The organism is Chitinophaga sp. MM2321, from assembly GCF_964033635.1.
In the GTDB taxonomy this organism is placed as follows: Bacteria; Bacteroidota; Bacteroidia; order Chitinophagales; family Chitinophagaceae; genus Chitinophaga.
The window spans coordinates 2,941,237-2,998,907 of the sequence record NZ_OZ035533.1 but is presented as its reverse complement, the minus strand read 5'-3'; the positions used below and the strand labels follow the sequence as shown (position 1 = coordinate 2,998,907).

Annotated in this window: 49 protein-coding genes (2 of these 49 only partly in view); 19 read left to right on the top strand and 30 right to left on the bottom strand. The window is 45.9% G+C overall.

Going from position 1 to position 57,671, the window contains the following annotated elements; all coding sequences use genetic code 11:
* From ABQ275_RS11745 to ABQ275_RS11735, 3 genes are all read right to left on the bottom strand, one after another.
* Nucleotides 1–331, bottom strand: the 5' end (the start) of a protein-coding gene (locus tag ABQ275_RS11745) for a SusC/RagA family TonB-linked outer membrane protein (RefSeq protein ID WP_349318498.1). Its footprint begins 2,915 nt before the window's first position; 331 of the gene's 3,246 nt are visible here — the first part of the coding sequence; the start codon lies at nt 329–331; its stop codon lies beyond the left edge, outside the window.
* A 141-nt stretch (nt 332–472) separates the two neighbouring features.
* Nucleotides 473–2,110, bottom strand: coding sequence for an alkaline phosphatase PafA (gene pafA / locus ABQ275_RS11740; RefSeq protein ID WP_349318497.1), 1,638 nt, complete (start codon nt 2,108–2,110; stop codon nt 473–475).
* Nucleotides 2,111–2,156: 46 nt separating this feature from the next.
* Complete coding sequence (locus tag ABQ275_RS11735; protein WP_349318496.1) at nt 2,157–3,479, bottom strand: metallophosphoesterase family protein; 1,323 nt, start codon at nt 3,477–3,479, stop codon at nt 2,157–2,159.
* A 704-nt stretch (nt 3,480–4,183) separates the two neighbouring features.
* Here ABQ275_RS11735 and ABQ275_RS11730 point away from each other — a divergent pair.
* The 7 genes from ABQ275_RS11730 (at nt 4,184) to ABQ275_RS11700 (ending at nt 11,910) form a co-directional block, all read left to right on the top strand.
* On the top strand, nt 4,184–5,926 hold the full coding sequence (locus ABQ275_RS11730; RefSeq protein ID WP_349318495.1) for a GMC family oxidoreductase: 1,743 nt from the start codon (nt 4,184–4,186) through the stop codon (nt 5,924–5,926).
* A 4-nt stretch (nt 5,927–5,930) separates the two neighbouring features.
* Complete coding sequence (locus tag ABQ275_RS11725; RefSeq protein WP_349318494.1) at nt 5,931–6,560, top strand: gluconate 2-dehydrogenase subunit 3 family protein; 630 nt, start codon at nt 5,931–5,933, stop codon at nt 6,558–6,560.
* A 42-nt stretch (nt 6,561–6,602) separates the two neighbouring features.
* Nucleotides 6,603–8,069 (top strand): Gfo/Idh/MocA family oxidoreductase, encoded by a 1,467-nt coding sequence (locus ABQ275_RS11720; RefSeq protein ID WP_349318493.1) that lies wholly within the window; start codon nt 6,603–6,605, stop codon nt 8,067–8,069.
* 31 nt (nt 8,070–8,100) lie between these two features.
* Entirely contained in the window at nt 8,101–8,757 is a 657-nt protein-coding gene (locus ABQ275_RS11715) for a DUF1080 domain-containing protein (RefSeq protein WP_349318492.1), read from the top strand.
* A gap of 26 nt (nt 8,758–8,783) precedes the next feature.
* On the top strand, nt 8,784–9,491 hold the full coding sequence (locus ABQ275_RS11710; RefSeq protein WP_349318321.1) for an orotidine 5'-phosphate decarboxylase / HUMPS family protein: 708 nt from the start codon (nt 8,784–8,786) through the stop codon (nt 9,489–9,491).
* 25 nt (nt 9,492–9,516) lie between these two features.
* Nucleotides 9,517–10,542 carry a zinc-binding dehydrogenase gene (locus ABQ275_RS11705; RefSeq protein WP_349318491.1) on the top strand — a complete coding sequence of 342 codons (1,026 nt, stop codon included), beginning with the start codon at nt 9,517–9,519 and terminating at the stop codon, nt 10,540–10,542.
* Between the two features lie 69 nt (nt 10,543–10,611).
* Nucleotides 10,612–11,910 (top strand): MFS transporter, encoded by a 1,299-nt coding sequence (locus ABQ275_RS11700; protein WP_349318490.1) that lies wholly within the window; start codon nt 10,612–10,614, stop codon nt 11,908–11,910.
* Nucleotides 11,911–11,997: 87 nt separating this feature from the next.
* Here ABQ275_RS11700 and fdhA read toward each other — a convergent pair whose 3' ends face one another.
* Nucleotides 11,998–13,188, bottom strand: coding sequence for a formaldehyde dehydrogenase, glutathione-independent (gene fdhA / locus ABQ275_RS11695; protein WP_349318489.1), 1,191 nt, complete (start codon nt 13,186–13,188; stop codon nt 11,998–12,000).
* 19 nt (nt 13,189–13,207) lie between these two features.
* A complete protein-coding gene (locus ABQ275_RS11690; RefSeq protein ID WP_349318488.1) occupies nt 13,208–13,609 on the bottom strand; it encodes a heme-binding protein in 402 nt (133 codons plus the stop codon).
* A 190-nt stretch (nt 13,610–13,799) separates the two neighbouring features.
* On the opposite strand from ABQ275_RS11690, the gene ABQ275_RS11685 reads away from it, so the two are divergent.
* Nucleotides 13,800–14,702: a helix-turn-helix domain-containing protein gene (locus tag ABQ275_RS11685; RefSeq protein WP_349318487.1), complete on the top strand. Its 903-nt coding sequence runs from the start codon at nt 13,800–13,802 to the stop codon at nt 14,700–14,702.
* Nucleotides 14,703–14,840: 138 nt separating this feature from the next.
* Here ABQ275_RS11685 and ABQ275_RS11680 read toward each other — a convergent pair whose 3' ends face one another.
* Complete coding sequence (locus tag ABQ275_RS11680) at nt 14,841–15,662, bottom strand: hypothetical protein (protein WP_349318486.1); 822 nt, start codon at nt 15,660–15,662, stop codon at nt 14,841–14,843.
* Nucleotides 15,663–16,030: 368 nt separating this feature from the next.
* Here ABQ275_RS11680 and ABQ275_RS11675 point away from each other — a divergent pair, with 368 nt between their 5' ends.
* Nucleotides 16,031–16,783 carry a hypothetical protein gene (locus tag ABQ275_RS11675; protein ID WP_349318485.1) on the top strand — a complete coding sequence of 251 codons (753 nt, stop codon included), beginning with the start codon at nt 16,031–16,033 and terminating at the stop codon, nt 16,781–16,783.
* Here ABQ275_RS11675 and ABQ275_RS11670 read toward each other — a convergent pair.
* From ABQ275_RS11670 to ABQ275_RS11660, 3 genes are all read right to left on the bottom strand, one after another.
* On the bottom strand, nt 16,773–17,633 hold the full coding sequence (locus ABQ275_RS11670; protein ID WP_349318484.1) for an NAD(P)-dependent oxidoreductase: 861 nt from the start codon (nt 17,631–17,633) through the stop codon (nt 16,773–16,775). The two genes, ABQ275_RS11675 and ABQ275_RS11670, sit on opposite strands and share 11 nt — an antisense overlap.
* Nucleotides 17,634–17,716: 83 nt before the next feature.
* Nucleotides 17,717–18,826, bottom strand: coding sequence for a hypothetical protein (locus tag ABQ275_RS11665; protein ID WP_349318483.1), 1,110 nt, complete (start codon nt 18,824–18,826; stop codon nt 17,717–17,719).
* Nucleotides 18,827–19,453: an ABC transporter ATP-binding protein gene (locus ABQ275_RS11660; RefSeq protein WP_349318482.1), complete on the bottom strand. Its 627-nt coding sequence runs from the start codon at nt 19,451–19,453 to the stop codon at nt 18,827–18,829. It lies immediately after the preceding gene.
* 217 nt (nt 19,454–19,670) lie between these two features.
* Between ABQ275_RS11660 and ABQ275_RS11655 the strand changes: the two genes are divergently transcribed.
* The gene (locus tag ABQ275_RS11655) at nt 19,671–20,753 is read left to right on the top strand and encodes a Gfo/Idh/MocA family oxidoreductase (protein WP_349318481.1); all 1,083 of its coding nucleotides are present in this window, start codon (nt 19,671–19,673) and stop codon (nt 20,751–20,753) included.
* A gap of 71 nt (nt 20,754–20,824) precedes the next feature.
* Here ABQ275_RS11655 and ABQ275_RS11650 read toward each other — a convergent pair whose 3' ends face one another.
* Both ABQ275_RS11650 and ABQ275_RS11645 read right to left on the bottom strand, forming a co-directional pair.
* Nucleotides 20,825–21,619, bottom strand: coding sequence for a TlpA disulfide reductase family protein (locus ABQ275_RS11650; protein ID WP_349318794.1), 795 nt, complete (start codon nt 21,617–21,619; stop codon nt 20,825–20,827).
* A 10-nt stretch (nt 21,620–21,629) separates the two neighbouring features.
* Nucleotides 21,630–22,967, bottom strand: coding sequence for a PQQ-dependent sugar dehydrogenase (locus ABQ275_RS11645; protein ID WP_349318480.1), 1,338 nt, complete (start codon nt 22,965–22,967; stop codon nt 21,630–21,632).
* Between the two features lie 410 nt (nt 22,968–23,377).
* Between ABQ275_RS11645 and ABQ275_RS11640 the strand changes: the two genes are divergently transcribed.
* The 3 genes from ABQ275_RS11640 to ABQ275_RS11630 all read left to right on the top strand — a co-directional run bounded on the left by ABQ275_RS11640 (nt 23,378) and on the right by ABQ275_RS11630 (nt 27,147).
* Nucleotides 23,378–24,190 (top strand): DUF1080 domain-containing protein, encoded by an 813-nt coding sequence (locus tag ABQ275_RS11640; RefSeq protein WP_349318479.1) that lies wholly within the window; start codon nt 23,378–23,380, stop codon nt 24,188–24,190.
* A 126-nt stretch (nt 24,191–24,316) separates the two neighbouring features.
* On the top strand, nt 24,317–25,105 hold the full coding sequence (locus tag ABQ275_RS11635) for a glycerophosphodiester phosphodiesterase family protein (RefSeq protein ID WP_349318478.1): 789 nt from the start codon (nt 24,317–24,319) through the stop codon (nt 25,103–25,105).
* A 182-nt stretch (nt 25,106–25,287) separates the two neighbouring features.
* Nucleotides 25,288–27,147: a PQQ-binding-like beta-propeller repeat protein gene (locus ABQ275_RS11630; protein ID WP_349318477.1), complete on the top strand. Its 1,860-nt coding sequence runs from the start codon at nt 25,288–25,290 to the stop codon at nt 27,145–27,147.
* A gap of 13 nt (nt 27,148–27,160) precedes the next feature.
* Here ABQ275_RS11630 and ABQ275_RS11625 read toward each other — a convergent pair whose 3' ends face one another.
* Both ABQ275_RS11625 and ABQ275_RS11620 read right to left on the bottom strand, forming a co-directional pair.
* Nucleotides 27,161–27,946 (bottom strand): alpha/beta fold hydrolase, encoded by a 786-nt coding sequence (locus ABQ275_RS11625; protein ID WP_349318476.1) that lies wholly within the window; start codon nt 27,944–27,946, stop codon nt 27,161–27,163.
* Nucleotides 27,947–28,231: 285 nt separating this feature from the next.
* Nucleotides 28,232–29,080, bottom strand: a complete 849-nt coding sequence (locus ABQ275_RS11620) for an SDR family oxidoreductase (protein WP_349318475.1) — start codon at nt 29,078–29,080, stop codon at nt 28,232–28,234.
* A gap of 182 nt (nt 29,081–29,262) precedes the next feature.
* Here ABQ275_RS11620 and ABQ275_RS11615 point away from each other — a divergent pair, with 182 nt between their 5' ends.
* From ABQ275_RS11615 to ABQ275_RS11595, 5 genes are all read left to right on the top strand, one after another.
* Entirely contained in the window at nt 29,263–29,634 is a 372-nt protein-coding gene (locus ABQ275_RS11615) for a VOC family protein (RefSeq protein WP_349318474.1), read from the top strand.
* A 34-nt stretch (nt 29,635–29,668) separates the two neighbouring features.
* On the top strand, nt 29,669–30,892 hold the full coding sequence (locus tag ABQ275_RS11610; RefSeq protein WP_349318473.1) for a DUF1343 domain-containing protein: 1,224 nt from the start codon (nt 29,669–29,671) through the stop codon (nt 30,890–30,892).
* Nucleotides 30,893–30,927: 35 nt separating this feature from the next.
* The gene (locus tag ABQ275_RS11605) at nt 30,928–32,145 is read left to right on the top strand and encodes a hypothetical protein (RefSeq protein WP_349318472.1); all 1,218 of its coding nucleotides are present in this window, start codon (nt 30,928–30,930) and stop codon (nt 32,143–32,145) included.
* A 66-nt stretch (nt 32,146–32,211) separates the two neighbouring features.
* A complete protein-coding gene (locus ABQ275_RS11600) occupies nt 32,212–33,876 on the top strand; it encodes a hypothetical protein (RefSeq protein WP_349318471.1) in 1,665 nt (554 codons plus the stop codon).
* Nucleotides 33,877–33,879: 3 nt separating this feature from the next.
* Nucleotides 33,880–34,407: a DUF4157 domain-containing protein gene (locus tag ABQ275_RS11595; RefSeq protein ID WP_349318470.1), complete on the top strand. Its 528-nt coding sequence runs from the start codon at nt 33,880–33,882 to the stop codon at nt 34,405–34,407.
* 2 nt (nt 34,408–34,409) lie between these two features.
* Here ABQ275_RS11595 and ABQ275_RS11590 read toward each other — a convergent pair whose 3' ends face one another.
* The 16 genes from ABQ275_RS11590 to ABQ275_RS11515 all read right to left on the bottom strand — a co-directional run bounded on the left by ABQ275_RS11590 (nt 34,410) and on the right by ABQ275_RS11515 (nt 54,545).
* Entirely contained in the window at nt 34,410–35,756 is a 1,347-nt protein-coding gene (locus ABQ275_RS11590) for an ATP-binding protein (protein WP_349318469.1), read from the bottom strand.
* A complete protein-coding gene (locus ABQ275_RS11585; RefSeq protein ID WP_349318468.1) occupies nt 35,741–39,217 on the bottom strand; it encodes a contractile injection system tape measure protein in 3,477 nt (1,158 codons plus the stop codon). The genes ABQ275_RS11590 and ABQ275_RS11585 overlap by 16 nt, the downstream gene beginning before the upstream one ends.
* Nucleotides 39,217–42,135, bottom strand: a complete 2,919-nt coding sequence (locus tag ABQ275_RS11580) for a hypothetical protein (RefSeq protein WP_349318467.1) — start codon at nt 42,133–42,135, stop codon at nt 39,217–39,219. Before ABQ275_RS11580 ends, ABQ275_RS11585 begins: the two co-directional genes overlap by 1 nt.
* Nucleotides 42,093–42,878 (bottom strand): hypothetical protein, encoded by a 786-nt coding sequence (locus tag ABQ275_RS11575; protein WP_349318466.1) that lies wholly within the window; start codon nt 42,876–42,878, stop codon nt 42,093–42,095. Before ABQ275_RS11575 ends, ABQ275_RS11580 begins: the two co-directional genes overlap by 43 nt.
* 53 nt (nt 42,879–42,931) lie before the next feature.
* Nucleotides 42,932–46,729, bottom strand: coding sequence for a hypothetical protein (locus tag ABQ275_RS11570; RefSeq protein ID WP_349318465.1), 3,798 nt, complete (start codon nt 46,727–46,729; stop codon nt 42,932–42,934).
* A complete protein-coding gene (locus tag ABQ275_RS11565; RefSeq protein WP_349318464.1) occupies nt 46,722–47,147 on the bottom strand; it encodes a GPW/gp25 family protein in 426 nt (141 codons plus the stop codon). The genes ABQ275_RS11570 and ABQ275_RS11565 overlap by 8 nt, the downstream gene beginning before the upstream one ends.
* A gap of 2 nt (nt 47,148–47,149) precedes the next feature.
* Nucleotides 47,150–47,452, bottom strand: a complete 303-nt coding sequence (locus tag ABQ275_RS11560) for a PAAR domain-containing protein (RefSeq protein WP_349318463.1) — start codon at nt 47,450–47,452, stop codon at nt 47,150–47,152.
* Nucleotides 47,453–47,481: 29 nt separating this feature from the next.
* Nucleotides 47,482–49,290: a type VI secretion system tip protein VgrG gene (vgrG, locus tag ABQ275_RS11555; RefSeq protein WP_349318462.1), complete on the bottom strand. Its 1,809-nt coding sequence runs from the start codon at nt 49,288–49,290 to the stop codon at nt 47,482–47,484.
* Nucleotides 49,290–49,964 (bottom strand): hypothetical protein, encoded by a 675-nt coding sequence (locus tag ABQ275_RS11550; RefSeq protein WP_349318461.1) that lies wholly within the window; start codon nt 49,962–49,964, stop codon nt 49,290–49,292. Before ABQ275_RS11550 ends, vgrG begins: the two co-directional genes overlap by 1 nt.
* Complete coding sequence (locus tag ABQ275_RS11545; RefSeq protein ID WP_349318460.1) at nt 49,961–50,128, bottom strand: DUF5908 family protein; 168 nt, start codon at nt 50,126–50,128, stop codon at nt 49,961–49,963. Before ABQ275_RS11545 ends, ABQ275_RS11550 begins: the two co-directional genes overlap by 4 nt.
* 3 nt (nt 50,129–50,131) lie before the next feature.
* Nucleotides 50,132–50,602: a phage tail protein gene (locus tag ABQ275_RS11540; RefSeq protein ID WP_349318459.1), complete on the bottom strand. Its 471-nt coding sequence runs from the start codon at nt 50,600–50,602 to the stop codon at nt 50,132–50,134.
* 69 nt (nt 50,603–50,671) lie between these two features.
* Entirely contained in the window at nt 50,672–51,127 is a 456-nt protein-coding gene (locus ABQ275_RS11535) for a phage tail protein (protein ID WP_349318458.1), read from the bottom strand.
* A 57-nt stretch (nt 51,128–51,184) separates the two neighbouring features.
* On the bottom strand, nt 51,185–52,687 hold the full coding sequence (locus ABQ275_RS11530) for a phage tail sheath C-terminal domain-containing protein (protein ID WP_349318457.1): 1,503 nt from the start codon (nt 52,685–52,687) through the stop codon (nt 51,185–51,187).
* 18 nt (nt 52,688–52,705) lie between these two features.
* Nucleotides 52,706–53,536, bottom strand: a complete 831-nt coding sequence (locus ABQ275_RS11525) for a hypothetical protein (RefSeq protein WP_349318456.1) — start codon at nt 53,534–53,536, stop codon at nt 52,706–52,708.
* A gap of 31 nt (nt 53,537–53,567) precedes the next feature.
* Nucleotides 53,568–54,143, bottom strand: coding sequence for a DUF4255 domain-containing protein (locus tag ABQ275_RS11520; protein WP_349318455.1), 576 nt, complete (start codon nt 54,141–54,143; stop codon nt 53,568–53,570).
* Nucleotides 54,144–54,401: 258 nt separating this feature from the next.
* Nucleotides 54,402–54,545 carry a hypothetical protein gene (locus tag ABQ275_RS11515; RefSeq protein ID WP_349318454.1) on the bottom strand — a complete coding sequence of 48 codons (144 nt, stop codon included), beginning with the start codon at nt 54,543–54,545 and terminating at the stop codon, nt 54,402–54,404.
* Between the two features lie 97 nt (nt 54,546–54,642).
* On the opposite strand from ABQ275_RS11515, the gene ABQ275_RS11510 reads away from it, so the two are divergent.
* Nucleotides 54,643–56,469 carry a glycosyl hydrolase family 18 protein gene (locus ABQ275_RS11510; protein WP_349318453.1) on the top strand — a complete coding sequence of 609 codons (1,827 nt, stop codon included), beginning with the start codon at nt 54,643–54,645 and terminating at the stop codon, nt 56,467–56,469.
* A gap of 3 nt (nt 56,470–56,472) precedes the next feature.
* Here ABQ275_RS11510 and ABQ275_RS11505 read toward each other — a convergent pair whose 3' ends face one another.
* Nucleotides 56,473–57,671, bottom strand: the 3' portion of a protein-coding gene (locus ABQ275_RS11505; RefSeq protein ID WP_349318452.1) for a hypothetical protein. 232 nt of this gene lie beyond the right edge of the window; only the last 1,199 of its 1,431 coding nucleotides appear in the window; its start codon lies beyond the right edge, outside the window — the gene reads right to left on this strand; the stop codon is at nt 56,473–56,475.

The following is a 57,671-nucleotide window of genomic DNA, read 5'->3' as shown; positions in this document are numbered from 1 at the left end:
ATGCCGTTACTACTACACCTCCCAGGCTTGTTCCCTGAGCGTCCAGCTGTACAGTAAGTGCGGCTGTATTTTGTATGGTTACTTCCTTTAACGGAAATCCTACATACCTGACAACGAGTGTTTGTCCGATGTTTGCTTTGATGGTGAACTTTCCGTTCACATCTGTTACGGCTCCGGTATTGGTTCCTTTCAGGATTACCGAAGCGCCAATTAATGGTATGTTGCCGTCACTTGACACAACCACACCGGTTATTGGCTTCTCTTGCGCATTAGTCATTAACCAGCTGAGAGATGCGATTAAAAATAATAGAATACATCTGCTTCTTTGCATAAAGACGCTTTTAAAAGTGTAGAATGGTGGATAAACGTGTGTGTTCACTGTTGGTTTGAATGATTCGTGCATGAAACGCCCGAGCAGGATAGCCAGGCTACCTGTCATGTCACATCATCAAAACTTTGATTGGTTTTTTGGTTACTTCATATATTGATCGCTTATTTCTGTAATGACTTCTCCTATATTTCCGCTTGGCATTTGTATTTGCAGTAAGGCCGCCAGGGTAGGGGCGATATCAACCATGCCGGTTGTACGGTTTGTTTTTCCGTGTTTGATACCATGTCCTAACCACACCAGCGGTATATGCGCATCATATGGATACCAGTCGCCATGCGCTGTACCTTTTAAAGATCCGGATTTCCAGCCAGCTGATCTTATCAGGAAAACATCTCCGCTTCGCTTCAGATTACATCCGTTGATAAACATTGATTTGATACGCTCCGGTAATGGGGCAGTAGCCAGGTCGTCGCGGGATACGGCACATACATAGCCTTTTTGCCGGCTGAAAAGATCTGCGATATAAGCTGCTACTGCTTTTCTGTCGAGTCCTTTTTTTGCCAGCACATCATAGTTGAGATATATCTGTCCGTTGGTAAATGTTTGTATAACATCTGCGGTGCCGTACTTTCCTTTCACGCTGGCAAGGATCTGCTGCTTCATGGTATCTTCATTGATCGCATCACTTGGAATTTTGTTTTCCTGCAAATAGCCGGGAGAGTGATTGGCGCCATGATCTGCTGTAATGAAGAAGAGGTATCCATCTTTTCCATACCTTTTGTCCAGGTAATTGAAAAAGTTTTCCAGGTCTTTATCCAGTCGCAGATAATTATCTTCTACTTCTATTGAATTTGGACCAAAACGGTGACCAATTTTATCGGGGCTGGAGACACTTACCGCCAGCATATCCGTAAATGCACCTTCTCCGAGTTTGTATCCTTCAATAGCTGATTTTGCAAATTCGAAGGTGATCGTGTTACCAAAAGGTGTGTTGGTGATATCTGCTTTTGTATGCGGGAAAACGGGTTTGTCTTCTCCGCTGAAAGTGCCCTCGTACGTTTTGTCGTCCTTATCGCTGAGTGTATAGGAGTCCAGTGGATACAGGGTATTCCAGCCACCAGGCATCAGGGAATCTTTCCAGTTAATGGCGTTGAACCGGGATGCCCAGTCTGGCAGCTCATTCATATAATAGGTACTGGTAATAAAGCTGTTGGCGTCATTATCGTACCAGAATGCGCCGTTGGCGGTATGTCCTGCGGGCAAAATAGCGCCCCTGTCTTTAATGGAAACGCCTACTACCTTGCTTTGGTAGTTAGTGGCCATACGCAGTTCATCGCCAATGGTGGTGGTGAGCAGATTCCTGGGAGAACGCTGATTACCTGCTTTACCGCCTACACCGGTAACGGTGGTGTCTTCCACATTTTCAATTTGTCTGCCCCATTCCCTGTCATACCATGAGTTACCCACAATACCGGTAATGGCCGGAACAGAGCCGGTATAAACAGAAGAATGGCCGATGGCTGTAACAGTAGGTGCATGACTTATCAGTGTGTTTTCGCAACTGAAACCTTCACGGAGCAACCGTTTAAAACCGCCTTCCCCATATCGCTGGCTGTATTTATACATGTAATCCCAGCGCATTTGATCTACCATCAGGCCCACTACAATTTTGGGCCGGGCATGCATACTACTGGATGCGGGACCTTTGTTTTCACAAGCTGACATTGCAATCACGATGCAAGCAGCGGCATAAATTTTAAAAGAGGTGATTCTTTTCATAACGCTATTTGTTTCACTGTGTTCTGGTTGGCTGCCTGATACGGAATTATTTTGCAGGCATCATTTCTATCAGTTTATTGATTTTCCCTTTTTGTTTAACGAGATCAAAAGCATCGAACAGTTCACCGGTTGAAGTATAGGTTCTGAACTGGAGCTTCCCGTTTTCAACAGTGGCTACATGAAACAGTTGTGTGTAAACAGCGGACCTGTCCATCCAATACTTCTTTTCGACGCCACTGTCGGTCATCTTCGGACCGCTTACAGAAACAACATACATCGTACCGGAGGTACTACCTTTCTGTTGCATGGGAATTTTAGCCATGCCACGTGCATAGGTGTGATCATGTCCCTGTAATACCAGGTCTACTTTATATTTATCGAACAGAGGTTTGAATGTTTCTCTCATGCGTTTATTATCCCTGGAACTTTTGGGAGAATATATAGGATGATGAAAAAGTACAACGGTCCATTTGTTGGGGTTGTTATGCAGTACGCTGTCTACCCAACGTTGCTGTTTTCCCAGGAACTCGTCTGATTCCTCAGCCATATATGCATCGAGGGAGATAAACCGTACGCCTTGCACATCTGTGAAATAGCAGGTTTCTTTCAGTCCTTCAGGGCCGTTTTCGGGCAGTGTAAATTGCGGACGCCAGAAAGGAGATAGCTTGTGGATGTTCTCATCCCGGCCGTAATCGTGGTTACCGGGAGAGGGCATATTGGGAACCATCCCAAAAATAAAAGAGCCGGCTGCAAACCATTCTCCCCATTCTTCATCATGGTTGTCGCGGTTTACAAGATCGCCTGCATGTAATACCAGTCTTGTTTCGGGCATTTGTGTATAGGCCTGGCGGATTACTTTAGACCACATGGAATAAAGATCTGTTTGTGCATCTCCGAGGTAAACAAATGACAGCTTCTGGCCGTTGCTTCCGGTAGTTCTGAACTGAAACCACTCGCTCCAGTAGTCGCCTGCTCCTACGCGGTAGGAGTATAGTGTATTAGGTTTCAGCCCTTCAAAAATCACGGAGTGGTAGTTGGCGGTTACACCTTTCCATACCAGTTCCTTATACTTTCCACTTTCTACAGCAGATGTTTCTGTACGCGCTGTAATCCTTTTCGCATCTTTGATAGATGTAGGATTCGCATTGGCTACCTGTATTTCAGCATATGCTGTTCCTATATCAGTAGTGGTACGCCACGTTACCGCCATGGAAGTGGAAGGATCTGCTGTTACGGTAAGATTAACCCTGTCTGGCTGACTGGTTGGCGGATAGCGGTTATCTTTGTCCTGGGATAAAACCGGCAAAGAAAGAAATAACAACATGGCTATCCGTCCTAACTTATAAACCTCTTTGAATAATAAAATCATGACTTAAATATAATTTTCGATTATGCTTCCCCGTTATTGATAAAATATTTTTATTTATTGCCCGGTCCCGGCAAAAGAAGTTCAGGTAATATGACCTGTTTAATACAGGTTTAAATACATATCCTATATTCCCAATTTTGTAACGACTAAAATATTAGTAATCCCCGGCTCTAAAATATAGTATATAGGGAATTCATTATTGCTATTCATTGTCCTTTTATTGTACTATATTATCAAATGCTTTAAAAACGTCTTGCTATATTATTATACCGCTGAAATATTGCAAACTATTTTCGGTAACGGGTTTGTTTTTAGTACACCTCTATTTTATTAGTTAATGATGAAACCGTGTTTTTTCGCAAGTTTTGAACTTGGTTGTAATATTCACTGTCAGTACAGGTTTTGCGTGGTGTATTTTAGTAAATGTAATGATATATATCGGATATGTAAAGCAGGAGTAGAAAGATTTTTCACAACGTTAATCTTGTGATATCTTTTATTGTAAAGAAGAAATTCCTGCCAGACCAGATTAAAGATAACATAAGCTGTAAACATGCCAATATTGTACAACAATGGCGTATCATAATTTAGATATTTGTTTCATTATTGTAAAAAAATCGAATGGCCTTCGGGGGTGAGCCTGTTTGTGCCCAACAGGAACAAATGCGTATAATAATTCCCGTTTAAACTTACCATGAAAAATTATGGATAGCATACAAATTAAGAAATCAGCAGAGCATTACGATGTAGTGATTGTAGGTTCCGGCGCGGGTGGCGGAATGGCAGGGTATGTACTTGCACATGCAGGGATGAAAGTTTTGATGTTGGAAGCCGGTCCTTTTTTCGATCCGGCGAAAGACTCCCTGCAATTAAAATGGCCCTGGGAATCTGCCCGCAGAGGCGCCAGTACGGTTCGCGCGTTTGGAGATTTTGATGCTGCCTATGGTGGTTGGGAAATAGATGGCGAACCTTATACGCACAAGAATGAAACGGAGTTTACCTGGTTTCGTTCACGCATGCTGGGAGGACGTACCAATCACTGGGGCCGTATTTCACTTCGTTTTGGTCCGCATGACTTTAAAGGTAAATCCTTTGATGGCGCAACGGATGACTGGCCGATTACCTACGATGATGTAAAACCTTATTATGATAGGGTAGACGAGTTAATTGGTGTGTATGGTACAAATGAAGGGCTTGAAAATGATCCGGACGGAATATTTCTTCCTCCCCCCAAACCCCGGTTACATGAGCTTTTTATAAAGGAGAGCGCAAAAAAAGTAGGCGTAAACGTTATAGCAGGCCGCGGATCAGTACTTACACAGGCTTTGCCTGGAAATAAGGATCGTGGTGCATGTTTTAACTGTGGACAGTGTGGTAGAAGCTGTAAGGTATATGGTGACTTTTCTGCTTCTTCCTGCCTGGTGATTCCGGCACTGAAGACCGGTAACCTCAAGGTCATTCCAAATGCCATGGTGCGGGAAGTGATCACCGGTGCAGATGGTTTGGCAAGCGGTGTTTCCTATGTTAATAAAGAAGACATGATGGAATACCAGGTAAATGGCACCATCGTTATTCTGGGTGCAAGTGCCTGTGAGTCTGCCCGTATATTGCTCAACTCCAAGTCCAGCGTTCATTCTGCCGGATTGGCAAATAGCAGTGGTATCATCGGAAAATATCTGCATGATTCCACCGGTGTTTCTATGTCGGGATTCCTGCCTAAACTGCTGGATAGAAAAAGATATAATGAAGATGGGGTAGGGAGCGTCCATATCTATTCTCCCTGGTGGCTCGATAATAAGAAACTGGATTTCCCCCGTGGTTATCATATTGAATATGGAGGAGGAATGAGTATGCCTTCTTACGGATTTGCCGATGGTGTACCTGCTATGAGTGGAATGGTGCCTGACCGTAATGGAAATAAAAAAGATGCCGGTGGATTTGGTCTTTCATTGAAGGATGATTACCGCCGTTTCTTTGGTGCGCGTGTTGGTTTTGCCGGACGTGGTATGGCCATCGCCCGCGAAGATAATTACTGCGAGATTGATCCGAATGTTGTTGACCGCTTTGGTATCCCGGTATTACGTTTCCATTATAAATGGACAGATGCCGAAATAAAACAGGCAAAGCACATGAAAGAAACCTTTCAAGGTATGTTTGACGCAATGGGCGCCATCAATACCACGCCTGACAGAGGTATTGATGAGAATTACGGACTAAAGAAACCAGGAGATATTATTCACGAAGTAGGCACCGTGAGAATGGGTGATGATCCTAAAACATCCGCCCTGAATAAGTGGAGCCAGGCACATGATTGTAAAAACCTTTTTGTGGTAGACGGTGCTTCTTTTGTTCAGCAGGGAGATAAGAATCCAACCTGGACCATCCTTGCACTATCTATGCGGACAGCAGAATATATTCTTGATCAACGTAAGAAAAGAAATATTTAACAAGATGAAAAGAAGAGAACTTATAAAGGCTTTAGGTATAACGGCGATCGGTACCGGTATACTGCTGGAATCTTGTAAACCAGGTGACAAGAAAGCGGTTACTTTGAAAGGCGCCGGCAATTTATCCCTGGTGGATGGCCGGGAACCTTTTGAAATAGAACGGTTAAAAAAGCTGCAGGACGAAACATTTTTTGATGAACATGAAATGCGTACCATCACAGTTTTGGCCGACATCATCATTCCAAAAGATGAAAAATCAGGAAGTGCATCTGATGCGAAAGTACCTGAGTTTATAGCATTTATTGTGAAAGATATTCCTGAACATCAAACACCCATGCGGGGAGGGCTTAAATGGCTGGACCTTCAGTGTTTGAAACGTTACAATCATGCCTTTGTTGATTGTTCACAAAAAGAACAATTGGAAATAGTAACAGAGATCGCCTACCCTTTAAAAGCTAAACCGGAAATGCAGCAAGGTGTTGCTTTCTTTAGCCTGATGCGTAACCTCACAGCTTCCGGATTTTATACTTCGGAGATGGGGATTAAAGACATTGGCTATGTTGGAAATACGCCCAATAAATGGGAAGGTGTTCCGCAGGAGGTACTGGCGCAGTATGGTCTGCAAACAAGCTAATGACAATAAATAATCGTTCTTATTTAACCAAAAATTAAAGACATGGACAAAAATTTGTCGAATCAAGGTAATGCATCCAGTTCAAGACGGAATTTCATAAAAAACTCGGCGCTTGCAGCTGCGGGATTTACCATCATCCCGCGTCATGTATTGGGCGGCAAAGGCTTCCTGGCACCGAGTGACAAGCTTGTTATTGCAGGGATAGGCGTAGGCGGCAAAGGAAGATCTGATCTTTTCAATTTTAATGCCAGCGGGAAAGCCAACATTGGTTTCTTATGTGATGTAGATGACCGTGCAGCCACTACTTCGAGAGAAAGATTTCCTAAAGCTAAATACTATAAAGACTGGCGCGAACTTTTTGAAAAAGAATCAAAAAGCTTTGATGCTGTTTCTGTATCCACACCCGATCATAGTCATGCTATCATTGCCATGGGCGCCATGCAACTGGGCAAGCATGTGTATGTACAAAAACCGATGACCCATGATATCTGGGAAGCCAGGAAATTGACCGAGGCCGCTAAAAAATATAAAGTGGTTACACAAATGGGTAACCAGGGCTCTTCCGGAGATGGGGTAAGACAAATGCGTGAATGGTACAACGCCGGTATTATCGGTGACGTACACACGGTATATATCTTTACAAACCGCCCGGTGTGGCCACAGGGTATTCCCTGGTCCAAGGAAACACCACCAGTGCCAAAGGGCCTCGACTGGGATCTTTGGCTGGGTACTGCGCCTGAAAAAAATTATGTAGATAACCTGATTCCAGGTAGCTGGCGCGGTTGGTGGGATTATGGTACCGGCGCTCTCGGCGATCTGGGCTGTCACCTGATGGAAGCACCTTTCAGCGTACTGAATTTAAAATATGCATCGGATGTACAGGCGAGCGTAAGCAGTGTGTTTGTCGCCTTTGGTGAAAGAGGATTTTTCCCCGATAGCTGTCCTCCGGCCAGTCATGCCACTTTAACTTTCCCCAAAACAAATAAAACACAAGGACCGGTAACCATGCATTGGATGGATGGTGGTATCAAACCGGAACGTCCGGAAGAACTGGGCCCGAATGAAATGTTTGGAGATGGAAACAGCGGTATCTTGTTTGTGGGTACCAAAGGCAAGATGATGGCCAGTGAATATGCTGCCAATCCGCGCCTGTTGCCACTGTCACGCATGGATGAAGTGCATGTTAAACAGACTTTTGCCCGTGTTCCCGGTAGTGCAGAAGGCCATTACGCCCAGTGGGTGGAAGGTGCTATTGCCGGATATGGTAATATGGAACTGAGTTCTCCTTTTGAACTGGCAGGTCCGTTGACAGAGGCTATCTTAATGGCGAATTTAGCCATCCGTGTAGCGGATATCCCGGTACCAAGAAAATCAGGAAAAGGAAATGATTATCCTGGCGCCAATACGAAGTTGCTGTGGGATCATCAGAATATGCGTGTCACCAATTATGATGCAGCCAATCAGTATGTGAAAAGAGAATACAGAAAAGGTTGGGGTAGTATCGGTTGATTTTTTATTACATAATCTGAAGCAATTTAAGATGAGATATAACGTATTGCTATTCCTGTTAGCTATCGGATTGATGATGGGCTGTAACACGGCAAAAAAAGCCGGTGCAGCCGGTTCCGGCGATGGCTGGATCTCCCTGTTTGATGGTAAATCTCTCAACGGATGGAAGGCTGGTGAGAATGCCAGCACCTTTTCCGTAGCAGATGGCGCCATCGTGGTGAATGGTCCGAGAGCGCATTTATTTTATGAAGGCGATGTCGGCAACCACAACTTCAAAAACTTTGAATTCCAGGCACAGGTGATGACGATGCCCGGCTCAAATTCCGGGATCTATTTCCACACGGAATTCCAGCAGGTACGTTTTCCGGACAAAGGTTTTGAAGTACAGGTAAACAACTCACATAGCGACTGGAAAAGAACCGGTAGCCTGTATGATATCAAGGAGATCAAAGAAAAACTGGTAGATGATAATGTTTGGTTTACCGAATATATCCGTGTAGAGGGTAAAAAGATTACCATAAAAGTGAACGGTAAAACAGTACTGGAATATACAGAACCAGCCAATGCCACGGCGCCGGAAGGTCATCCCGGCCGGTTGATTTCCAGCGGCACTTTTGCACTGCAGGGTCATGATCCAAAGAGTAAAGTACTCTTTAAGGATTTAAAAGTAAAAATGCTCCGGGATTAAGAAACGATGCTTATTATAAAAAATATATGAAACCAATAGTACAGATATCACTGGATTTAACAAACATAGATGAAGCCCTGGAAACGGCAGCAATGGCCATACGCGCAGGTGTTGACTGGCTGGAAGCGGGTACCCCGCTGATCCTGGCAGAAGGCTTACATGGCGTACGGAAATTAAGGGAAGCTTTTCCTGGTATTCCTATTGTAGCAGATCTCAAAACCATGGATGGCGGTTATCTCGAAGTAGAGATGATGGGCAAAGCCGGTGCCACCCATGTAGTGGTGATGGTGCGGGCGCATGAAGAAACGATCCGCTGTGTAGTGAATGCAGGCCGTGATTTCGGCGTAAAAGTAATGGGCGATAACCTGGGCAGCCCGGATATGGTGGCCGGTGCAAAGCGGCTGGAAGAACTGGGTTGTGATTATGTGATTCATCATATCGGTTATGATGAACGCAGGGGTATTGCAGCGCAGGGCAAAAGAATGCCTAACCCGCTGGACCAGCTGAAAGAAGTAGTGGCTGCGGTAAATATCCCCGTGCAGGCAGTAGGAGGGCTCTCCCTGGAACAGGCGATCCGTTGCCCGGAATTCGGCGCGCCGCTGGTGGTGCTGGGTGCACCACTGACCATTGACGCCGATGCCTTCAAAACAGCCAGTGGTGACCTGGAAGCATCGCTGCGGTTGATCTGCGAAAAGATCCACGCATACGGAGATGTGGCAGTAGGAAAAAAATAGCATTCATATTTAAACAGATAGAATAATGAAATCAGCTGCTGTGGTAAACTACGCTCCCCAGGAAGGAGCGGTAGAGATCCGTGATATAGCAAGACCGGAAATCGGTGAAGAAGATGTTTTGCTGGAAGTTGCCTATGTAGGCGTATGTGGCAGCGACATCCATCAATGGACCAATGGTCATAGTTGGGTAGTAAATTATCCGGTGGTATTGGGTCATGAATTTTCAGGCCGCATCGTTGCCACCGGCAGCCGGGTGAAGGGCTGGAAAGAAGGTGACCGGGTTGTTAGTGAAACAGCCGCCATCATTGATCCGGATAATCCCATGTCGAGAACAGGTCTTTATAATCTTGATCCCACCCGCAAAGGTTTTGGATATGGTGTAAATGGTGCCATGACACGTTATGTGTCAACGCCTGCCCGTTGTCTGCACCGCATTCCGGACGAGCTTCCTTTTGAACATGCATGTTTAACAGAACCCTGCTGTGTTGCTTACAATGCGGTGGTAAATAATGCACACCTGAAACCAGGTGACCGGGTAATCGTCTTGGGACCAGGTACCATTGGTATCCTTTGCGCAGCTGTGGCGCGTCTTTGTGGCGCAGAAGTAGCTGTGGTAGGTCTTGAAGCTGATCGTGGCCGTTTAAGTATTGCAGAGCAATATGGTTGCGAAGCCATCATCGGCAATGCATCAGAATGGGCGAAATCACGTGATGGACTTGGTGCCGACTGCATCATAGATGCCGCAGGATCCAGTGCTACCCTCAGAATAGCGATGGACCTGGTACGCCCCAATGGTCATATCCTGAAAGTAGGATGGGGTCCGCAACCACTTGGATTTTCCATTGATCCACTGGTACAAAAGAATGTGACCCTTCAGGGAAGTTTCAGTCATAACTGGCCTGTATGGGAACGTGTTATTTCATTACTGGCCACTGGCTGGTTGGATGTAAAACCTATCATAGGTGGCATATGGCCGCTTAGCGATTGGCATACCGCTTTTGAAAAAATGCACAAAGGAGAAGTAGTAAAGAGTATTCTTAAACCTATATAGTTTGCAATAAATACGACACCGCACAAAAGGTGTTTTACTGTAATTATTTAAACCATTAAACATAACTGGATGCAGGCTATTAATCGGAGTCAACTCTTTTGGGCAAGCTGTCTTGCTTTGCTGGTCACCTCTTTGTCTTTCGGTATACGCGCAGGTATCCTCAATGAATTAGGTACAGGTTTTCAACTAAGTACTTCACAGTTAAGTTCTATAACAGCTACCGCCTTTTGGGGATTCCCGCTGGCAGTGATTATAGGCGGAATGATTGTGGATCTTATTGGCATGAAACGCTTATTGGTAATGGCGTTTATCTTTCACCTGTTAGGTATTATATTAACAGTACAGGCACAAGGGTATTGGTCTCTCTTTATATCTACTTTATTAATCGGGATTGCCAATGGTACTGTTGAAGCTGCCTGTAATCCTTTGGTGACTACTTTATATCCTGAAAATAAAGTGGCTAAACTCAATCATTTCCATTTATGGTTCCCTGGTGGAATTGTTTTAGGTACGCTGATCGTATTGTTTTTTAGTAGCATCGGATTGGGATGGAAAGTGCAGGTTGGCTTTATGATTTTGCCTACGCTGGTTTACGGGTATCTATTTTCGCGACTTAAATTCCCGGTTACAGAGCGTGTTTCCTCCGGTATATCTACTGCATCCATGTATAAGTCGGTTACATCTCCTTTGTTTATCTTCATGTTTATCTGCATGTTTGGTACGGCTATTACGGAGTTGTTTACCGGGCAATGGATCGATGTACTGCTCAAAAATGTTACGGATAATGCCATTTTGATCCTTACGCTCACTACCGGTGTAATGGTGATTGGCAGGGGATTGGCAGGACCAATTATGCGCCGTTTTTCCCCGGAGGCTGTGTTGTTGATGTCAGCAGTTGTGTCAACGATAGGACTATACCTGTTAAGCACATTAACCGGAAATGCCATCTTCTTTTCTGCTATTGTATTTGGAATTGGTGTTTGTTATTTCTGGCCTACTATGTTGGGATTTATCTCCGAAAATATTCCTACATCAGGTGCGTTCGGTATGAACCTGATGGGTGGTGCAGGAATGCTTGCAGTGACTGCATATACTTTGCTGATGGGTAAGTTTTATGATAACCTGGTGTTGAATAAACTGCCTGCTGGTGCTGATCTGACAGCTTATCTGAAAGCGGAGCCGGGAACTGAAAATGCCAACCTGTTGTATCAGGCTAAAAGTGCAGCCGGTCCGGAAGTGTTATCGATCACTTTGATCATCCCGGTCATCTTAATTGTAGCTTTTACAGGATTGTTTTTCTACATGCGCGCTAAGAATAAAAAGAATGTCATCATATTTCCGGCTGTTGAAAACGCTACAGTTTCATAAGTAAGAATTTATTTGATGGAGATAAAATTATATTGATAAATAAAAATGGCTGCTTTTTACAAGCAGCCATTTTTATTTATTCGTTTATCAGGCCCGGATCATGCCATGCGGGTCAATGACAAATTTTTTCGCTGCTCCTTTATCGAAATCGTGGTATCCTCTCACGGCATCGTTGAGCGTAATTACTTCTACATTAACAGCTTCCGCTATTTTTATCTTATCATACAGGATCGCATTCATCAGCTGCCGATGATACTTCATAACCGGGCACTGGCCGGTATGAATGGAGTGTGATTTTGCCCATCCTAACCCGATACGGATACTCAGGCTGCCTTTTTTAGCCGCTTCATCTACCGCGCCAGGATCGCCGGTAACATACAACCCCGGAATACCCAGCTGTCCGCCTGCACGGGTGACTTCCATAATAGAATTCAATACAGTGGCAGGTTGTTCCACATTACTGTCGTGTCCATGCCCTTTGGCTTCAAAGCCTACACAGTCAACGGCGCAATCCACTTCCGGAACACCGGTGATGGCAGCAATCTGGTCAGCTAAGGAAGCATCTTTTTTCAGATCTACTACTTCGCATCCAAAGCTTTTAGCTTGTGCCAGCCTTTCATCAATCATATCGCCTACAATAACGAGCGCAGCGCCCAGTAAATGACAGGATGCTGCACAGGCCAGGCCAACAGGACCTGCACCCGCGATATAAACGATGCTACCGGGGCCTACGCCTGCAGTAACAGCGCCATGAAAACCGGTGGGGAATATATCTGAGAGGAGGGTAAGATCTTTTATTTTTTCCATCGCCTGATCACTATCCGGAAATTTCAGCAGGTTGAAGTCGGCATAAGGCACCATCACGTATTCTGCCTGTCCGCCTACCCAGCCGCCCATGTCCACGTAGCCATAAGCGGCGCCGGGACGGGCAGGGTTTACATTCAGACAGATACCTGTTTGTCCGGCTTTACAATTACGGCAGCGGCCACAGGCAATATTGAAAGGAACGGATACCAGGTCGCCTACTTTAATAAACTCAACGTCCCTGCCTGCTTCAATGACCAACCCGGTGATCTCGTGTCCCAATACGAGGCCGGAAGGAGCTGTAGTGCGCCCACGCACCATATGCTGGTCGCTCCCGCAGATATTGGTAGATACTATTTTAAGGATGACACCATGTTCGCATTTACGGTCACCTAAAGCAAGGGTGGGATATTCAATTTCCCTCACTTCAACAATACCTGGTTTTATGTACGCAACTCCATGATTTTTACACATAAAATGATTTTTTATTGTGTTATTTAATAGCATCCGCACCCGCCTGTGCCACAATATGATCGTTCTCTACCAAATCGCCTGATACGCCTATTGCACCGATAATTTCCCCTTGTGCATTTTTAATCAATACACCACCGGGGAAAGTAATGAGTCCGCCATTGGAATGTTCAATATTATAGAGAGGGCCTCCCGGTTGCGATAGTTTGCCGATTTCGCCGGTAGGCATATTGAAGTACCGCGCTGTACGTGCCTTTTTCTGCGAAATATCTATGGAGCCCAACCATGCCTCATCCATGTGTGCAAATGCAATGAGGTTGGTACCTGTGTCCACCACTGCAATGTTCATCAGGGTTTTGATTTCTATGGCTTTCGCTTTGGCGGCGGCTATAACGGCTTCTGCCTGTTTTAAGGTAATATTCATAACTGGATTTTTGGGTGAAGGAATTACCAATATTAACAATACCTGAGATGGGTTTGTTGAACGATCATCTTTATTGATAGCACAATGCTATTTTTTATCTCCTTACAACTGTAATAAGCATTTTAATCAATAAATTTATAAATCAAAGGGAACTGCGATTCACGCTTTTGATCCATTATAATATTTAATAATGAACCAGGTATGCCATCTCGCTCCGATTAACCTGAGTGATACCACCTCGCTGGACACTATGGTGGAACACCGTCGTGTATTTAATCTCAGGCATTGCGAGCTGAATATCTTCGAAACACACCACCGTTGCCGCAATGTAGCACTATCCTACAACGGGCTGGTAGTATCCAGTATGATGCGGGGCAAAAAGATCATGTCCCTTTCGGGTTCGGAAGAATTCTTCTTTTTGCCGGGAGAAAGTGTGATCCTGCCGGAAGGGGTATCGATGAAAGTGGATTTTCCGGAAGCAGATGAGCGGCACCCGGTGCAATGCGCTACCCTGGCGCTTGACTGGGATATGGTAAATAAGAACCTTGCTTTCCTGAATGAACAGTATCCTAACAAGGAAATGCCCTTTGAGTGGAAACTGAATTTCAGCCAGTACCACTTCTTCAATAACAAGGAACTGGCCAGCAGTATTAATAAACTGATCAGTATCAGCATGGAAGATAGCCTGGCAAAAGATGGACTGGCCGATCTCTCCCTGAAATTCTTATTGCTACGGATTATACAAACACAGAACCTGGTGACCATTAATGATACGGCTATACCGGATCATCGGTTTACACCGGCCATCCGGTATATCAGGGAACATTTAACACAAAAGATCAGTATTGATGCATTGGCCAGAGAATCCTGTATGAGTAAATCGGTTTTTTTCCAGGCTTTTAAAGAACAGTTTGGCATTCCACCCCTGGAATATGTGCTACGGGAAAGGATTCAACAGGCGAAGCGGATAATGGCTGATTCGGAGTTGAGTATTACAGATGTATGTTATCAGGCGGGCTTTAATAACCTGAATTATTTTATCCGCTTGTTTAAGCGGCTGGAAGGCATAACCCCAGGGGAGTACAGGAGGTGAGTGTTTTAGTAGCTTTGATAAATTTCAACCTTTAACACAATTCATTTTACAGACGTACTAAAATTAAATTACCAGTTAAAACCGTTCGGCATATGGCACTACCATATGCCGAACGGTTTTAACTGGTAAAGCAGCTGTTTATTGGGCGATCACCACGTTACTGATGTACACTTTAGCATCATTATCAGCTTTCAGGGGTGCACTGATAAAGAAATATTTACGTGCATCTGCCTTGAACATCCGTGTGTCCAGTACTTTGGTTTTGTCCAGGTATACTTTCATCTGATCGTCGGTTACTACCATGGATACATGCAACTTATCGTTGGCATAACGGGTAAGGTCATAGTCGGTGTTGACATATTTATCCACGGGTCCGGCAAAACTGGTGATCTTGTCGCTATTAAAAAATTCCAGTTGTGTATGGGCGATATCACCTTCATCGAAACTGGCAACGCTATTGTTTTCTGCAAAACCAAAACTTACCGGGCTGATATCAGTAATCTTGTCACAGCTGGTAAGCAGGTCAAATTCCACGGTAAAATTTCTGGGCAGTTTATAGTTTTGCGCCAGCTTATAGGTGGCGCCATTCTGCAGTTCCAGCCAGGTACCGGCTACATCCCCTGATTTTACCAACTGGCCGCTGCCGTTGGTTTTCCAGGTATTGGGCATAGCGCCGGTACTAAATTTCTCAAAGTTACTGGCATACAATACAGAATCACCGGCTTTGAAATCGAAACCGGCGCTCATGGAAATCCGCTTCTTAGCTGTGCCCGTGTCCGCGGTTTCAGCCTTTGTATCGTCCTTACCGGAAATACTATTATCAATGGCTTCATCGGCCTTCTGTTCCAGCTTATTCTGCGCTTTCCGGATAATACCGCCCAACTGGGCATGGCTGTAATGAAATACCAGCATCAGTCCTAGCGATGCGGCAAAAGATCTGCATACAAATGAACGTGTCATAATTTAATTGCACTATTGGATTAATACAAACGGGTTAAATGTGCCTGTCCCTTGTTGCGGTTATCTGGTAAGAATATAAGTTATGGTCCTCACAACAAAACAGGTACTTCCTTGTAAAATTTATTTAATAATAGGTGCCAAAAATAAGCATAAAAATTATTATTGCCTATAGAGGAGAAATCGCGACAGCAAATCACAGGCGTAAATCAGGTATAACGGTGTACTGTATACGTTGAATTGCACTACGGGAATACCTGAATAATATTGTCAAGTAGCACCCAAAACTCCCCGGATAATCAAATAAAATGAATTGTTAATATTTATACTACACTTGCTTATGTTTTCATCCTGTCTTAGATTGAGACGAAATGGGTACCTCTAATCTTTTACTAAGGACGGCAATATTAATAATAGCAGGCTTGCTTCCCTTGCTGGTCGCCGGACAGGTGCGGATAAGCGGAACGGTGTACGAGCGTTCCGCGCGTTTCGGAATGGCCGGGGTGAGTGTGATGAGCACTTCCGGTGCCGGTGCTGTAACTGATTCTGCTGGGCGTTATAACATTAAACTGCCTTTAACGGATTCCATTAGTTTTTCTTATCAGGGAAAGGCTACCATGAAATTTCCTGTAAAAGATATTAACCTCACCAGGCCCTTTGATATGAGCCTGCATGTAGATATTAAGTTATTACCAACAGTAGAGGTATCTACATCGCGCCAGCGTAATTATCAGTTAGATTCACTGGAACACCGCAACGAATACCGGAAAGTGTTTGACTATGAAACAAATTTCCTGTCGGGTAGCAACAGTGGCGGCATGGGAGTGGGGGTTAACCTGGACATGCTGTTCAGTATGAAAAAGATCAAAAGGATGGAAGCGTTTAAAAGATTCCTGGAGCAGGATGAACGCGATAAATATGTAGACTACCGGTTTAACAAGGGCCTGGTAAGGAAAATAACAGGGCTACAACCGCCGGCGCTGGATCTCTTTATGACGCAGTACAGGCCCAGCTATGAGATGCTCCTGAGTTTTGAGAACGAATATCAATATTATAAATACATCAAGGACTGTGGCAAATCATTTGAGGATAGATGGAAAATGGAGCATCCGATTAAACTTTAGAGGAAATGCTGTCTTTCCCGATTACGGTCCAGTCATCATTGCCATGACCGTTTTTTATCCAACGGTCCATTTCCGCTGCGATAGCAGGGAGTACTGCCAGTTGAGTACCGCCTTTTGCCGCTGCCTCTATAAACAGTTGCGTGTCTTTTCTTGCCATACTCAGTTCCCATGAGGGGTTATTGTAATTGCCGGAGGTCATCCGTTGTAATCTTGCAGGAAGCGCACCACCGGGATTCCAGTTGTCAAACAGGGCGCTAAGATCGCTGACAGGAATATCCAGTGCTTTGGCGAGGGAAAGGGTATCTGCCAGGCCCGCTGTAAGACCTACCAGGAAGCTGTTGCCAAGGAGTTTCATACTGGCTGCCTTACCAACGGTATCACCGAAATTGATCACTTTGCCCGTCATTTTCGAGAGGGCCTGTTCCTGTCGGCCAATGACGGTCTGGTCGCCTGATACCAGCATATAACCCGTACTTTCCAGAGCGTTCTGCGGGCCCATGAATACAGGGGCGTGCAGGTAGGTAAATCCACGTTCCTGCCATTCCCTGGTCCTTTGTATAGCGCCATCAGTAGAAGTGGTGGTATGATCTATGATCACCGCTCCCGCTTTGAATCCTGATACTGCAGCTGCCAATATCTCATTGACGGAATGATCATCTTTCAGTGTAAGATGAATACGACCGGCGCCTTTTACAGCATCGGCTACTTCCGGAAAAGCTTTGGCGCCGTATGTTTCCAGTGCCGTTGCTTTGGAAGCGGTGCGGTTCCATACCTGTACCTGTTCGCCTTTACTGATAAGTGCTCTCACGAAATTAGCCCCGAGGTGGCCCATGCCTAAGAATGCTATCATCTTTTTTTTATACCGAAGGTAGGAAAGTTATGCCCGTCATGAAAGTCAAAAATACATGGTAATGATAGCCTATACTTCTCCCGTTATTCAAACCGGTAATAACCGATCATAAAAATGGTAACAGCTATAATAAAAAAGAGCAGGGATAAGATGGTAAGCGTAGCAAACAGCAGAAAAAGAAACTGGACGCAAGCCATCAGCAATACCATTTTAAGATATGATTTCATGCTGAACCTGCGGAGGAAAGTGATGCTGTACATCAGCAACACCAGGCTATAACTGCATAGTGCAAAGCTGATGGCATCGCTGTAATGCAGGTGTACAGGAACAAGCATGCCTATTGTAATAAATTCCGGGATCAATAAAGCAAAACAGACCAGTGCATATTGCATTCCTCTCCTTGATAAGGAAACGGATGCTCCCCGGTAAAACGCTAAATACATTTCTTCAAATTCCCTGATCCTGTACACCAGCAGGCCATTGGCAATGATTCCAAAATTGAAGAACCAGAATATGGATGCGGCATCATAGTCGGTAAGGATATTATTCCTCGCGGCCCCATAAAGTATACCACAGGTAAAGATCTTAATGCCCAGCCAGGCGATTTTTTGCTTATTGGCAACAAACTGGATCAGGATAACCGGGTAAGCTGCTGACAGTCTTGAGATCCACGCTGCCTTTTTCAATGGAAGGGTGGCTTCTCTTTGCAGATGATACAGCAGGATGAGATGCTTTACTGTGGCGGCTACACATAGCAGTAGTATATATGCGGTAACCAGCAGGGCAGAAAAATAATAATGCCGCTGCCACCCAACGAGGATAATCAATAACGCATATAAAAGGACGGGCATTAACAGGCATGCCGCTACGAAAAAGAATAACCTGAACCTTTTTGCTTTGCTCAGATGATTGAAGATATGTACAAAGGCATATTCCGGCCGGCATAATATATCAGCAACAAATGCCACGCATTTCCTGGCATATAACAACCAGAGGGTAAAGACGAGCAACAGGAAATAGCTGTTTTCCAGTATCCCTATGATCAGCGCATAATGATATTCGACTACGCCAGCCTGGTGTATGGGGCTGACGATTAAAAATAATATGGTAAAGAAAAAAAGGAAAGCGCCCGCATTCTCTCTGTAAAAGGATTTGATCAGCGCCTGGAATAGTATTTTAGCCGGATAGTTCATTTAGTTAATAACATTCCTGTTGTTGACAATAAGCGCCTTGCCGGACAGCAACAAGCGGGGATCCGGTTCCTGGTGCGAACTCATTAAAAAGGTAGTTTCACTATTTGCATGTTTTTCGAGCAGGTACGTGCATACTACTGTCAGCGTATCAGGATCGAGGGTGATCAGAGGTTCGTCAAGCACCACCAGTGGCGGGTCGCCAAGAAAAGCCAGTACCAGGGACAGCTTTTTGGTCATGCCCGCAGAATAAGTTCCGATAGTATTATTCACATAACCGTGCATGTTAAAAAGCCGGAGCAATGTCTCCGCCTCCCCAGACGGCACCTTGCGGATACTACAGTAAAGGAAGATGAGGTCCATGCCCGTCATATATGCCGGGAACAATGGTTCTGCATCTGCCCAGCTGATATTTTGCCGGTAAGCAAGTGGGTTACGCCGCAAACTGATATCTCTGTATACAATATCTCCCTCAAAAGGAATCAGCCCTGCTATCATCTTTAATAAAGTTGTCTTGCCTGAGCCATTGGCGCCTTTTACCCAAAAGAAGCCGCTTCCCAGTTGAAGAGAAGGGATTTCGAGGACTAAATGCTTATTGTAAAACTTTCTGACGTTCGTCAATTGTAGCATATAATAAATGTATTTTATTTAGCTGGAATATCGCCACAGCTGACAGCGAGGTTCCTTTTTTTAACATATCTGTAAGAAAAGCCACCCTGCGGGAGAAGTGAAACCCGCGCCAGTGGCTATTTATCTTGATAAGATAAATTTGTGCTTGCTAATCAATTGACGGGGATGTATATTGCGCGATTGAATGAAAAGTTAAACAGGAAAATATTTGTATCTCATGTCTGATATAGTAAAACCATTGCGCGTATTAATAGTTGGCTGTGGTAATATGGGTGCTTCCCATGCAACCGCTTACCATGCTATGGAAGGATTTGAAATCTGTGGAATTGTTTCAACCGGAGCAAGTAAACAGGTCTTAAACGACAAATTGGGTGGAGGATATGCCTTGTACGGTAATTATGAGGAAGCATTGGCTGCCACCAAGCCGGATGCAGTATGTATCTCCACTTATCCGGATACACATGAAAACTTTGCGGTTGCAGCACTGGAAAGTGGATGTCATGTATTTATAGAGAAGCCGCTTGCCGCCTCAGTAGCGGGAGCAGAGCGTGTAGCTGCTGCTGCACGGAAGGCCGGAAAGAAACTCGTAGTGGGTTATATTTTGCGGCATCACCCTTCCTGGGCGAAGTTTGTAGAACTGGCGCAGGAACTGGGTAAGCCATTGGTAATGCGTATGAACCTCAATCAACAGAGCCAGGGTGGCATGTGGACGGTACACCGCAACCTCATGCAAAGCCTGAGCCCTATCGTGGATTGTGGGGTGCATTATATAGATGTGATGTGCCAGATGACCAGGTCGAAACCGGTGCAGGTAAGTGCTATCGGCGCCAGGCTGACAGAAGATATCCCTGCGGGTAACTATAACTACGGCCAGTTACAGATCCGTTTTGAAGATGGATCAGTGGGTTGGTATGAAGCTGGCTGGGGTCCCATGATGAGCCAAACCGCCTTTTTTGTGAAAGATGTGATCGGTCCGAAAGGCTCCGTATCCATTGTAGCGAAAGACTCTGGCGGCGAAGGAAAGTCAGACAGTATAGAGGCGCACAGCAAAACGGAGTCGCTGCGCTTTCACCATGCCGAACTGGACAAGAATGAAAAATTCGCTAGGGAAGATGCCTGGATTAATACGGAAGATGAACCTGACCACCAGGGACTATGTGACCGCGAACAACAATATTTCCTGAATGCTATTCAGCAGGACGTTGATCTGACAGACCATGTTCAGGATGCCGTAAACAGCCTGCGGATCGCTTTCGCATGCGATGAATCTGTACGTACCGGTAAGGTGGTACTCCTGTAATTGATTAAAAACTATCGTTAATAAGAATGCGCTTCCATTGACCGGAAGCGCATTCTTATTAACGATAGTTTTTAATCGTTTTTTATAGCCGCTTCCTGCAAGGCTACTGCCAGTTCTGCTGCACTGCTGGTCACTTTTGAGATCAATCCTTGTTTATTGATGATAAAATGAGTTGGATAAGCTTTTATTTTCAGCTCCTCACTCATATACGTTTCCATGTTAGGGACCACGACATAGTTAAACGTTTTTTTTTGTAGGAAACTGGTCAGATCCTCCGCCGAATCATTGGCCAGGCTTACAAAAACAATATCCTTGCGGGCGCTGTACTGTTGCACCAATTCGTTGAGCTGCGGCATTTCCTGTATACAAACCGTACATCTGATAAACCAACACTTCAACACCACAATTTTCCCTTTCGTGGTTGCTTCATTATATACATTGCCATTCAGGTCTACATAATTAAATCCCGGCAATTTTTGTCCTTCTCTCTTATAAAAGTTATAATAGGTTTCTCCGATGTAATATTTAAGCATACTGCGTATATCGGTATCAGCATACTCAGGGACTTTATACAGTTTATAGTTATTGGATGAATCCCTGGTGCTAAGGCGTAAGGGGAGATACTCCCCCGATGTTAGCTGTTTTAAAAATTCTTCTCTGCTGATCTTATGCAATGCGGTATCATATGCATTATAGCTTTCCGATAACCTTAAATAATCCCTGATATAATAGGATAAGCTCGTTGTACCCTGTAGTATTTTTTCCGGAACTACCATTGGATCACCAATAGTAGAACTTTGCGAACAGGAGCAGCAACAGACGAACGAAAATAGTGATATGCCAACAAACAAGGTTTTTATGTGCATCACCTTTTTATTACTTTTTATAAGTGATTCTGTAAATCGTTCCCATTTTATCATCAGAGACGTAAAGAGATCCATCGGGTCCCTGGGCGAGGCCGCAAGGGCGATGTGCCGCATCACCAGGGGCGGCAATATTTTCTCTACCGGCAAAACCTTTCGCAAAAACTTCCCACTTGCCTGAAGGTACACCGTTTTGAAAAGGAACAAAAGCAACCATGAACCCGGCCTGGGGTTCCGGCGCCCGGTTCCAGGAGCCATGGAATGCGATGAATGCCCCGTTCTTATAGTGTTCCGGGAACATATCACCGGTATAGAACAAGAGTCCGTTTGGAGCAAGATGTCCGGGGAAAGTCGCCACCGGATTTTCGTATTTGTCAGTCACTTCCTTCTTTCCGTCTCCGCCATATTCGGGCATTACCATCTTCTTTTCCTGGAACTGATCATAATAAATATATGGCCAGCCGCAGTCTGATCCTTCGGACAGTTTATACATTGTTTCTGCCGGTAGTTCAGCGGCTTGTTTTACATCATACAGCTCTGGGAAGAAGTCGTGGAGATTATCTCTTCCATGTTGCATCACATACAGGGCATTTGTTTGCTGATTCCAGTCGAGGCCCACTACATTCCGCAAGCCGGTCGCATACCGTTTGCCGGTGCCATATCCCTGGTGCATGGCGTCCGCTTTGAACTGCCAGATTCCGCCGGCAGAATCCAGGATAGGACATGGCTGCATACCCGGAGAGCCTTTTGTGCGGTCCTTTTCCTGGCATGCATTGGAATAAGCGCCTATATTAACATAAATATTTCCGTTGTTATCCAGGGTCAGTGATTTGGAGTTGTGCTGCCCGCGGTCAATCAGTCCGCTTACCAATGTATCGGGGTGTAGCGGGTCTGTTACCTGTTGCTTCGCATCCAGTTTATACCTGAAAACCGTTGTATTGGAAGAAGCATACAGGAAATCGTTTTTAATGGCAATCCCGGTGCCGCCGTAGTCAGCAAAGCTGCTGCGGCCATCGGCTCTGCCATCGCCGTCTTTATCTGTCAATACCACGATGCCTTTACCCTGCCTGGGTTCTTCCAGTTTTATAAAAATATCTCCATTTTTATTGACAGCAATATGCCGCGCATTACCGGTACTGTCTGCAACTTTCAGGGCAGCAAAACCGGTGGGTAGTACAAGCCCTACATTGTCGGCATCAGCGGCAAGGGTAGGTGTGTGGGTAGCTGGATTATTGGTGCAGCTGTTCAACTGCAGCAGGGCCAGGGTGGCGGGAATAAAAAGATAGCAGCGTATCTTTTTATAGGTCTTTCTGTTATCCCCTGACTGAATTTGCGATGAGCCTGTTTTCATATTAAATTGTTTTAAAAACAATACTGAAGTGAAGCCGGATAGCGTATGAGCGTACTACAAAAAATACGAATAAAAACAGGAAAAACCATAATTATTTGGCCTAACGGATGTTGTTATTCTGTGAATGATGGCTGTTTGTACCGGGTGGTTTGCATGATTAATAATTTGTGTTCCGGGGTATAAAGCCCCACCGTGAGGATACATCTCCGGCCATTGTGCATCCCTGAAATACAGGCCCGGGGCTAAAGTCACCGGGCACAATATGCCCGGCATTCATGCCACAAAAGATTTAATATACGCCCCCGGCACACCAATATTTTCACCACATCAATTATAAGTCATTAATGTCCCTTTTTTCTTTATATTAAGCAGCTATTTTAAACTGATTTAATTCCACAACTGCCTTTTTTATGATAAAAAGTTATTTTTCCCGGAAGCTGATGATCGGACTGATCCTGATATCTGCCAGCTATACATCCTGTTCCAATGCATCCCAACATGATAAGCAACCAACATGGGTTTCTCTTTTTAATGGTACAGATATTAATGATTGGATCGTTAAAATACATCATCATGAAGTAGGGGAGAATTTTGGCAATACTTTCCGGGTGGAGGACAGTATCATTAAAGTGCGTTATGATCAGTATGGAGATTTTAACAACCAGTACGGACACTTATATTATAAGCAGCCATTTTCGCATTATCATCTGAAGTTCGAATACCGGTTTGTAGGCAAGTGGTGTCCTACCGCGCCGGAATATACCTTTCTCAACAGCGGCGTGATGTTTCACTCCCAGGACCCGCGCACCATGCCGAAGGAGCAGGATTGGCCTATTTCCGTGGAAATGCAGCTGTTAGCCGGCTTAGGCGATGGCAAGCCGCGGCCTACCGGTAACATGTGCTCACCGGGTACAAATGTGGTGTACAAAGGAAGACTGGAACCGGATCATTGTCTTGAATCATCTTCTAAAACTTATGATGGAGAGCAATGGGTACGGGGAGAATTGATTGTGCTGGGTGATTCGCTGGTTACGCATATTATTAACGGAGATACCGTATTGCAATATTCCAAACCACAGATTGGTGGTGGGGTGGTAAATAACTATGATCCGGCCATTAAGGTAGATGGTAAATTGCTTTCAGCAGGTTTTATTGCCTTGCAGAGTGAAGGCCAGGAAGTTGATTTCAGGAAAATAGAAATAATGGACCTGGATAGGCATTAAAAAAAATAGCGCAATGGTAGTCACTTTCCATCCATCCCTGTATATATCCGTACAAGGTAGTTTGGTGTATGTAAAGTGGAAAAACGTTACTATTATTACAGCTATTATTTATTAAACTGATAAAATATGAAGTTGCAGTTGAAAAGTCTGGCGCTCTTTGCCATGCTGTTTATTTGTTCGAATGTTATAATGGCGCAAAAGAATTTTACAACAAAAGTTATTGCCCATAGGGGTGCGTGGAAAGCGCAGCATTTACCGGAAAATTCCCTGGCATCACTCAGGCATGCCGGAGAAATAGGCTGTTATGGTTCCGAGTTCGATATTCATATTACCAAAGATGATATAATAGTCGTGAATCATGATAATGAGTATTATGGTCTTACAATTGCCACTTCTACTTACCAGGAGCTGCTCGCTAAAAAACATTCAAATGGTGAATCTATTCCTACACTGGAAGAATACCTGAAGGAAGGGATGAAGCATAAGAAAACCCGTTTGGTTTGTGAAATTAAAACTTCCACAGGCGGCAAAGAAAGAACAAAGAAACTGGTAGAAATGACCGTGGCCATTGTAAAAAAGGCTAAGGCAAGGAAGCAGGTAGATTATATCACCTTTGATCTCGAAGGAGGAAAGCTCCTGGCTAAACTGGCCCCCAAAAATGAGGTGGCTTATCTGACCGGTGACCTGACCCCCGCTGAAGCCAAAGCTGCCGGGTTTAATGGTATTGACTATCACTATAACGTATACGTTAAAAACCCAGGCTGGATTGAAGAAGCAAAGAAACTGGGTCTTTCTGTGAATGTATGGACCGTCAACACGGAGGATATCATGCAAAAATTTATCCAGCAAAAGGTTGATTTCATTACAACCAATGAACCTGAACTTTTATTCAGCGAACTGAAAGCAACACTGTAAAGTTGACTGCTATCTCCTGCTGCATTTTCTGATACCAGGAAATGATGTCAGGGAGATAAAATAAATTTCAAACAAAAGGGTACCTGAACGGGTACCCTTTTATATTTCAGGGCTATGTGCAGATTCTTATGTTATCTTGTTCAATATTTATATTTTAGCCAGAAATAATTAAAAATCAAAGGATGAAATTTTGTTTCAGGTTGTTTGTTTGGATAATCATGCTGGCAGGCATATTACCGGCAGCAAAGGCACAAACAGCGTTTAAATTTGCGTTGGTAACTGATATTCACGTGGGTAGCAATAATGCGCTGGAAGACCTGCAACGCACAGTTGCGGATATTAACAGTAATCCTGACCTGGCTTTTGTGGTTATTTCAGGAGATATTACAGAGTTTGGCACAGATGCAGAGCTGCAACTGGCGAAAACAGTACTCGACAGCCTGCATAAGCCCTGGCATATTATCCCGGGAAATCATGATACCAAATGGTCTGAAAGCGGCGGCAATACTTTCCGCAAAGTATTCGGCAGCGAAACTTTTTCTTTTAAGTACGGTGGTTTCCGGTTTATCGGAACCAACTGTGGGCCTAATATGCGCATGGGTCCGGGACAGGTGCCGCGTGAGAATATTGTATGGCTGGACGGCATACTGAAAGAAAAAGATACCATTACACCGGTCATTTATATCAATCATTATCCGCAGAACGCGGATCTGAACAACTGGTATGAAGCCATCGACCGCCTGAAACAGCATAACATCCAGTTGATCCTCTGTGGCCACGGACATGCCAATCATACTTTTAATTTTGAAAATATTCCGGGCATTATGGGGCGCTCGAACCTTCGTGCAAAGGACAGCATAGGCGGTTATAACATTATTACCATAGCAGGCAGGAAAGCCGTTTTTGAAGAAAGAACACCTGTGGTGGGGAAGAACAGGCAATGGGCGGAAATACCCTTGCAAAGCCATGCGGCAAAGTATGACAGCATCCCATTCCCCCGGCCTTCCTATGCCATGAATGATTCTTTTCCGGGCGTAAAAATAAAATGGCAATACCAGGATAACAATGATATCGGCTCCGGTATGGCCATCTATAAAGATCTGATCATCTCTACCAATACCGCCGGTGAAGTATATGCATTGCAAAAAGGGAGCGGGAAAAAGAAATGGACTTTCCGCAGCGGTGGTAAAATATACGCCACGCCAGCGGTCTATGAACAGAAAGTGATCGTGGCATCTTCAGATCATTTTATTTACTGTCTCAATGCCGCTAACGGAAAACAGCTTTGGCGTTTTGCCACGGAGAAGCCGGTGGTGGCAAGTGCGCGGGTCACTAACGGTATCGCCTATATAGGCGCTTCTGACGGGCATTTCAGGGCAATATCGATCAATACCGGTAAACTGTTATGGGACTTCGCTGGTGTAAATGGATTTGTGGAAGACAAACCACTCTATTACCAGGGGAATATTTATTTCGGTAGCTGGGGCAATGATTTTTATGCGCTGGATGCTGCTACAGGTACTTTGAAATGGAAATGGAATAACGGCACCACCAACAGGATGTTTTCACCGGCTGCGTGTTTGCCGGTAGCGGCGCATAACAGGGTGTTTATTGTGGCGCCAGACAGGTATATGACGGCTTTTAACAGCGCCACCGGCGCCGTGATCTGGCGTAAATCAATACCGGATGTGCGGATGCGGGAATCACTGGGACAGTCGGCCGATAGCAGCCAGCTCTTTATAAAAACCATGGATGGCCAGCTATACGGCGTATCCGCTACTGCTGACAGCCTTCAGCTGATGTGGCGTTCCGCCATTGAAATGGGTTATGAACTGAATCCTGCATCACCGGTAGAACAGGGAAATGTGATATTCGTACCTACGCATGCAGGTGTGGTATATGCGGTTAACCGGAATGACTATACGCTGTTATGGAAATTTAAGTTGTCCAATTGCCTGGTGAACGCCGTATTACCGGCAGACAATAACCAGGTATTCATCAGTACCATGGACGGAAAACTGGCTTGTATCCAGTATAAATAACAACCGTGTCCGGTCAGTTTTGATCAATCCAATCAGCAATATAGGCTGCATCTTCCGGCCATGTTCGTTGTCCGGTTACAAAATGATTGCGGCCGGCAAATACTTTATAGGTAGTTACAGACCCATTTTGCTGTGAATACTTTTTGAAATTTGCATAATTGACAGCTGCCGGCATGATATGATCGGTATCGCCAGCCAGCAGGAGTAAAGGAGCATGTGGTTTTTTGAAGTCAACTTTTGCGGCACTCGTCAGGCCATCCCTGGAGATGAGTTTGGATTCCGGTATCGTAAACAGCTCATAGGCTTTGCGTTGTTCATCCAGCGGCATACCGTTAGTAAAGGCGTATTGCCACTGTTCAAACGACATCAGGAAAGATTTTTTAGCATCTGTGAACAGGCCCAGTGGTCCCCAGGTAGCTTTGAAGAAAGAGAAACTGAGCGGGATGATACCCAGTGGCGGTACAGAATGAATGGCAACACCGGCAGCAGCAAGGTTGCGCTGCAACAGCAGCTGCGTTAATAATCCCCCCATGGAATGCCCAATGAGTATAGGTTTTTCAGGTAGATCTTTAATGAAGTCTTCAAAATAAGCTGTTAGCTGCGCGAGACGTATAGACGCTATAGCTGCATCCGGTTGCCTGCTGCGTAATACCTGTGCAGGGGCATCTTTAAACGGCCATGCTGGCGCAAAAACGGTATACCCTTTGTTTTCAAAATACACCTTCCAGGGATCCCAGCTACTGTTGTGTACGAAGCAACCGGTAATAAATAAGACAGTTTTTGATTGAATGCTCTTCATTGTGTGTTTGTTTTATTATCAGAAAAAAATGTAGACTGTTTGAATACAGCACAAATTCCGATACACCACTTGAAAAACGTTAATCCGGTTTTATAACCGTGATAATTGTTGAAATAGTTTGGTGAGATGATGAAGGTGGATGGATCGCGTTTGTTGCATCCCCACTGGCTGATGTATAATAGTTACAGGGGTTTTGATTGACAGATTTCTACTAAGTTACTACTATCTGACGGGCTGTAAAAAAAAGATATTTTTTAGAAATTACTGCTATGCTATCGCAGTTGTTCAGGGTTGTTGCTGACTGAAATATTCTTTTAGGGTATGTTGTCCAAATGGGGGCGCTATCATATCCATGGAGATCACCGTCAGGGCAAATTCAACAGGGCCATAGGTTTTGCTGCTGGTAAACAATCTTAACAGGGAAAGGATCAAACGTCTTATCCAATGCGGGATATACGCGATTTTTACTTTCTTATGCAATACAGTAAACGCAATATGCGCTATTTCATGTTGGGTTAGAATCTCCCGTCCGCCTGCTTCAATTTCCAATGCCGGCTCCTGGATCGCGGCAACGCATACATTCGCCAGGTCTGCGCCATGGATAGGATTCATTTTTGCAGTACCTTTCCCGAATAAGTATACAGTCCCTTTTTTAGCCATGTCCAGGTATGCCGTCATGTCTGAGAAAAAGCCGGTAGGGCGGATAATACAATAATCCAATCCTGATTTTTTCAGCGCCTCAACAAACCTTTCTTTGGCAGCACAGATTTTTAAGTCGCGGAGTTCCGGTCCATGCAAAACAGCCACATAAATAAACTTTTTCACTCCGCTTTGCTGCGCTTCCTGCAACAGGTTGAGGTTTGCCTGGTAGTCTACATCCATATAGGTAAGGTGATCCTTTTGCCGGGTAATGCCTACGGAAGAAATGACTACATCTATATTATTGCAGCAACCGCGGATGGATGCCGGGGCTGTTATTGCGGCTTCTTTAACGGTAATCGCGGCGGGATCAATCACTTTAAGTGCGGCCTTGTTTCTCACCAGCACTGTGGTGGCATAGCCTTGCTTTACCAGCTCCTGAAGTATAAAATTGCCGAGGTAGCCGGTAGCTCCGGCTAATAGGATTCTTTTCACTTGTTGTCATTTAAAAATACAGCCGCCATTTCTGCTGTCAAATATAATATAAATCATACCGTACTCGTAGCAGCGCCGGCCGTTGATCTTCATCGCCGGTTTTGAAATGCTACGCATTTATTGAATTTATAGTAACTTAATGATGTTAAAAAGACACACGACCGGGATTAAAAAAAATGACTATGCTAAGGACAGAAGTAATTATTGGCGTAAAAGATGTTAAAAAAAGCAGTGAATGGTATCGGCAGCTGTTAAACTGTATAAGTAAACATGGCGGCGATACATTTGAAATTTTGGCGGATGAAGATGATACAGTCATTTTATGTTTGCATAAATGGGGGGAACACGATCATCCAACAATGACGGATACACGGGTACAACCAGGTAACGGCCTTATTCTATATTTCCGGGTGAGTGAACTGGACAAAATCTGGGAAAATGCAAAGCGTTTAAATGTACATGTTGAAGCGCCGCCGCATTTAAATACCAATTCAGGGCAACAGGAATTTTCTTTGAGAGATATGGATGGTTACTATATTACCATTTCTTTGTAAAAGATATTAATTTACAACCTAACATACAGGTACTATGAGACTGCTATTTGCAATCACGTTTATATTATTTATTTCAACGCCATCTGTAAGCTTCGGGCACCTGGAACATGTTGGAGAGCGCAGTTTCCACAAGAAACCCATATTGACCGGTGCCGACCAGGTGGCGGCATACCTGCCTTATTTAAAAGGTAAAAGGGTGGGGATGCTGGTGAACCAAACTTCTATCATTGGCAATAAATTGAGTGTAGATAGTTTGCGTACACTGGGCGTGGATATTAAAATAATTTTCGGGCCTGAACACGGATTCCGCTCAAATGCCAGCAACGGCGCCAAAGTGGTCGACGAGATAGACGCTGAAACAGGCATACCCATCATCTCATTATATGGTCAGAAAAGAAAGCCTTCCAAAAAAGATATGGATGCTATTGACATCATGATCTTCGACATCCAGGATGTGGGTTGCCGCTTCTTTACAAATATCAACACGCTCTATGATGTAATGGAAGCCTGTACAGAGTTTGGAAAAACGTTAATCATTCTGGATCGCCCCGATCCGAATGGGTTTGTGGATGGGCCGATATTGGATATGAAGCTTAAATCAGGCATCGGCAAGTTTCCCATCCCTATTACCCACGGTATGACAATCGGTGAATTTGCGCAGATGATAAATGGAGAAGGATGGCTTCCCGGAAAAGCGAAATGCCCGATCAAAGTTATCCCGGTAAAAAACTATTCCCATGATATGGATTATACGTTACCGGTACACGTCTCTCCAAATCTGAATACCCAGCAATCCGTTTTACTTTATCCGTCGCTATGTTTATTTGAAGGTACTATTATCAGCCAGGGCAGGGGCACATACATGCCTTTTACTGTTTTAGGCAACCCTGATTTAAAAGGTCTCTATAAATTCTCCTTTACACCCGTAAGCATACCGGGCAAGTCGGAAGCGCCTTTGCATCAGAACAAGGTTTGCTACGGACTGGATCTGAGAAATTATAACACGGCCGGTATCCGCAAAGCCGGAAAAATTAATATTCAATGGATGATGGAGATGTATAAAGCTTATCCATTCAAAGAAAAATTCTTTGATTCCAGGCAAAGCAAAGCAATGGGAGATATCAACAAACTGGCAGGAACTACTTTGTTTAAAGAACAGATCATAGCAGGTAAGAGTGAAGTAGAAATCCGTAAGAGCTGGGAACCGGGATTAAGTGAATATAAACAGATGCGGAAGCAGTATTTGTTGTATCCTTAAGCACAGAAAAATACCTGTAAACACCCCTATTTCTTATGCAACCCTCACAACACGCATCCGGACAAAAAACAGCTGCTATAGCTTCTAAAGCTACGGCCAACGACATGGAAAGCCGCAACGGTATTAGTATGCCGGCTCCTGTTCAGCGGGTGAAGATCAAGTTGAAAAATGAAGACAAACATTTGCTGGACAAGCTGCGTGATGTGCCGGTTGTCAATGCCGGTGGTCAAACCTTAAATGATCCTTCAGGTGTGGGGACTTTGCATGAGATCGGAATCGATGAGAATATCATCTTTGAAGGTCATGGTTATTACGATAATCCTTTCTGGGGTGAGAAGAAGGTCGTGGAGCAGGGAGGGATACCACCGGACAAACTGGCGAAACTGGCGCGGGATGTACCAAAGCCAAAGAACTGGACAGGGCATATTATTTTGCTGGGCTGTACTACCGGGGATATTACTGAACAGGTTTCCATTGAATATTACAAGCTCACAAAATCGGCTGTAAAAGTAATTGGTACGCAGAAAAATATCAAGGTGGGTACAGGCTGGGATGATGTGAGCTTTGTAGGAACAGATTGGGAAGCCTATCCTGGAAAGACACCACCTGCCGATCTGGCTTTTGTGCGCGAATTGCTGGCCGTTACAAGGGCTTTCTGGCCGAGGGTAATGGAATTGATAGCGGTTATCTCGCAGCTGAATGAACTAAAGGAAAACATTAAAGTTTATTTAGCGACAGAGGTGCGTGATAAAAAGATATTTGAAGATAGCGGCTTCCGGCGTGATTTCAAAACGACAACGAGCAATGTTACCACCCTTTTTGCACAGGCAGAAAACATAATAAAGATAGATGTTACCAGCAGAAATCACCAGGTGGGTGGTAAGCAGTATGGTTATAATGAACGTAAGCAATTACATGACTGGATGGTGGATACAATGGATGAACTCAGGAAGATCACCTGTTTTACAATGCCCGACCAGGTGCTCTTTTCAATTAATATAGCAAAGGGAAATATAGATGATAGAGGCGTGGCGATTACGGCTTACCTGGACCTGGCAAAACAGGTGGATGATGCCAGTAATGCCGTGGATATCCTCGTCGCGCAGGGAAGCCCCGTGTGGCACAAGCTTCTCAGCTATTTTTTAGGTTTGGGCCTGAAAAAAATTGATCTTGCTAATCCTGCTGAAGCTGTACATAAGAAAAAAGGTCCGCAGGAAAGTTTTTGGGGTACTAAATGGATTGACGTAACTTGAGTATAGTAAATCCTCCCCTCAGGGATTATCTTATTTAAATAGTTTTTTGATACTATCCGCTTATTTATGCAACCACGCAGCCCTTCAAAAGAACCTAACCGCCGGGTAGATGTTTCTGCCGCCAATCATGCAGGAACAAACGGTGTCGCTATCCAGTTAAAAGGAGGCTTATTGCCTACCAGTGCAGCCATGACGGCCATCTCTTCCAAAGGGTTGTTAACAGCCGTTATCAGTAATACAAAAACTTATGAAGATATCGTTGACAGCGTAGCTGAATACCATAGTAATGCATTACCCGCTACAGAGTACGGCCGGCAATTGGTGAAGCTGCAAAGTATAGATCAGCAGATCAGTACCTGGGAAGGAAAACATGGACCAGTGACCCAGGCGGTAGTACCGCGGGCTTTGCTGGGACTAAGTGATACGGATAAACGAAGACAGGTACTCTCCAATATGCGGCAACAGGTAGTACTGGAAAGTCAGGCTGTAAAAGATCAGGGACACCTGGCCGCCACTGCTGAGCACCAGGCAGACCGCGCTGCGCTGACACAACACGTGACTGATGCCCTGGGCACCAATGACCGGCGACTGAGAAATTCAGCGGAATGGATTCTCACCGCTCATAAAACACAGTTGTTTGCTATTACGCCCACAGGTGATTCATATGCCCGTCTGCTCAGGGCCGGAAAAGATCCAGCGAAAGACGAAGCCTTTTTCCCACCCGGAACGGGAGGCGCTGGTGACATCACTGCTGCGGCACTTACTTACAACAAAAATGATCTTACTGATAACAGTAATATTAATTTATATAATAATGGTAAAATAACCGGTGGGTGGAATAATCCCGGATACGTAGCCGTTACCAAAGCTTCATCAAAATCCAGAGACGCCATATGGGAAGTTATCCGACATGAGGTGCAGCATGATGCTGATAAACATAAAGGCAGAGAAGCATTTGCTGGTCTCCGCCAGACCGGAGAGGCTTTTGATACACTTGGCATCACCCACAAAGATATTGACGACATGGTTGCTGGTGGGGCACAACAACTTGCTACCTATCAGCAGTTGATGCTTTCACTGGGAGGGAAACCGCAGGTGCTGGCTGCCGTGAATGCTGCAAAGGTGGAGGGAGCCAGGGCGATGGCAGAAGTTAACCTTTCCAAGTATAAAACAGAATATCGTGCTTATTCTTACCAGGAAGGAGATATGCCCGGTGCCTATGCTGCCCTTGATAACAGCGTACAAAACAGACCATACGGAGCGCATAATTTTTCAGAACGGCAACTGGCCATCTTCCGGCATATTTATGATGGCTATGGTCATACTAAAAAAGGCTGGGATGAAAATGTAACACTGGCCAGCGGAGTCACCTTCCAGCAGGCAGTAGTCAATTACTGGAACCCGGATAATGAAGGGGCGAATAAATACAATTCTGCCCGTATAGATGATTTTTACCTGGCATTGGATCAGCTGGGAGCAAAAGAAGCACTTACAGGTACAGAAACTAAACACAACCTTGATGCGGCACCTGTTAGCGCAGCTGGTAAAGAACATGATGTTGCCAGCGTGGGCGTGGTCGCTTTAATGAATGTTGCGGCCCAACTCACCAAAGAAGATGCAAATTACCTGCTGCACGAATCACCGCTTTATACGAATAAAATCAACAGCCACCTGGATGATCCTGCCAAACAACAGGTAATAGCCAGGATCACTCAAATTGCTAATTCCTGATTTATGTTTGATACATCCAAAGAACACAAAAGTACAGCACAACGATCCGCTCAGGACCGTGATGGTGCCAATGGGATTGCCATCCAGGCGCCCATACAGCAAAAGCCGGAAGAAGAACTGCAAGCCAAATCCGCGATGCAGTTAAAATCAATGGAAGAAGAACAACTTCCCCTGCAAGGAAAATTTGTAGTGCAACGTGCAAAAAATGAAGGAATGCCTGACCAGCTGCAAAGCGGGATCGCCCATCTTTCCGGCATGGATATCTCCAATGTAAACGTGCACTATAACTCCGCCAAACCCGCGCAGCTCAATGCCTATGCGTATGCACAAGGCAATGATATCCACCTGGGACCCGGCCAGGAAAAGCACCTGCCGCACGAAGCGTGGCATGTGGTACAGCAACGGCAGGGAAGGGTACAGCCTACCATGCAAATGAAACAGGGCGTACCGGTAAATGATGACCCGGGCCTGGAACAGGAAGCGGACAACATGGGCGCACAGGCCATGAACGTGAGTAATATCAAGGAATGATACTAGTTGCTCATCGTCTTACCTTCTTTACTGAACTCTTTCCGTATACCTGCCTGTACATCCTGAAGTAAAATGGTTTTATCCCCGCGTTTCAGCGCCATCAGGCAGCTGTAGCGGGTTACATTGATAATGCTTCCCCCGGCCATCTCATATTTGCCGGCAATATCTTTCAGGTTTAATTTTTCTTCCAGTTGTAAATGCGTAGGAAAAGCCTGTTCCCATAAACGGAGCCGCTGCTCCGGACCCGGTACCGCAAAATAGATCATCGATTGAAACCGGCGGCTGAAAGCATCGTCGATATTCGCTTTCATGTTAGTCGCCAGGATAACCATACCCGGAAAATCTTCAATACGCTGCAACAGGTACGCCACTTCCTGGTTGGCATAACGGTCATGGGACGACGATGTTTGGGTACGTTTACCAAACAACGCATCCGCTTCATCAAAAAATAAGATCCACTGCTGATTAGCTGCCCTGTCAAATACCTGCGCTAAATTTTTCTCTGTTTCTCCTACAAATTTTGAAACAATGAGAGACAGATCAACACGGTATACATCCAGGTTGAATGTTTTGCCCAGCAAGCTGGCGGTGAGCGATTTTCCCGTTCCCGGCGGACCATAAAACAAGCTGCGGTAACCCGGTTTTATTTTACGTTTCATCCCCCAGTCGTGCAGGAGTGTCTGCCCATGTTCTATCCAGGTGCGCATCTCTGCTACTTCTTCCATTGCATGCGCTTCCAGTACAAGATCATCCCATTCCAGGCTTGTTTCTATCCGTTTGGCGGGGAAGTGGATGTTATAATCCGGCTGGTGCGTGACGCCTTGTGTAAACAGGCTGAGATATTCCGGTGCCAGGCTCAGGGTGCCGCTCAATAAAGGTTCTTCAGCAGATGCAGGTATCAGTTTCAGGATCTGATGTTTGGCAAAGAAATGATCCGGGCCAAAAAGGGTAACTAATGCAAAACGTTGTTGCAGGTTGTTGGTCGCCAGCAGGAAAGCCGCTGTTTCGCCTGTTGGTAAAAAGCCGCTGTGGTGCTGTCCTTTGATGCCGCCAAATTCAGTAAAGCCCCGGTCGTACGTAGCATTTTTTATATAGAAGATGTCCAGCAGCTGTGGCCGGATATGCGGAATGAGCGCCAGCAACAATATGATCCGCTCTGCGCCATCCATACTGTAATGCTGTACGATCTGCGCATACACGGATGTGTCTTTGCTCAGATCGGGCGGCGCCGGATCTTCCACAGCGGTTTCACCAAAATATTGTTGCATGCGTGCAGCGGCCAGTAGCCGGAACCATTCCAGTTCTTCCTGTAGTGTGGCGGCATTGGCCGCCATTAACTGTGTACCCATTCTGTATATAACGTTTTTTCCATCCAGGGGGTTTTGATCATACCTATTCCCCAGGGTAATGTTTGCAAAATCATATCGTATCCTCTTTGCTCTACCCGTAGCCACCAGTCATCGTCTTTTTGCCACAAGGCGCCTTCCCGCTGCAGGAAGGCGGCCTGAAAGCCTTCTATAGAAGAGTTATTCATCTTATCCCAACGTTGCAGCACTACCTGCAACAGTTCTGTACATAGCTGCTTTTCTTCCGCTGTCAGCAGCATGACGGCCGGTACCGGCTCTTTCAGGGGAAGGTTGCAAAGGATCTTGTTGAGTGCCAGCTCATGTTCGGGATGTTCCTCTTTTCCATTTACCATGTATTGCAGGACATGCACGGCTCGGTGTTGCGCTTCCCGGTTGACAAACCCCTCTTCATTAAGCAGACCAATTCTTTTAAAGCCATAGGCGAGAAAGGGATGAAGGATGATCAGCCCTGCGTTGCCGGTATAAATGGTATCCAGCGATACCGTTTTTACTTCAGTCCGTGGAGCTGTTTCTTCCGGCACGGGCTGTGGTAGCCGTTTTGCATCCGCTGACACTGATGCAGTGGCCGGAGGAATCAGTGAGCGGTCTTTTTCGTATATGCTTTCCCGTAACAGCACGCGGTGGCGGTTGCCCGTTACATGCGCCGTGGCCTGTTGCCGTAATACCGGTAACAGCTGCCACAAATTAGTATAAGATAAGGCCGTTACACGGTCTGATGTAACAGAAAGCCGGGTGATAAAACTGTCGGCTATTGCCGGGGCTGTGGTAACAATAAATGTAAGGAACGAGGCGGCATAATGCTGCACATCGTACACATAGATATGCCCACCCAACAGCAACAGGTGAAATCGCCGGAAGGCGAGTTGAAGGGCTGCTTTTTCCTGGCTGCCGGAAAGTTGGGCGGCAAACAACTGCTGCAACTCACGCAGCGCATCCCTGGTGTTGCCGGTCCAGCCTACCGGCGCATCCTGCATCAGATCCAGGAAGGTATCATCATCCAGGTGCTGTGCCATTTGTTGTACCAGCGCAGGATGTTGTAAGATCTTGCTGTAAAATGATTTCCTTTCCTGTTGGCTGCGCTGCTTATAAAAACGAATGGCTTCCCGCAGACCGGTTATGCCACCGTGAACATGATGCTCCGATGTTTCCTGCAAGAGCAGCAGGCTGTCGCGGATGGCATATGTATCCAGGCTTTCCCGGATATGACTTTCAGGGATACCGGCATGAAAAGAGAACAAGCTGTATACCTGTAGCCTGGCTGCCAGGTGTTGGCGGTAGTTGGTAAACAACTGGTGCAGGATAGCAGGAGCTGCTTTAAATAATAAAATAACCGCTGCTTTAATGAGTGCATGGGTAGCAGATAATGTCATGCTACCCAGTTCTTCCGGTAAACGATAGCGTGTAAGGTATACCGTTAGTAACCGCCTTGCCTCTTCCTGTACCGTGATCCTTTTATCTTCCGTAGTAATAGCGGCATACTGTTGCATGCGTTGCAGTAAGGAGCGGGCGGCTATTAATGGCCGCTGACCGCTGCTGGTAGTTGTTGCCAGTTGCGGTTGGGCAGCGGTGATTTTTTCCAGCAATGCCTGTAGTGTTACAGTATCGGCTTCCTGCCAGGTGAGGAGTTCCGGGAGATGACTGATCCATTCCTGCAAATCGTCGGCCAACTGCGTACTGCCGGACAGATGACTTACGGCTGGCAGCAATTGCTGTAACAAGAAATGCATCACATGCGGCGCGGCGGTGGCAGATAAGGGCCAGCCGGGCATCAACAGGTGTTGTAGCAAAGCCTGTTTGTTTACCCGGCGGTAACGGGTGGCTGCCAATGATTGCCAGAGCGCCTGCAATACCAGTTGCTCCGGTGTGTACACGCTAGCTGGCAACAGCAGGTGTATGGCAGACAAGAGGCTATAAAGATTGTCATATACTTCTTCGGCGGCCGTATCCATGCCTGTGTGCCGCAGGAGGCGGAAGAAAACCGGCGCGCTTACACCTGTTATCAATCGTTGCATGGCGGCAGGAATGGTGCCTGCATATTCCAGTATGGTCAATGTTTGTTCGGGATGCTGCGTCGCCAGTTGTTCCAGTAAACTATTCAGTGAATAATGCGCATACTTTTTTCCCCACCAGGAGATACTCCCATATGTAAGAAGATGAAGGATCACATCCCGCAGAAGAACGTGACGGGCCCCTGGTATTACCAGTTGCGTTGTAGCATTGGCAGCGATGGTATCATCTGCCCAAATTTTTATCTCCTGTAAATGCACATCTCTTTTTACGATTACATCAGCTGCCTGTACGAGGCTGGTCCACCGGGACGCGGCGTTGTGTTGCTGCAATACCGTTTGTAATAACTGTTTTAAAGCATTGCCGGCATGATGACCGGTATAGGCGAGCATGTCCTGCAAAGTGGCGACGGAAATGGAAGGCGCCCACCACGGAATGGAGCCGTAAAGCAGGTAATAGCGGAGGATGCTGATCTGTTCACCGGTATCATTCATTATATTTTTATGCGCATGCTGGTGGTGAAGAAATGATTTCCGTTGTTCTTTTCCAAACAATTCTTCATATAAATTTTTTATAAAACCGCCTGCACTGGCATCGGGAAGATCTGCGGTATAAAAGGCGAGGGCTTCGTAAAACAGCTCCAGCAGCGTTTCATAGGAGAGATTAAAGTTCCGCGCCATCCGGGTGAGGTTACTGCGTACAAACTGTTTCCGGTTGAAGTTAGTACCGCTTTCCACTACCAGGTAAGCCAGGATAAATAACCACACTGCTTTTTCCAGCTCACTTGTTTCTGTATGTAATACCTGCTGCTGTTGTTGTATTTGTAGGATCTCCCGGCTGTAGGCGATGATAAACAAGGCTTCTGATGGCTCCAGTACCTGTACAATGGCATGGAGTATGGAAATGTTGAATTGCAACACCATACGCTCACGCACATACGCATTTTGGGCGATGCTGCGGAGGAAGCCCGCCAGCCGGGCCGGTGACGTCTTCGCGAGGTGCAGCATCACCTCGCCCGGTTGCCTGCGTTCGTTGGTAGTGGCCCACCAGGGCATGATACCGTGGAACAGGAAAAAGGTCATCAGTTCAAATAACCGGTCATCTCCCTTGCGGATGGTGACGTCGCCGGCGATGTTGTGCTGTGTGTTGGTATAGCCATTGTGGAGGAGATCTGTCAGTACTTTTTCCAATGCCGCCATAATCCGTGGGGGCATTTCCGTTGCTATATCCTTCAGGGGAATGGTGCCGATGTCCAGCACCAGCGTATCCATCACGGCCATCATATCTTCCGGGATCAGTTGTTGCAGCAATTGATGGGTATCAGGTGTAATGCTGTTGTGAAAAAGCATACTTACCTGGTCCTGGAGTGCAAATGCCCTTTTCCTGGAATCAAACTGTACATCAAAACTGTATCGTTGAATGATATGTGCGGTCATTATTCAGGGATCAGGAGGTCTTTAAATAGCGGATCTTTTACCAGTAAGCTGATGAGTGCATGGGCTGCTGGCCGCGCATGTTCCCTTTCCTGCATGGCTTTGAGCCAGCGGAAGTAGTGGGCTTCAAAATCATGCATGGCGGCAATCCCCAGCCATTTAAAGTGCAGGTGAAATTGTACCGCCGTATGTTCCCGGATCAATTCTTCTGTAAAACTCCTGAACTCCGGATGTTGGAAACGGGCAGGCCAGGAAGGAAATATAATGCTCATCCCGAATTTGAAAAAATCTTCATGGAGCATCTGTGTATCCGCATGTTTAACGTAAAGGGCTATACGCGCATATTGCTGCTGGTCTGCTGCCAGCCGGCTGATCTGCCAGCGTATATTTTCCATGGCCATCGCCGCATCGTCTTTATGCGTAGGGTGTGCGAAATGCGCTGCTGTCAGTACTTCGGGCGTATCGTCCCGGTAAAAATAAAGTTTGTAATGTGGTTGCAGCATTTGCCAGTTATCTGCCGGTGATTGCCCATCCATAGCTGCGGCCAGTTTTAGCAGTTCCTGCAACTGTGTTTCCCGTTCTTCCAGCCGGCACCATTGGGCATGTTGCAGGAGTATTTTACCTTCCCGTGTATATATCCGGTAACCATAGCTGCGTTCCTGGTAGGCGGGCTTCAGCAACAGGTGTTCCAGTAAATAGTAACCTTCCGAGTCAATGCTTATTTGTTTCAGGTGCCGGATCAGTTCCCGCAGCGATCTTACTGCCTGCCGCAATGTTTTTTCGGTAGTCACTACCTGCCACAACTCATGGGCGGTGTGCCGGTAGAGTACGAGATAAAGATCCCTTTCGGCATCGCGCACAATCCGGTAGTTGCTGGTATCCAGCCCGAAACGCAGCAGGGATACAGATTGCCGTCCGAAGTCATATTTCCTGCCATCGGTAGTAATGCCCTCGCCACCTGTTATATTTACTTTGAGTACTTCATCTTTTACTTTGTATTTCTTTACCAGGTGCACCTGCACATGATGTGACGCCTGCTTGCCCACCGCCACTTTCCAGTGACCGGCATCAAAAACGGCTGTCAGTCTTCTGCGCTTTTCTATCCGGATATGCAGCATCTTGTTCAGGATCTGTTCATAGCCGGAAAGTGGAGCATCATTAAAAATATCTTCCCGGTAGTTAAAAGAGCGAGTCCGGTTGGCACTGAGCGTAGGGATGTGTTGTACGATGTCCGCTTTCCATTCCAGCTCTGTGCTGATCCTTTTTTTATGTGATGCGTCATCGCCGTAAATATGTTCATAAAACGTGACGGGGTATTTAATCAGTACGATATTGAAGCGTGCCAGCAGGTGGTCAAGTACGCGGTGTTTGCGCTCCTGGTATAGTTTATCAGACTCTGTGATGACCTGCAATTTTTTCATATATCCGTTACCGGTATCTGCGGTAAATGATTCCCATGATGGCTGCGGACTGTTATCAGTAAAGGCTTTTAGCAGCTGTGCCACATGGGGAACGGCATACAACGGTTGTGTGGCATAGGTGAAAGGTGGCGTGTCCTGCAGGAAAGGAGAGAAGAAAGAGCCCATGCTGTTCAGCTGTGCAAGGTAGTTGGCCAGCAACTGTTCAAAGAAAAGAAGATAGGCTTTGAGCTGCCTTGCCTGTGCCTTCCGGCTTTCATGCGCCGCTTTTTCCAGGCCGTATCTCCCGATGCCGTAAATAGCCGGGAAGTGATGCTGCATGGAATAGTATTTGTCAATATGCCGGTACTTGCCCTTCATCGGTTTGGCCTTTTCCGAGTTACGGTGACCAGAAAATTTTCTGCGGGCCACTACTTTTACCTGCTGATACATATTCTGGAAAGAGGCGTCTTTCAGGTTATATTCATGTTTATCACTGGAAATTTTTATTTCATGTTTTTCATTCATCATTTGCAGGAAAGGATAATGTCCTTCTTTGATGAAAAGTGGTTTGCTGTTGTATTGACCGTCTTCCCCCGCCAGGTAGATCGATTTTACTTTCATCACGCCGGGCACTTCCATGATGGCTTTCAGCAGATCAGCAGGATCTGCTGAAAGTTTTCTTCCATGCAGGTCGCTGTTCATCACAAATCCTTTTTTCAGTAATGGGCCCGCATATATTTCTTCCGACGTATAGCCGTTGAGTTGCATTTCTGCGGCAGATAAAAACCGGACAGGCGGATGCAGCACCAGCTCAAAAGTGTTGCACATGTTGGCTAATATTTCCATCGGGTCCTGGCGGCTGTCCACAAATATTTCTGTTCTGATAAATATTTCCTGTGGCTGTAGTACGATAGCGTCTTCAAAATTTTCACCGATGTTCCGGTATGATTGCAGGCAATGATCCACCCGGTCAGCAATCGTTTTTATGATGGTTTGGTTGTGGATCATATCCTCGGCAAGTGTATCTTCTACCTGTATAAATACGCGGTACACACCTTTGGCACAGCCGGATGGCTGCCAGGTCTGCACGGGTTCTATCCAGATGTTTTCTATCTCCTCTATTTCGTCCAGCACCTGCTTGCGGTAATCATTTACGGTAACGGGCGACGTAGTGAGGATGGCAGCTTGCTGGTAAAAAGCATGCTGTAAAGGATCAATATTGCTTTTTACATCCGCCAGTATTTCTGCTATCGGGAAAGCCGTTCTGTAACCGGCATCGGTGATGGCAAAACACAGCTGTTCCAGGATCGTTACACCGGGATCATGCTGGTTGTAATCGGTCCATACGTGGCCGCAAAGCTGCTGTATCCGTGTAATGGCTTCTTTCAACAAGCCTTCATAATTCAGTGCAAGCGCCGCCGGTTTATCTCTTTCTATCTGAACGGGTGTATCTGCCATGGTTCCTTTATTGATACCGGTTAATGCTGATAATATTCCTTTGGCATAATCTTTTCGTCGCACCAGAGCCGGGTGATGTTATAATAAATGTCTACTCCCGGGCCGTAGTTGCTGTTGGTACGTATTTGCAGCGCATATTTATGGGTACCGCCTTTCCACCTCATTTTGATCTTGTTCCAGCAGAATCCGTAATAGGCACAGCTTTGACGGATCTTGTTGTGTGCGCCGCCGAAGGCACTTAATGCGGTAGCGTGCATGATGGCGATTTTTCCGGTACCGGTTTTACCCGTTCTTGCCATCACTTCAAAAGCCTGGCAATAGTCGAGATCTTCGAGTACGGAATGCCACTTATTATCTGCCGGCACGGTCCCTTCTTTGAAGGTGCCCATGCGTCCCTGCATACCGGTAAAACCATTGATATCCACTTTGTAACGGGGATCACATTTTTTGCCGATACCCATGCTACCATTCATGTGAAAGAAGAAACTATTCTCCTGTTGCGTAGCCTTATCTTTGCTGCTATTGGGTTGTAGCCGGAATCCAGGAAGCTCCTGTTCATCTTTTTCCATCCGGAAAAAAGGTTCCAGGTCGTCTATAGCACGATAAAAAGATACCAGCCTTTTTGAATTGCCCAATGACGAAACACGCAGACCATTATCTTCATCTTTGGAAAATCCATCTTCCTGTTTGTTGATAGTGGAATCAATCAGGTGGCCAAAATGATTTTCGGTTGGCATAATGCCGTTCCGGAAATATTGTTTGAGCTCTTCCCGTCCGTATACTTTTTTGTTTTGTTGAGCGTCCATCTGTCAGGAAATTATTTTAGTGAGATATATTTTTAGTGAGATAAAGCGGAAGATCATGGCGGTATCATGGAGATGGTCAGCATCTCTTCGTCTGTAGCATGATTCGTATGCGGAGCATCTTTCACCGCAACCGGATGATCATTACCTATGATTAATTCATTGCTGATCTGTAGTGCATTGATCCCTAATGGCTCCGCCACTTTATACTCCGGCGTTTCCAGTATGGTAATATGATGCTCCTGCGAAGGAATCAGCACTGCCTGTGGAATGGAAGGGTTGATCATCTGGAGATCATTGACCGCCGTATCCGTAATGAATGCCTTGATGGCATCTGTTGCGGGGTCTATGGAATAATAAAAATGCACCAGCGAAAAGCCGGTGATATAATCCACATAGGATTGCTTGTTAATGAAGTTGAGCAGTTCCGATTTATACAGCGTACTACCTACTTTCAAATGGGAAGAAGGATCAAAAAGCCAGGGGCAGAGATACTTCTGTATATCCAGGTGCAGCTGCCGGAGATAACTGTTCCGGTTATGGCCCGTCTGCTCTTTAAACCGGATGCTGCACACCACTTTTATTCTTTCATACACCGGGTTACGGATAGCTACTTTTACAAAAGGCGAGATGCAGGGTTCTATAAAGGCTTTGATCCGGCAAAGGGTATCCAGGTTTACTTTTGGCTCTGTGGAAATAAATAGCCCGTTATCAGACTGACGGGGCACTACAATTACACTGATGTCTTCCCCGTTTGTTTGCTGCGGGGCACAGATACATTTTACGATCAGTATTTCCGGGAAAGCTTGCAGCAGTACCTGTGCAATATCAAGTGCGGTGACCGGTCTTTGTTTATGCCGCAACCTTTCACTGGTGCGGGCGTAGTATTTTTTTTCAGACTCCGCTTTGCTGCCGCCAAAAGAAGGAAACAACTGCCAGATAGCCTGAATGGTGCGCATATCTTTCTGCACATTTTTGATGGTCAATGGCGGAATAGAAAGAATTTTCTCCATGGATGTTCCGGCTTCATCCAGGATACGCGCGGCGGTTACGGCGTTGGGGAAGATGCCCAGCACCCTTGGCGTAATACATCCGTTGTTGGGCGTACTGATCCTGATCCACCACAGTTCGGACGACATAATAGTATTGTTCCTGTTGATATCCGCCGGGACACTGATCTTTGCAATGCCGCTTCTGGACAGGTTATTGGTATTGTCCGACAACAGTTGTGTACTTTCAAAAGGACACCATTTATTGTCGGCCAGGTAGCTCCATTTTATGGTAGTCAGGTTAGTAGTGGTATCGCTGTACTGTTTATCTTCCAACTGGAAAAGTAAAGCAAGTTCTTTACCTGGTATCAGTTGATTGAAACCGATATAGAGATGACCGGCATTGCTGAATACCGGCAACAGCGGGAAATAATTGATCCCTCTTCCGGGATAGATCTCTTCCTGCCCGAAGGCGCTGAAATGATGCACTTCCAGTCCTTCATCCCGGTTGGACGACCGCACCGGCTTTACAGATTCCGAATGTACAAGCGTATAACTGATCTGGATTGATTTTACGCTGGGCACATACGGTAGATTGGGAAGTGGCTTTTTCCGGGAAGGATGTTTGGCGTTGAACTGGATGATGTCGGGGAAGATGAGGGGATAACGGAGATGCCCAAACGCTTCCGACGGAGTGGCTAGCTCCAGCCGCACCGTGCCTTCTTTGTAAGTATTGTTGCCCTGCTTTTCATCCTTCGCCATTTTCATCGCATTGGGGAAACTGATCTTGTGAAAGTCTGCATTACCAATCACGGTAGTATCATCAAGATGCAGATCACCTTCTTTATCGCGATAGGTTTGAAACAGCGGGAATAATTGTTGATCACCGTTGTCAGGAAGAAACTGCCCGTTATTAATACTGCTGATGCCTACTTTATAGGCATCGGTAGTCATCCCGGCCTGGTAAGCGGCGTAATAGCTGTCAAACCCGTTAATATCTTTCGGGAGGTCCAGCCATTCCAGGTTGATACTAAAATCGCGGGTATATTTATTGAAGATGTTGGTATCACAAATATCCAGGTAGGAGCCCACTACAGGCATGGAGCCAAACATGCGGAAGGCATGGGCTGCATTGGCTTCTCCGATGTTGTTGCTCAGTTTTACGGAATGGTAGCCATCTACGTTAGCCGTTACCGTTACCCGTTCCAGTACCAGGTAACGGAGAAAGGAATAGGGATGATGAAAGCTGTTATTATTGAGCAATATTTTGAGCAAAGGCAGGCTGGACGCGATGTTGTCGCCATGCACCTCTTCCTTGTAGGTGCTGGATGCTTCCGCATTCATATGCAGGATGAAATTAATCGCAATGGCATTATCTGCCTGTTCTACGGCGCTGCTGCGCACATTGTAGTATTGAACAGGCGTCCAGGTTTTTGCAGTGGTATAGTAGAGCAGAAATGCGGCAGACAATAATTCGTTCGTGATAACAGGCACACTTCTTTTGGCGGCCACCGCATAATTGTTGATATAACTTTTGAAGATGGAGAAGGTAGCGGGAGTGAAGTGCAGTTTTACCTGTACTTCCCGGTGGCCTTCGGTCAGGTATAATGCCGGCGATCCGATGAGAAACCCCAGGGAGGAGTTGTCCATCGTGCGCATGGCCTGTGACAGGTCGTGCTGGTCTTCACCCAGCAGCGGCCAGGTAAGGGGTGGCGTTGTGAGTTTGGCGTAAGCAGCCGGTGGTATAACGGCATGGGTGGCGCTATATACTTCTGCTTCAAAGATATCATCAGATTGGAGGGGACGTGCCGCAATCTGCAGGTACCTGCTGACGTATAAGGTATGCATGGCCATGATACGGGCAGGATGCACCGTGAGTTGTTCCAGCAACTGGTATTTCAGCGGCTCCTTATCCACCGCATTGGCTGCCAGTAATATTTCTCCTGCTTCAATGGTTAGTTTAGTTATCTGCGGTGCGGGTTCCACCAGGATATGCACCTGGTCGGGCACGGCATGAAGTTGTTGTATGCCCAGTATTTCCCGGAAATAATAGTCGAGATGCCTTTTTGGCAATTCATTGATCTGTGTTTGCAGGTGTTTGTATAACTCTGTAAAAGTAACCAGTAGCCCCATGTGGGGTTCATGCTCCCGGACGGTCAGCTGTTTGTTCAGATAATAACCGGAGGCGCTGGATATCTGGTAAAATTTGCTACGGAGGGTATCATATATTTCATTCAGGGAATAAAATCCTTTGAATACTTCCGTTCCTTCATCCGTATTGCGGAAGGAGCGGGGAAAGAGTTGCAGTAGGTCGGGCGTTACCTGTGGTGACCGTAAAGTAGTTTGTTGTGCAGGTTGATCGGGAAAAAGACTGGCGGCCTGTAACTCAAAGCGGTAAAGCTTGTCGACTTCTTCTTCCACCGCATTTATCATCTGCTGGGTATAAGATTGAAGAATGAATTTTTTATCTGCCAGCGATAATTGCTGCAACACGTTCATGAGTACAATCGCCATATCATACAACAGCGTAAAGAAGCGGGCCGTATGCAGGCGCAGGGGTGTATCTTCTTCTGTATTACCCATGGCTTCGCGTATGCGCAGGTATTCTTCTTCATAGGCAGTAAATTCAAGATTGGATGCGATGATCAGCATCACCACGAGGTCTGCATAAAAAAAATCCTGCCAGTCGCCATCGGGTTTATCTTCGGAATTGTAAAAGTTAAACTGATCCGACAACGCCGCCAGTTGCGCCAGTAGGTCGAAGGTGCTTCTGTCATCCACTTTCACATAGTCAGGACGCAGCGCATCCAGTTGTCTTTCAAACTGGCTGATACCATCCTGGATATTTTCAAAATAATTACTCATTACTGCTGATATTGGTACCCTCCAGGTAATAAAAGGGATACACCATGTTATGCCTGGTATTGGTAGCAATGATACCGTAGGTGAGTTGCAGATAAATGACCCCTTCCTGCCCGGTATGATCTATAACAGTTACACTCACGAAGTGGATGCGTGGTTCGTATTCGAGTAATGCATGATAGATAATGTGATTGAGTTCGGCGGTGAGCCGGGAATCAGCCACTTCAAATACGAGTTTCCGGATGTTACAGCCGAAATCCGGCCGCATGGTGCGTTCGCCGGGAAGTGTGCTGAGTATGATGCGGATACTTTCTTCTATATCGGCGGCATCAGATACCATCAGCACCGAAGCATTTGATTTATCAAAGGAAGGGGGGAAGCTCCAGCCCGTTCCTAAAAAAGATTTAATTTCTCTGCGCATAATTATCCTCCTATCATTACGGTCGGGCATCCGGTTGCAATTATGCCGCCGTGTGCTGTGCTGTCGCCCAGTCGCACAGCAGGGCGGCCACCTATCATAACGGTGGCAGATCCTTTTATAGCGGCATCCGGTGGTCCTACGCACACGATGCTATCGCCTACTACGGATGCCGGCATCATGCCGATCAAGACTGTAGGTACACCCGGACCAACAATGGGGCCGCCTACATGCGGCACAGGCGGTAACGCCGGTTGCACCAGCGGGCAGGTATGCATGTCTGTGATTCTTGCTGCGAATTGACCCATTATTATCGTTGTTTGTAAATGTGAATTATTTAATTGATCATAACCATTCCCCCTTGTATCACTGTTGTGGCGGAAGATGATAAAGTAGCAGATGCATTACCGCTGGCGGAAAAAGTGGTATCTGCTGCATTGGAAATACTGGCGCCGCTCACGTCTACACTGGCTGTTCCGGCGATGCTCACCGCCTGCGCCTTGATACTGATTTGCCCTGTTGCCTGTAAGGTCATATCACTGGCGCTGTTCAGCGTAATACCACTGGCCGACATGGTGATGGTATTACTGTTCTGATCCGCTACCACCACCTGCTGCCCCTGGTCGTCCAGGGTGATGCTGTTGCCACCCGGCGTAACCACGGTGATAATCTTGTTCTCATCATCAAAAGAAATTTTCAACTGGCTTTTGGTATAAAGACTCTTGATGTAGTTGTTATTGTCTGCCGGTGTAACCGGTGGCGTTTTCGATTTGCTGTACAGGGAACCCATGATCACCGGGAAGCGGGGATCATTTTCCAGAAATCCTACCACTACTTCATCACCCACTTCAGGAAAAAAGAAAGCGCCTGCATTTTGTGTTGCATAAAAAGTAGATAGCCTTGCCCAGGTGCCTTGCTGCGAAGTGGCGGTGGATGCCAGCATTACCTGTACCCGGTATTCGGCTCCTGGATCTTCTGATATGGCCACCACGGACCCCAGTTGAAGTCCCTGTATGCCCGGCAATTGTCCATTTGCCGGTGCATAGGAAAAGTTATCACGTTCATGAATAAGCCGGGTATCAAGACCAAATTTTACACTGGAAATCCACTCACCGTTTTTGAGGGTCTGGGTGACGGCGGTAACATAGGCGTCTCCGTTAAAACGGGCGCCTACGCCCGATAAGGTGATCAGCGTGTTGGGCAATACGGTTGCATTACCCATGAAGGAAACCTTACCACGCATGGACTCCAGCCGCATACGAAGAAGGGCGCTGTTGGCCCACACCTGCAGGGATTCCTGCGCCAGCGGTGAGTTGGATACCAGTTGTACGGGTGTTTGTTGTAACGCTCCAGCCAGGGTGGTAGCGGTGATATTGCCTTGTGCATTGATGCCGGGTTCTGTGGCACTGGCAGCAATAAGCGCCTGCGTTTGCGGGTTCCAGGCGGATGCCGTGAGAGAAGGCACCTGTCTTTCTGCACTTATGGCTGCATTAAAATGAATGAGTGATTCCCCGAAGGTGATGGCCAGTACAGGCGATCCGCTTACCAGCGGCGGCCCCGCCACGATCTTTTCTGCTACCAGCGACACCACGAAGCCGTTGAACTCCGCACGTGATAAAAGAAAATCCCAGTCGGATGAAAATTTCTGAAACACCAGTTCGTTTACCGCACTGGTACTTTCTATATCGCCGCTTAAGCCGCTGTTGCCCACTACGGTGGTCATGATAGCACTATCCGTTTGCTCCATGAACACGGCGTCTTGCCGGGTGATGGTCATTTTTACGGCTGCATGCTTGCAGGTAACCACAAGATGAAAGCCGGCTTCGGTGGCCTGGATGGCCTGTTTTACAACGATGCCGGTGAAGATGCTGTCTTCTCCCGCATTCCCATATCCGGCGGTAATGCTGACCGTTGCCCCCGGTAAAAAGTATTCGCTGTCACTGGCCGGAAAGTCGCCGATTACACCGGTAGATGCTTTGGCGGTAGTACCATCCGAGATCACGATCTCTGCATAAGAGATCCTGTTCAACTCATGATGAACCACTACAGATATTACGGGGAAAAGATACTGCACGGCAGTACCGTTTGCCATAATGGTAAACCGGAGCGTTGGATCTGTAATATTGTTAGGTATAGTTGCAGGCATCACTGTTTCTTTAATGGAGGGAAGTAGATCCCATCTCCGGGTTTAAGATCGTATATACTATTCAAACTGTTTACCCTGGCTACTTCCAGGTAATAAGCCGGTTCTCCGTAGATGCGGTAAGTCATCAGGGGGAGGGTATCACCGGCAAGTACGGTACGCTGATGCGTGAGATCAGGAGAAGATACTTCTGCTTCCTTTATTTTTGTAGCGAAGGGTACCGACTCCAGCATCGAGAGTTTGATAGTGGCGCGCAATGCTGCGCCGGAAGGGTCGAACAGGGTGTACTTAACGTTGATATGCTGGCACACGCCGATGAAGATCGTATTACTCCAGCTTATTTTCAGGTAGTTGGGACGGTGCACAATTCCCTGGTAATCGTACACCACATTCTTTACTTTTTCTATGTAGGCATCTACGGTAAGGCCGCCGGGAATAGGAATAACCCCCGTACCATCCACCAGCAGCTCCAGGTCGAACCTGCCGGATTCCATACGGGTAAAGATTTGTGTGGGTGCTACAGCGCCTTGTTCGTCCGATGTTTCGTACTTGATGGTATAGTTGAGTGCATACGTATCGGGATTGATCACGGCGTTTACGCTGCCAATCAATCCTGATGTAGCGGTAGGACTCGAATAGCCTTCTATCAATAATTTGGTAAGTGATCCTGGATTCATCTTGCTGATAAGTTCTCCATATTTGTTAGTAATTTTTCCATGCACTCCCTGACTACCTTTTCTTTCAGGGATTGCAGATCTTTAGCGCCCGGTTGCGCCGCCGTCTGTGGCGGATGTTCTTCTATGGTGACTTTAATCACCAGCTCTCTTATTTCAAGCGGCATAACTTAGTAGATTTGTTGAAAATAATCATAGCATAGCTCCAGTGTTTCTAATGCAATCGTGTTTTCCTGTGCTTTGAACTCTGATATTTTCAGGGCTACCGGATAGGCGTTCAGAAACTGCCAGGAAGCTACGAGCCCCCGGTTGGCATTCATCAGGCTTACCACTACCGGCAGCGGCGTAAAGGAAAACAGGTTGATGCTTTTTTGTGCCCAGGTGATCAATGAGGAACCTGTGAGCATACCTCTTCTCAGTACCAGGTTACCATATTTTGGTGGCTGTGGCAAACGGTGCATAAACCTGTTTTCTCCTCCTTCCTTTACTTCCAGTGGAGTGATGGTAGCTGTTAGTCCGCTCACTTCCTGGAAGCTGCCTTCATTGATACCGATAATGCCCGGCACGGCTACCCGGAAATAAAACGCAACGGGTGGATAGTAAGCTGCCTGCGCTAGCGGTGGTGGTGGTGGAATAGGCATTGCTGAAAACGATGATTACATGACTTAAGAAAGAATTACGAACCGGTTGCCCGGTCCGTAATTCATTTTTTATTTTGTCAGATGCAGTCCTTCATGCGCTACTTCCATGGTTTCTACAGCCACTTCGTTAGCATCGGATTTCATGTCAGTAACTGTCATCTTGCAGGGGAAAGCATTGGTAAGCGTCCAGTTCATGGCCGCCTGCCCGCTTTCATCCAGTAAGCTGATTACAATCGTAGAACGTTTGATCGTATTCATTTTAATGAGATCATATTTATCCCACAGGTTAGTATCACCTTTGAAGATGCCTTTTTTCAGGGTGATGTTGTTGAATTTCGGAATACCCGGCATCTTGACAACAGAATACACGGGACTGCTGCCACCGCGGTATTCTATGACCTGTGTTTCGGAAGTAAGTCCGGTTACTTCCTGGAATATGATCTCTGTTCCATCCCACATTAATTTGAATGAAAACTTCACCATAGGCCATGTGGCCTGTGATTGTGCTGAGCCGTCATCTGGCATAATTGTAAGTTTTAAAAGTTATCAGATAGATGAAGAGTTGTTTGTTGTATGATATTTTTAAGAGAGCTGCATCTGCTGCTGGAAAGTAATGACGATGAATTCCGCCGGGCGGGTCAACGCTACTTTTACAGTGATGAGCATCTGTCCTTCCAGAATATCCTGCGGCGTCATAGTGGCGCCGAGGCCCACCTGTACATCAAACGCCTGCTCCGGTGCGGCACCGGCCAGGGCGCCCTGTTTCCACAGGTTCTGCAGGAAGTTGTTGATCATACTTTTTACCGTGATCCAGGTAGTGGCATCATTGGCTTCAAACACATATGCGCGGGTAGCCAGTTTAATGGATTGCTCAATCATGATAAGAGTACGTCTTACGTTGATGTACCGCCAGTCCAGGCTGTTGCCGTCCAGTGTTCTGGCGCCCCATACGAGAGTGCCTACGCCGGTAAAAGGTCTGATGACATTGATAGATTTTCCGGCCATGATATCTACGTTCAGACTTTTCTGTTCCTCACCGGAGATGTTGACGGTAGGCGCTGTTACCATGCTCAGTGATACGTTTGCAGGTGCTTTCCATACGCCACGTGAATTGTCTACCAGCGTATAGATGCCGGCAATACCGCCGCTTGGCGGCAACTCATTCATTTGCGAACGTATTTCATCCAGGATATGCACGTAAGTGGGACTGGCCGCTTTTAAAGACTGATGATAATTCTTTTTGGTGCTCTTGTCCGGCGTTGCATTTGTTTTGAATTTTTGTACTATGAGCGGAGCTGCTTCTTCCGGCAATAATTTTTCCAGGTCTATACTGGCATCCAGGTTTTCAAAATCCACTTCATCGGGTTGAACGATTGTTGTTTTCAGCCAGGGATGATAGGCCGCACCGTAGTTGAGGGAGTTTACCCCGATCTGATCGCGGAAACCTTCTACCACATCGTTTAGTACATCGGAAGGTGCCTGTTTTTCCAGGTCAAAAATACCAAAGCGGCTTTGCATGCCGGCGCAGTGTTGCAACACCTGTGTGTACACAGAAGTGTAGCTGTCCTTGCCCAGTGCAATAATATCGGGTATCACCACCAATGTTGGTTCCACTTCTTTTTCGAGAAGGGAAAATACATTTGGTTTGGTATCAGAACCAATAAAATCATCTGCTGCAATCGGGAACCCATCCGGTTGATCGCCATAAGTGCCCACCGATAAAATGTAACAGATACTTCCGCCATTGCCATAAAAGAGCCGGATACTGTTGTAGAAATACGCCGTATTGTTATCTTTTATTTTTACAACAGAGGCTTTGCCATTGATGTTAAAGGTTTCCTCTTTTTTTGCAGGGTCAGGATCTCCCAGCGTAAACCTGGGTTTAAACTCACTGCCAAAATGTTCCAGGTATTCAGCAAAAGAGCTGATCCTGGTGGGCTTGTGAATAAGGGATCTTCCATTCCTTTCCGCTTTTTGCGTATAGCCTATAAACACAGGCACTGCGGTTTCCACCGCGGTAATGGAACTGGGGAAAGCGTTTTTTTCCTCTATGTAAACCCCGGGGGTCATGAAGGTTGATGCCATATAAGATGATTTTTTTGATTAGTATAAAAATATCTCCGAGTATGCTTTTCCGTTAGTGCGCCACGCTGTTCCTGCAGCGGATATCCTGCTGATATCCGGGCAAGGAAGGGTGGGGATGATGATCTTGTATTTATCTTTTTCGGCGGTTGACTGATCTACCAGTTTAAAGGCGTCAGGATTCCTGCCTGATAAGGGAATGGGCTGCTGTGATATAAATACCGGTACCTTTTTTTTACCCGGTATCTCCGCCAGCAAAGGCTTGTCAAAACAGGCATTCCCGTTTATATCCAGTATGGCCGGATTGGCCAGTTCGGCCAACTGCCCGCTCATCAGGAAGTAACACCAGTAGGTACTTTTAGACCGGAACCGGATATAGTAATTGCTTTGTATAGATGGCCCCAGCTGCAATACCAGCTGTCCGAAAGGCTTTACAAAAAAAGTTTCGGGTAATGTGCTGAGGTCACACAAATCATCTTCACTCACATGATCCTGCCTGTGCAGACAATCATTGTCACTGCCGGATAAAGCATTGCTGAACATGAAAAGTTGCGTTGCTACTGCCTGCATATTTATCTGCGTATAATTATAAAACAGCGGATCTTTCAGCAGCACCTGGAAGGTGAGCGTAATATTCCTTTGCAGCAAAGCATCCCTGCTACGGCTGCCTTCCGGGCCGTTGTTATACAGTAACATCATTCCTCCCGGTTGCTGTTTGAGCAACAGACCTTCGTTGATGAGTTGCTTGCTGGTTTCAGCAGGTACACGGATCTCTATGCCTTCATAGTTTAACGAGGGTAAAAAGGTATGATGGTATTGGATAGCTGTTAATATTTCATATTGCTGTTTCATTAAAGGGTTTCATCCGGATAATAATTTTTTATTATGGTGCAGGCATTGTATTTCCTGCTGTACCGGCAATGACCGGCCTGTATTCCTTAATAATAGACTCGTCGAAATTAAGCATGCGTACTTTGTACAACACTGAAGGCATGTACTTGGCGCCAAGTGTAGCCCATATGTTATTCAGTTTCTCTGCACCCGGACTCTCCATCTCAAAAACCAGTTTGTTGATACCGGAACTTAATGTGGGCGTATCTGCGTGCGTAAATACATTTTTTGACTGAAAAAAAGCGATGGTAAAAGAAAGGAAGTGCAACGCTTCTGCATAGTTGTTACTACTGAAGTAAGCGGTAAAAAGTACGTACAGGTTTATACTTACCTTTGGTGCGCTGGAAGTCCCTGCAGCACCCGTTCTGGTTCCTGCGGCACTGATCCCCGTTGTTTCCTTTTCTACATTAATAAGGGTAACGACCATCTTGTTCTCACCTTGCACAGCAATAGAACCATCCTGGTTTACAAGCCCGGATAATATTACTTTGTCTTCGTTGATCCTTAATTTTCGCTTTAGGTTATTATTGATTTCATCTATAATACAATTTAAGGCTTCATAGATCATTGATTAATATTTTAAACTTACCGTGTGAGGGTAAACGAGTAGCGTAAAATATTGGGTAACTGAGTTTTTGTTATTTTGAGAATACTAATTGAGTCGTTAGTAAGGTAGCACAATATAAAAGCAAAAAAACAATTTTGTGTTTTTTATTTAAAAATTATTTCTCTATCTTTTACTATCTTAATATCCTATGTTACCCTCTCGAAAAATAACCTTCCGGATTTTTGTTTGCATTTTGTTTCTCATTTGCATCTTTCCTGTTTACGGGAACAGGCCGTATATAAGCTCACCTGCCAGCACTGCTTTCCAGGTAGCACTACCCAAACCTCCATCCCCGCCAAAACCGCCACAGGAGCCCGAATTGCCGAAGCCACCGGAAGATACAGCTATCAGCAAGAAACTCACACAACGTATTCTCCAGTTTTTCCGCTTCCGCTATAATGCGCGTACGAAAGAGAGCGAGCGTATCATCAGCATTATCAATCAAACATTAGCTGATTCAATGTTCGTAACCAAAGCGGATATTTTAATGTTGAATGAAGCACTGACAAAAAGAGAGAATCAGCAATTCGATTCCTTAGTGGCAATGCTTCAGACAATCGCTGCCAACCATGCAGCAACACACGCAAACGACACAACAGATGCCGGCGATGGCAGCACGGTGCAGGAACCGGATAAATCGATCTCAGGTGCCGATATAAATGCACTGGCGGATAAAATGATACCGATCCTGCAACAAAAAAGTGAGGATGTTGCAGCAGCAGAAAAAAAAGAAGAACACCTGAAGATGATCCGCTCCATGTATGGCCGGCCGGTAGGACAAACAGATACGCTGGCCCTGAATGACAGCATAGGAGTGAGGTACCTGCTGAAGCTCACGCAAAAAATAAATGTTACCGGTATTCAAACTTACCTGATGGAGCAGGACTATACCGGTTATAATTACAATACGCTTTCTACTTTCAGTTTCCTGGGTTACATGGTGGATGGTAATACCGGCAGTATCGGTGCTGCATTTCCGGAAGATCAGGTTAAATCCATCAAAGAAGCCAGGGCAGCAGGTTGTAACCTGCAACTGATTTTTTTTGATAAGAAAACCAGCAATATACAGGCATTGCTGAAAAAACCGGCGGCACAGCGCGCGTTTGCAGATAGTCTTGCGCGCCTGTTGCGGCAACAACTCGCAGATGGCGTAACAATTTATTTCCAGCATCTGCCGGCAAATCAACGCAGCGCCTTCACCAGCTTTATCCGGATATTATCTGAAACATTGCAACAGGCAGATAAAAAATATAAGGTGAATGTAGTGGTGCCTGCCTACGATAAATATCTTAACTATGATCTGCGTGCATTAAATGCATATGTTACTTTTTTCCTGATAGATTTTACACAGGCAACAGGAAATATAGCCGGCGCACTGGCGCCACTGGATAGCGATCCTTTGCAATCCGTGTCGGGGGCGGTTTCACGCTACCTTCAGGGAGATGTGCCACCTGGAAAGATTTCTTTGTTGTTGTCATACTACGGCGCGGTATGGAAGAAAGGAAAAGAGGGCGCCCCGGATGTATTCAGCCGGTATGTGAGCTATAGCGACATCCGTAAACAATATCCTTCCGATACCATTCCTTTGTTTGATGAAGACGCCGCTGCCTTTTTTATTGAAGTAAAAGACAAGTATGGCGCAGTAAACGAAGAGATCTGGTTTGATAACGCATTAAGCCTGGGATTGAAATATGATTTCCTGCTTAAAAACGAACTCGGTGGCGTGGCTATCTGGACACTGGGCGCCGACAAGGGATACACGGATCTTTCGGATGCGCTGGTAGATAAATTCGTGGTAACGGATACTGTTTTCCTCGATACGGTATTACTGCGTCCTTATATACCAAAGGAGATGACCTTTTTACAAAAGGTCATGCGGGAGCTGCGCGTGTACGCTATCTTGTTCCGCGACCCCTGTAGTGTGGATGCATCGCAATATGAAGGCGATACCTATTTTATCTACATTGCGCTTTTCTTCCTGTTACTTTTTATCATCACGGGTATCGTGTATTATTCTTTTGTGCGGCGGGAAGGCGAAATCTGGAAGTGGCGGGAGAAGGTACTGGTCCTGCTCGTGGCGGAGATCCTGCTTGTTGTGGTCAGTACTTTTATGGTTTTCTTTCTGAACAAACAAATTCCTTTTGTAGGGCTTAGCAATGTTCAGGGGCATTGCCATAGTATACCGCTCACCAGCGTACTGATCATCCTGGCCAGCGGCTTTGTACTGGGACTACTGATCATGCGTTTCCTGTTACAACCGTTGCTGAAAAATAAAGAGGTGCCATGATGGTTAGATGCGGCTAAATACATTCGGTGCTTTGCTGGCTTCCTGGAAATTAGCATAGCTATGGAATAATAAGGCCGCAGGTATATTTCTATTATGAAGTCCCGGTAGATGGTCGCGTCCTACTTTTGTGAGGGAAGGGATTGGGCTTTGCGCAATATGCTGTGCCATTTTTTCTTCTCTTGGTGCATCCAGTGAGTCAAGGTTGTCAGCCGCTGCCACATTGTAATTTTTAAAAAGATCCGGTTGGTGCTTTTCAATGATCAGTTTGTAGAAGGTAATGACATGATCCATCAGGGCAATACCTTTATTTAAAACGGCTACGTCGGGTACGGTGTTTCCTCGTATAAATGCACGGATGGAGAGGCCTACCTCATCCAGTGTTTCAAATAGATTTCCTTCTTCCAGCATAGTAAGGATTTCTTTTGGAAGATCTCTTGCGGAGAAGAAACCCAATAAAGAATTCTCTTTGATCGCATAATTTGTCAGATCCTCCAGGATGGCAGCGATCTGATGGAGTGCCTGCAAGGCAGTATTGGCAACTTCTATGTTGTTGATCGATGGCCTGTCTGCCCGGAGAGAGGGTACCGGATGCTTTGGTTCTTCCTTTTCCTTTTCATCATTTTTCTTATCGTCTATAATCAATGGCGTAAGACTTCCCAGTATTGACTCCAATGACACTATTTTATCCTCATTATTCTTTTCTTTTTCTTTTTCTTCTGCGACTATTTTTTGCAGTGCTACTAACTTGTAGATCTGAGACAGGTTGCGCAGGTCATCTCTTGAAATAACAGCAGTTGCCAGGTTTTTAACCATCGTATCTTCCAGTGGAAGCGACCCGTATTCAGTGCTACCTTTGGTTGCCCTGAGTTTATCTCCTGCCTTGTGCGGCATCAACTTGTTATCAGATAAGTTTTCCCGTAGTTGCCGCGCTCCCCATCCCCAGTCTGTCACGGCCTGTGCAAACTGGCTGGCAGTATGTGTTTCTCCTATTAAGTGCCGGTGCGGGCTCAGGATATGCACGTCCTCAGCCTTGCCTGCATTCACCTTGCTGATATCGTCCAGGTTTTGCATTAAAAAATTGTCCCGTGATTTTTTCATTTTTATAACAGGACCGGTATCTTCCTTCACAATATCTGAATAAACCTTATTATTTCTCAACAGGATCTTTCTTTGCACCACTGCATTGGCAGGAGCTGCTACGC

What these genes read in the sequence shown, in the direction of transcription:
- pafA (WP_349318497.1), bottom strand. Translation starts at nt 2,110, where the DNA reads ATGAAAAGAATCACCTCTTTTAAAATTTATGCCGCTGCTTGCATCGTG.
- ABQ275_RS11735 (WP_349318496.1), bottom strand. Translation starts at nt 3,479, where the DNA reads ATGATTTTATTATTCAAAGAGGTTTATAAGTTAGGACGGATAGCCATG.
- ABQ275_RS11730 (WP_349318495.1), top strand. Translation starts at nt 4,184, where the DNA reads ATGGATAGCATACAAATTAAGAAATCAGCAGAGCATTACGATGTAGTG.
- ABQ275_RS11725 (WP_349318494.1), top strand. Translation starts at nt 5,931, where the DNA reads ATGAAAAGAAGAGAACTTATAAAGGCTTTAGGTATAACGGCGATCGGT.
- ABQ275_RS11720 (WP_349318493.1), top strand. Translation starts at nt 6,603, where the DNA reads ATGGACAAAAATTTGTCGAATCAAGGTAATGCATCCAGTTCAAGACGG.
- ABQ275_RS11715 (WP_349318492.1), top strand. Translation starts at nt 8,101, where the DNA reads ATGAGATATAACGTATTGCTATTCCTGTTAGCTATCGGATTGATGATG.
- ABQ275_RS11710 (WP_349318321.1), top strand. Translation starts at nt 8,784, where the DNA reads ATGAAACCAATAGTACAGATATCACTGGATTTAACAAACATAGATGAA.
- ABQ275_RS11705 (WP_349318491.1), top strand. Translation starts at nt 9,517, where the DNA reads ATGAAATCAGCTGCTGTGGTAAACTACGCTCCCCAGGAAGGAGCGGTA.
- ABQ275_RS11700 (WP_349318490.1), top strand. Translation starts at nt 10,612, where the DNA reads ATGCAGGCTATTAATCGGAGTCAACTCTTTTGGGCAAGCTGTCTTGCT.
- fdhA (WP_349318489.1), bottom strand. Translation starts at nt 13,188, where the DNA reads ATGTGTAAAAATCATGGAGTTGCGTACATAAAACCAGGTATTGTTGAA.
- ABQ275_RS11690 (WP_349318488.1), bottom strand. Translation starts at nt 13,609, where the DNA reads ATGAATATTACCTTAAAACAGGCAGAAGCCGTTATAGCCGCCGCCAAA.
- ABQ275_RS11685 (WP_349318487.1), top strand. Translation starts at nt 13,800, where the DNA reads ATGAACCAGGTATGCCATCTCGCTCCGATTAACCTGAGTGATACCACC.
- ABQ275_RS11680 (WP_349318486.1), bottom strand. Translation starts at nt 15,662, where the DNA reads ATGACACGTTCATTTGTATGCAGATCTTTTGCCGCATCGCTAGGACTG.
- ABQ275_RS11675 (WP_349318485.1), top strand. Translation starts at nt 16,031, where the DNA reads ATGGGTACCTCTAATCTTTTACTAAGGACGGCAATATTAATAATAGCA.
- ABQ275_RS11670 (WP_349318484.1), bottom strand. Translation starts at nt 17,633, where the DNA reads ATGATAGCATTCTTAGGCATGGGCCACCTCGGGGCTAATTTCGTGAGA.
- ABQ275_RS11665 (WP_349318483.1), bottom strand. Translation starts at nt 18,826, where the DNA reads ATGAACTATCCGGCTAAAATACTATTCCAGGCGCTGATCAAATCCTTT.
- ABQ275_RS11660 (WP_349318482.1), bottom strand. Translation starts at nt 19,453, where the DNA reads ATGCTACAATTGACGAACGTCAGAAAGTTTTACAATAAGCATTTAGTC.
- ABQ275_RS11655 (WP_349318481.1), top strand. Translation starts at nt 19,671, where the DNA reads ATGTCTGATATAGTAAAACCATTGCGCGTATTAATAGTTGGCTGTGGT.
- ABQ275_RS11650 (WP_349318794.1), bottom strand. Translation starts at nt 21,619, where the DNA reads ATGCACATAAAAACCTTGTTTGTTGGCATATCACTATTTTCGTTCGTC.
- ABQ275_RS11645 (WP_349318480.1), bottom strand. Translation starts at nt 22,967, where the DNA reads ATGAAAACAGGCTCATCGCAAATTCAGTCAGGGGATAACAGAAAGACC.
- ABQ275_RS11640 (WP_349318479.1), top strand. Translation starts at nt 23,378, where the DNA reads ATGATAAAAAGTTATTTTTCCCGGAAGCTGATGATCGGACTGATCCTG.
- ABQ275_RS11635 (WP_349318478.1), top strand. Translation starts at nt 24,317, where the DNA reads ATGAAGTTGCAGTTGAAAAGTCTGGCGCTCTTTGCCATGCTGTTTATT.
- ABQ275_RS11630 (WP_349318477.1), top strand. Translation starts at nt 25,288, where the DNA reads ATGAAATTTTGTTTCAGGTTGTTTGTTTGGATAATCATGCTGGCAGGC.
- ABQ275_RS11625 (WP_349318476.1), bottom strand. Translation starts at nt 27,946, where the DNA reads ATGAAGAGCATTCAATCAAAAACTGTCTTATTTATTACCGGTTGCTTC.
- ABQ275_RS11615 (WP_349318474.1), top strand. Translation starts at nt 29,263, where the DNA reads ATGCTAAGGACAGAAGTAATTATTGGCGTAAAAGATGTTAAAAAAAGC.
- ABQ275_RS11610 (WP_349318473.1), top strand. Translation starts at nt 29,669, where the DNA reads ATGAGACTGCTATTTGCAATCACGTTTATATTATTTATTTCAACGCCA.
- ABQ275_RS11605 (WP_349318472.1), top strand. Translation starts at nt 30,928, where the DNA reads ATGCAACCCTCACAACACGCATCCGGACAAAAAACAGCTGCTATAGCT.
- ABQ275_RS11600 (WP_349318471.1), top strand. Translation starts at nt 32,212, where the DNA reads ATGCAACCACGCAGCCCTTCAAAAGAACCTAACCGCCGGGTAGATGTT.
- ABQ275_RS11595 (WP_349318470.1), top strand. Translation starts at nt 33,880, where the DNA reads ATGTTTGATACATCCAAAGAACACAAAAGTACAGCACAACGATCCGCT.
- ABQ275_RS11590 (WP_349318469.1), bottom strand. Translation starts at nt 35,756, where the DNA reads ATGGGTACACAGTTAATGGCGGCCAATGCCGCCACACTACAGGAAGAA.
- ABQ275_RS11585 (WP_349318468.1), bottom strand. Translation starts at nt 39,217, where the DNA reads ATGACCGCACATATCATTCAACGATACAGTTTTGATGTACAGTTTGAT.
- ABQ275_RS11575 (WP_349318466.1), bottom strand. Translation starts at nt 42,878, where the DNA reads ATGGACGCTCAACAAAACAAAAAAGTATACGGACGGGAAGAGCTCAAA.
- ABQ275_RS11570 (WP_349318465.1), bottom strand. Translation starts at nt 46,729, where the DNA reads ATGAGTAATTATTTTGAAAATATCCAGGATGGTATCAGCCAGTTTGAA.
- ABQ275_RS11565 (WP_349318464.1), bottom strand. Translation starts at nt 47,147, where the DNA reads ATGCGCAGAGAAATTAAATCTTTTTTAGGAACGGGCTGGAGCTTCCCC.
- ABQ275_RS11560 (WP_349318463.1), bottom strand. Translation starts at nt 47,452, where the DNA reads ATGGGTCAATTCGCAGCAAGAATCACAGACATGCATACCTGCCCGCTG.
- vgrG (WP_349318462.1), bottom strand. Translation starts at nt 49,290, where the DNA reads ATGCCTGCAACTATACCTAACAATATTACAGATCCAACGCTCCGGTTT.
- ABQ275_RS11550 (WP_349318461.1), bottom strand. Translation starts at nt 49,964, where the DNA reads ATGAATCCAGGATCACTTACCAAATTATTGATAGAAGGCTATTCGAGT.
- ABQ275_RS11545 (WP_349318460.1), bottom strand. Translation starts at nt 50,128, where the DNA reads ATGCCGCTTGAAATAAGAGAGCTGGTGATTAAAGTCACCATAGAAGAA.
- ABQ275_RS11540 (WP_349318459.1), bottom strand. Translation starts at nt 50,602, where the DNA reads ATGCCTATTCCACCACCACCACCGCTAGCGCAGGCAGCTTACTATCCA.
- ABQ275_RS11535 (WP_349318458.1), bottom strand. Translation starts at nt 51,127, where the DNA reads ATGCCAGATGACGGCTCAGCACAATCACAGGCCACATGGCCTATGGTG.
- ABQ275_RS11530 (WP_349318457.1), bottom strand. Translation starts at nt 52,687, where the DNA reads ATGGCATCAACCTTCATGACCCCCGGGGTTTACATAGAGGAAAAAAAC.
- ABQ275_RS11525 (WP_349318456.1), bottom strand. Translation starts at nt 53,536, where the DNA reads ATGAAACAGCAATATGAAATATTAACAGCTATCCAATACCATCATACC.
- ABQ275_RS11520 (WP_349318455.1), bottom strand. Translation starts at nt 54,143, where the DNA reads ATGATCTATGAAGCCTTAAATTGTATTATAGATGAAATCAATAATAAC.
- ABQ275_RS11510 (WP_349318453.1), top strand. Translation starts at nt 54,643, where the DNA reads ATGTTCGTAACCAAAGCGGATATTTTAATGTTGAATGAAGCACTGACA.